The sequence below is a fragment of the Helicobacter apodemus genome, assembly GCF_000765745.2.
GTDB lineage: Bacteria > Campylobacterota > Campylobacteria > Campylobacterales > Helicobacteraceae > Helicobacter_D > Helicobacter_D apodemus.
In genome coordinates, this window is the sequence record NZ_JRPC02000004.1 from 1 (window position 1) to 57,671 (window position 57,671).

At 32.9% G+C, this 57,671-nt stretch carries 51 protein-coding genes, 1 tRNA gene and 2 pseudogenes (1 of these 54 running past the window's edge); 28 read left to right on the forward strand and 26 right to left on the reverse strand.

Annotated features, from left to right (window positions below; genetic code table 11):
* Both LS72_RS10710 and LS72_RS01960 read left to right on the forward strand, forming a co-directional pair.
* Nucleotides 1–424, forward strand: a pseudogene (locus LS72_RS10710) (autotransporter outer membrane beta-barrel domain-containing protein); the annotation flags it as partial.
* A gap of 554 nt (nt 425–978) precedes the next feature.
* Nucleotides 979–1,521, forward strand: a complete 543-nt coding sequence (locus LS72_RS01960) for a S24 family peptidase (RefSeq protein ID WP_138154940.1) — start codon at nt 979–981, stop codon at nt 1,519–1,521.
* Between the two features lie 350 nt (nt 1,522–1,871).
* Here LS72_RS01960 and LS72_RS01965 read toward each other — a convergent pair whose 3' ends face one another.
* Nucleotides 1,872–2,777, reverse strand: coding sequence for a LysR substrate-binding domain-containing protein (locus tag LS72_RS01965; protein WP_034553155.1), 906 nt, complete (start codon nt 2,775–2,777; stop codon nt 1,872–1,874).
* Between the two features lie 143 nt (nt 2,778–2,920).
* On the opposite strand from LS72_RS01965, the gene LS72_RS01970 reads away from it, so the two are divergent.
* Entirely contained in the window at nt 2,921–3,997 is a 1,077-nt protein-coding gene (locus LS72_RS01970) for a putative sulfate exporter family transporter (protein WP_034553153.1), read from the forward strand.
* Here LS72_RS01970 and LS72_RS01975 read toward each other — a convergent pair.
* From LS72_RS01975 to LS72_RS01985, 3 genes are read right to left on the reverse strand one after another with little or no spacing between them, the layout of a single operon-like run.
* Nucleotides 3,968–4,543 carry a UbiX family flavin prenyltransferase gene (locus LS72_RS01975; protein WP_034553152.1) on the reverse strand — a complete coding sequence of 192 codons (576 nt, stop codon included), beginning with the start codon at nt 4,541–4,543 and terminating at the stop codon, nt 3,968–3,970. The genes LS72_RS01970 and LS72_RS01975 overlap by 30 nt on opposite strands.
* Nucleotides 4,540–5,442 carry a flagellar basal body P-ring formation chaperone FlgA gene (gene flgA, locus LS72_RS01980; protein WP_034553148.1) on the reverse strand — a complete coding sequence of 301 codons (903 nt, stop codon included), beginning with the start codon at nt 5,440–5,442 and terminating at the stop codon, nt 4,540–4,542. The genes LS72_RS01975 and flgA overlap by 4 nt, the downstream gene beginning before the upstream one ends.
* The gene (locus LS72_RS01985; RefSeq protein WP_034553145.1) at nt 5,442–7,559 is read right to left on the reverse strand and encodes a heavy metal translocating P-type ATPase; all 2,118 of its coding nucleotides are present in this window, start codon (nt 7,557–7,559) and stop codon (nt 5,442–5,444) included. Before LS72_RS01985 ends, flgA begins: the two co-directional genes overlap by 1 nt.
* A gap of 120 nt (nt 7,560–7,679) precedes the next feature.
* Here LS72_RS01985 and LS72_RS01990 point away from each other — a divergent pair, with 120 nt between their 5' ends.
* Genes LS72_RS01990 through LS72_RS02005 form a run of 4 tightly spaced genes read left to right on the forward strand, consistent with a single transcriptional unit; the run spans nt 7,680 to nt 11,323 of the window.
* Nucleotides 7,680–8,705 carry a ribonucleotide-diphosphate reductase subunit beta gene (locus tag LS72_RS01990; protein WP_084590130.1) on the forward strand — a complete coding sequence of 342 codons (1,026 nt, stop codon included), beginning with the start codon at nt 7,680–7,682 and terminating at the stop codon, nt 8,703–8,705.
* Nucleotides 8,695–9,417: a carbon-nitrogen hydrolase family protein gene (locus LS72_RS01995; RefSeq protein WP_034553161.1), complete on the forward strand. Its 723-nt coding sequence runs from the start codon at nt 8,695–8,697 to the stop codon at nt 9,415–9,417. Before LS72_RS01990 ends, LS72_RS01995 begins: the two co-directional genes overlap by 11 nt.
* A complete protein-coding gene (locus tag LS72_RS02000; RefSeq protein ID WP_034553142.1) occupies nt 9,417–10,049 on the forward strand; it encodes a protein-L-isoaspartate(D-aspartate) O-methyltransferase in 633 nt (210 codons plus the stop codon). The genes LS72_RS01995 and LS72_RS02000 overlap by 1 nt, the downstream gene beginning before the upstream one ends.
* An 8-nt stretch (nt 10,050–10,057) precedes the next feature.
* A complete protein-coding gene (locus tag LS72_RS02005) occupies nt 10,058–11,323 on the forward strand; it encodes a DUF2972 domain-containing protein (RefSeq protein ID WP_034553138.1) in 1,266 nt (421 codons plus the stop codon).
* Between the two features lie 5 nt (nt 11,324–11,328).
* Here LS72_RS02005 and LS72_RS02010 read toward each other — a convergent pair whose 3' ends face one another.
* Entirely contained in the window at nt 11,329–12,351 is a 1,023-nt protein-coding gene (locus LS72_RS02010; protein WP_034553135.1) for a bifunctional 3,4-dihydroxy-2-butanone 4-phosphate synthase/GTP cyclohydrolase II, read from the reverse strand.
* A gap of 72 nt (nt 12,352–12,423) precedes the next feature.
* Nucleotides 12,424–12,756 carry a rhodanese-like domain-containing protein gene (locus tag LS72_RS02015; protein WP_034553132.1) on the reverse strand — a complete coding sequence of 111 codons (333 nt, stop codon included), beginning with the start codon at nt 12,754–12,756 and terminating at the stop codon, nt 12,424–12,426.
* Nucleotides 12,757–12,802: 46 nt separating this feature from the next.
* On the opposite strand from LS72_RS02015, the gene LS72_RS02020 reads away from it, so the two are divergent.
* The 4 genes from LS72_RS02020 (at nt 12,803) to LS72_RS02035 (ending at nt 17,830) form a co-directional block, all read left to right on the forward strand.
* Complete coding sequence (locus LS72_RS02020; RefSeq protein WP_034553129.1) at nt 12,803–13,486, forward strand: uroporphyrinogen-III synthase; 684 nt, start codon at nt 12,803–12,805, stop codon at nt 13,484–13,486.
* 18 nt (nt 13,487–13,504) lie between these two features.
* On the forward strand, nt 13,505–14,857 hold the full coding sequence (locus LS72_RS02025) for an MATE family efflux transporter (protein ID WP_034553126.1): 1,353 nt from the start codon (nt 13,505–13,507) through the stop codon (nt 14,855–14,857).
* 137 nt (nt 14,858–14,994) lie between these two features.
* Nucleotides 14,995–16,401, forward strand: coding sequence for an aspartate ammonia-lyase (locus LS72_RS02030; RefSeq protein ID WP_034553123.1), 1,407 nt, complete (start codon nt 14,995–14,997; stop codon nt 16,399–16,401).
* Between the two features lie 10 nt (nt 16,402–16,411).
* Nucleotides 16,412–17,830, forward strand: coding sequence for an anaerobic C4-dicarboxylate transporter (locus LS72_RS02035; protein ID WP_034553120.1), 1,419 nt, complete (start codon nt 16,412–16,414; stop codon nt 17,828–17,830).
* A 306-nt stretch (nt 17,831–18,136) separates the two neighbouring features.
* On the opposite strand, the gene LS72_RS02040 is transcribed toward LS72_RS02035, so the two are convergent.
* Nucleotides 18,137–18,877 (reverse strand): M48 family metallopeptidase, encoded by a 741-nt coding sequence (locus LS72_RS02040; protein ID WP_052087241.1) that lies wholly within the window; start codon nt 18,875–18,877, stop codon nt 18,137–18,139.
* Nucleotides 18,878–18,989: 112 nt separating this feature from the next.
* On the opposite strand from LS72_RS02040, the gene LS72_RS02045 reads away from it, so the two are divergent.
* The gene (locus tag LS72_RS02045; protein WP_034553117.1) at nt 18,990–20,408 is read left to right on the forward strand and encodes an NAD-dependent succinate-semialdehyde dehydrogenase; all 1,419 of its coding nucleotides are present in this window, start codon (nt 18,990–18,992) and stop codon (nt 20,406–20,408) included.
* A 31-nt stretch (nt 20,409–20,439) separates the two neighbouring features.
* Here LS72_RS02045 and LS72_RS02050 read toward each other — a convergent pair whose 3' ends face one another.
* Both LS72_RS02050 and sorA read right to left on the reverse strand, forming a co-directional pair.
* The gene (locus LS72_RS02050; protein WP_034553115.1) at nt 20,440–20,772 is read right to left on the reverse strand and encodes a hypothetical protein; all 333 of its coding nucleotides are present in this window, start codon (nt 20,770–20,772) and stop codon (nt 20,440–20,442) included.
* A 1-nt stretch (nt 20,773) separates the two neighbouring features.
* Nucleotides 20,774–22,021: a sulfite:cytochrome c oxidoreductase molybdopterin oxidoreductase subunit gene (sorA, locus tag LS72_RS02055; protein ID WP_052087240.1), complete on the reverse strand. Its 1,248-nt coding sequence runs from the start codon at nt 22,019–22,021 to the stop codon at nt 20,774–20,776.
* A gap of 328 nt (nt 22,022–22,349) precedes the next feature.
* On the opposite strand from sorA, the gene LS72_RS02060 reads away from it, so the two are divergent.
* The 7 genes from LS72_RS02060 to LS72_RS02090 all read left to right on the forward strand — a co-directional run bounded on the left by LS72_RS02060 (nt 22,350) and on the right by LS72_RS02090 (nt 29,199).
* Nucleotides 22,350–22,832, forward strand: a complete 483-nt coding sequence (locus tag LS72_RS02060; RefSeq protein ID WP_052087242.1) for a YqhA family protein — start codon at nt 22,350–22,352, stop codon at nt 22,830–22,832.
* Nucleotides 22,833–22,844: 12 nt separating this feature from the next.
* The gene (gene hemE, locus LS72_RS02065) at nt 22,845–23,861 is read left to right on the forward strand and encodes a uroporphyrinogen decarboxylase (RefSeq protein ID WP_034553109.1); all 1,017 of its coding nucleotides are present in this window, start codon (nt 22,845–22,847) and stop codon (nt 23,859–23,861) included.
* Nucleotides 23,862–23,875: 14 nt separating this feature from the next.
* The gene (locus tag LS72_RS02070) at nt 23,876–24,508 is read left to right on the forward strand and encodes a putative metalloprotease CJM1_0395 family protein (protein ID WP_138154942.1); all 633 of its coding nucleotides are present in this window, start codon (nt 23,876–23,878) and stop codon (nt 24,506–24,508) included.
* Between the two features lie 127 nt (nt 24,509–24,635).
* On the forward strand, nt 24,636–25,199 hold the full coding sequence (locus LS72_RS02075; protein WP_034552199.1) for a hypothetical protein: 564 nt from the start codon (nt 24,636–24,638) through the stop codon (nt 25,197–25,199).
* 478 nt (nt 25,200–25,677) lie between these two features.
* Nucleotides 25,678–26,682, forward strand: coding sequence for a Fe(3+) ABC transporter substrate-binding protein (locus LS72_RS02080; RefSeq protein WP_034552201.1), 1,005 nt, complete (start codon nt 25,678–25,680; stop codon nt 26,680–26,682).
* Nucleotides 26,682–28,283, forward strand: coding sequence for an ABC transporter permease (locus tag LS72_RS02085; RefSeq protein WP_034552203.1), 1,602 nt, complete (start codon nt 26,682–26,684; stop codon nt 28,281–28,283). The genes LS72_RS02080 and LS72_RS02085 overlap by 1 nt, the downstream gene beginning before the upstream one ends.
* A 1-nt stretch (nt 28,284) precedes the next feature.
* Nucleotides 28,285–29,199 (forward strand): ABC transporter ATP-binding protein, encoded by a 915-nt coding sequence (locus tag LS72_RS02090; protein WP_034552205.1) that lies wholly within the window; start codon nt 28,285–28,287, stop codon nt 29,197–29,199.
* Nucleotides 29,200–29,475: 276 nt separating this feature from the next.
* Here the strand turns inward: LS72_RS02090 and LS72_RS02095 are convergent, their stop codons facing one another.
* Nucleotides 29,476–30,066: a dethiobiotin synthase gene (locus LS72_RS02095; protein WP_034552207.1), complete on the reverse strand. Its 591-nt coding sequence runs from the start codon at nt 30,064–30,066 to the stop codon at nt 29,476–29,478.
* 210 nt (nt 30,067–30,276) lie between these two features.
* Here LS72_RS02095 and LS72_RS02100 point away from each other — a divergent pair, with 210 nt between their 5' ends.
* Genes LS72_RS02100 through LS72_RS02105 form a run of 3 tightly spaced genes read left to right on the forward strand, consistent with a single transcriptional unit; the run spans nt 30,277 to nt 31,601 of the window.
* Complete coding sequence (locus tag LS72_RS02100; RefSeq protein ID WP_034552210.1) at nt 30,277–31,068, forward strand: TSUP family transporter; 792 nt, start codon at nt 30,277–30,279, stop codon at nt 31,066–31,068.
* Nucleotides 31,069–31,122: 54 nt separating this feature from the next.
* Entirely contained in the window at nt 31,123–31,275 is a 153-nt protein-coding gene (locus LS72_RS10715; protein ID WP_194145529.1) for a hypothetical protein, read from the forward strand.
* A 2-nt stretch (nt 31,276–31,277) separates the two neighbouring features.
* Nucleotides 31,278–31,601, forward strand: coding sequence for a YnfA family protein (locus tag LS72_RS02105; RefSeq protein WP_034552213.1), 324 nt, complete (start codon nt 31,278–31,280; stop codon nt 31,599–31,601).
* 110 nt (nt 31,602–31,711) lie between these two features.
* On the opposite strand, the pseudogene LS72_RS11310 reads toward LS72_RS02105, so the two are convergent.
* A pseudogene (locus LS72_RS11310) lies at nt 31,712–31,928 on the reverse strand (site-specific DNA-methyltransferase); the annotation flags it as partial.
* 144 nt (nt 31,929–32,072) lie between these two features.
* Between LS72_RS11310 and LS72_RS02110 the strand changes: the two are divergent.
* From LS72_RS02110 to LS72_RS10720, 3 genes are all read left to right on the forward strand, one after another.
* Nucleotides 32,073–33,008, forward strand: a complete 936-nt coding sequence (locus tag LS72_RS02110; protein WP_034552216.1) for a DNA-methyltransferase — start codon at nt 32,073–32,075, stop codon at nt 33,006–33,008.
* 14 nt (nt 33,009–33,022) lie between these two features.
* Complete coding sequence (locus tag LS72_RS02115) at nt 33,023–33,766, forward strand: hypothetical protein (RefSeq protein WP_034552218.1); 744 nt, start codon at nt 33,023–33,025, stop codon at nt 33,764–33,766.
* Between the two features lie 1,272 nt (nt 33,767–35,038).
* Nucleotides 35,039–35,215: a hypothetical protein gene (locus LS72_RS10720; protein WP_194145530.1), complete on the forward strand. Its 177-nt coding sequence runs from the start codon at nt 35,039–35,041 to the stop codon at nt 35,213–35,215.
* Nucleotides 35,216–35,377: 162 nt separating this feature from the next.
* Here LS72_RS10720 and LS72_RS10725 read toward each other — a convergent pair whose 3' ends face one another.
* Complete coding sequence (locus LS72_RS10725) at nt 35,378–35,524, reverse strand: hypothetical protein (RefSeq protein WP_194145531.1); 147 nt, start codon at nt 35,522–35,524, stop codon at nt 35,378–35,380.
* 306 nt (nt 35,525–35,830) lie between these two features.
* Here LS72_RS10725 and LS72_RS02120 point away from each other — a divergent pair, with 306 nt between their 5' ends.
* Nucleotides 35,831–36,673: an alpha/beta hydrolase gene (locus LS72_RS02120; RefSeq protein WP_052087203.1), complete on the forward strand. Its 843-nt coding sequence runs from the start codon at nt 35,831–35,833 to the stop codon at nt 36,671–36,673.
* Nucleotides 36,674–36,756: 83 nt separating this feature from the next.
* On the opposite strand, the gene LS72_RS02125 is transcribed toward LS72_RS02120, so the two are convergent.
* The 9 genes from LS72_RS02125 to pheS form a co-directional block, all read right to left on the reverse strand.
* Complete coding sequence (locus LS72_RS02125; RefSeq protein ID WP_034552220.1) at nt 36,757–37,182, reverse strand: GNAT family N-acetyltransferase; 426 nt, start codon at nt 37,180–37,182, stop codon at nt 36,757–36,759.
* A 435-nt stretch (nt 37,183–37,617) separates the two neighbouring features.
* Nucleotides 37,618–37,704, reverse strand: a tRNA-Leu gene (locus LS72_RS02130).
* A gap of 58 nt (nt 37,705–37,762) precedes the next feature.
* Nucleotides 37,763–39,346 carry a phosphoglycerate dehydrogenase gene (gene serA / locus LS72_RS02135; RefSeq protein WP_034552260.1) on the reverse strand — a complete coding sequence of 528 codons (1,584 nt, stop codon included), beginning with the start codon at nt 39,344–39,346 and terminating at the stop codon, nt 37,763–37,765.
* Between the two features lie 16 nt (nt 39,347–39,362).
* Nucleotides 39,363–39,842, reverse strand: coding sequence for a hypothetical protein (locus tag LS72_RS02140; protein ID WP_034552222.1), 480 nt, complete (start codon nt 39,840–39,842; stop codon nt 39,363–39,365).
* 11 nt (nt 39,843–39,853) lie between these two features.
* Nucleotides 39,854–41,524, reverse strand: coding sequence for a 30S ribosomal protein S1 (locus LS72_RS02145; RefSeq protein WP_034552224.1), 1,671 nt, complete (start codon nt 41,522–41,524; stop codon nt 39,854–39,856).
* 64 nt (nt 41,525–41,588) lie between these two features.
* Nucleotides 41,589–42,413: a 4-hydroxy-3-methylbut-2-enyl diphosphate reductase gene (locus tag LS72_RS02150; RefSeq protein ID WP_034552227.1), complete on the reverse strand. Its 825-nt coding sequence runs from the start codon at nt 42,411–42,413 to the stop codon at nt 41,589–41,591.
* Nucleotides 42,403–43,713, reverse strand: a complete 1,311-nt coding sequence (gene aroA, locus LS72_RS02155) for a 3-phosphoshikimate 1-carboxyvinyltransferase (RefSeq protein ID WP_034552229.1) — start codon at nt 43,711–43,713, stop codon at nt 42,403–42,405. Before aroA ends, LS72_RS02150 begins: the two co-directional genes overlap by 11 nt.
* Nucleotides 43,710–46,073 (reverse strand): phenylalanine--tRNA ligase subunit beta, encoded by a 2,364-nt coding sequence (gene pheT / locus LS72_RS02160; RefSeq protein WP_034552231.1) that lies wholly within the window; start codon nt 46,071–46,073, stop codon nt 43,710–43,712. The genes aroA and pheT overlap by 4 nt, the downstream gene beginning before the upstream one ends.
* On the reverse strand, nt 46,070–47,065 hold the full coding sequence (pheS, locus tag LS72_RS02165; RefSeq protein ID WP_034552233.1) for a phenylalanine--tRNA ligase subunit alpha: 996 nt from the start codon (nt 47,063–47,065) through the stop codon (nt 46,070–46,072). The genes pheT and pheS overlap by 4 nt, the downstream gene beginning before the upstream one ends.
* A 138-nt stretch (nt 47,066–47,203) precedes the next feature.
* Here pheS and LS72_RS02170 point away from each other — a divergent pair, with 138 nt between their 5' ends.
* Complete coding sequence (locus LS72_RS02170; protein WP_034552235.1) at nt 47,204–47,584, forward strand: histidine triad nucleotide-binding protein; 381 nt, start codon at nt 47,204–47,206, stop codon at nt 47,582–47,584.
* 4 nt (nt 47,585–47,588) lie between these two features.
* Here the strand turns inward: LS72_RS02170 and LS72_RS02175 are convergent, their stop codons facing one another.
* On the reverse strand, nt 47,589–48,944 hold the full coding sequence (locus LS72_RS02175; RefSeq protein WP_052087204.1) for a DNA recombination protein RmuC: 1,356 nt from the start codon (nt 48,942–48,944) through the stop codon (nt 47,589–47,591).
* 219 nt (nt 48,945–49,163) lie between these two features.
* Between LS72_RS02175 and LS72_RS02180 the strand changes: the two genes are divergently transcribed.
* Nucleotides 49,164–50,333, forward strand: a complete 1,170-nt coding sequence (locus LS72_RS02180; RefSeq protein WP_034552237.1) for a class I SAM-dependent methyltransferase — start codon at nt 49,164–49,166, stop codon at nt 50,331–50,333.
* Nucleotides 50,334–50,343: 10 nt separating this feature from the next.
* Here LS72_RS02180 and fusA read toward each other — a convergent pair whose 3' ends face one another.
* The 4 genes from fusA to LS72_RS02200 all read right to left on the reverse strand — a co-directional run.
* Complete coding sequence (fusA, locus tag LS72_RS02185; protein ID WP_034552239.1) at nt 50,344–52,425, reverse strand: elongation factor G; 2,082 nt, start codon at nt 52,423–52,425, stop codon at nt 50,344–50,346.
* Between the two features lie 94 nt (nt 52,426–52,519).
* Nucleotides 52,520–52,987, reverse strand: coding sequence for a 30S ribosomal protein S7 (gene rpsG, locus LS72_RS02190; RefSeq protein ID WP_034552242.1), 468 nt, complete (start codon nt 52,985–52,987; stop codon nt 52,520–52,522).
* Between the two features lie 16 nt (nt 52,988–53,003).
* Nucleotides 53,004–53,390 carry a 30S ribosomal protein S12 gene (gene rpsL / locus LS72_RS02195; protein ID WP_034552244.1) on the reverse strand — a complete coding sequence of 129 codons (387 nt, stop codon included), beginning with the start codon at nt 53,388–53,390 and terminating at the stop codon, nt 53,004–53,006.
* Nucleotides 53,391–53,483: 93 nt separating this feature from the next.
* Nucleotides 53,484–57,671, reverse strand: the end of a protein-coding gene (locus LS72_RS02200) for a DNA-directed RNA polymerase subunit beta/beta' (protein WP_194145532.1). 4,464 nt of this gene lie beyond the right edge of the window; 4,188 of the gene's 8,652 nt are visible here — the last part of the coding sequence; its start codon lies beyond the right edge, outside the window; it ends in the stop codon at nt 53,484–53,486.

The following is a 57,671-nucleotide window of genomic DNA, read 5'->3' on the forward strand; positions in this document are numbered from 1 at the left end:
TACTAAGCATACTTTAACTCCAGAGATAGGTTTAGGTTATAATGGAGGATATTCTAAGGCTTATACTATGAATAATGCTATTAATACTATTACAAGAAGGAGTTATACCCATAAGATGAATTTATTTAAAACTAAAACCTCTCTTTCTTTTTATAGTGATTGGCATAAACATTTTAAGACTTTAGTGTATGCAGGAGTAGATTGGACTATTAATCCTAATGTTGCTAATCCTAAAGGGAGATATTCTAATATAGGGTATTATGGAGGAGGAGAGAGTAAATTAGATAATTTAGAATATGCTCTAGGGACTACTTTAGTTATTCCTTTAAATGATGCTTTTTATTTCTCTTTAAATTATGGGATGAATTGGACTAAGAATACAACTATGCATACAGGATATGGGAAGTTTAATTATATGTGGTAGATTCTTTAACTCTCTTACTTCTTTACTCCCTTAAGTTTAAAACCTTACAAGCAATTAGGACAGCTTTGTTTATCAAAGCTAGGTTTCCTACTCTTGTTTGTAAGGTTTTAAGATTAAGGGGGTTAGGGTTTGTTGAGTTGGTTGGTTTAGGTTTATTTGGTTAGTTAGGTTAGCTCTTTTAAGTAGTAATGTTTAGGTAGGTTTTATAAGATTCTTTTATCTTAAGGTTTATTTAGGTTTATTTAGTTTCAATCAAGCTTTCTTTCATTGTATATAAGAAAACTTTAGTAGGGTTATTGGTTGGTTAGGGTTGGTTTGTTTTACTCATTTTTTACTGAATATTATTGAGTATTGCTTATTCTTGCTTATATTATTTATATTAATATTGTTTATTAATGTTTTAGAATATTAAATGTTATTTGTCCTTTGAGTGTTATTTATTCTTATTTATTTTTTAATATTCTTTAAAAAAATATCCTATTATTTAAAAGGTTTTTGTTTATGTTGAGAGAAATACGAGAAACTAAAGGAATTACACAAATACAACTAGCAAAATGCTCGGCGTTTCAGAGAGAACCATAAGAAAATACAAACAAGAAGAAGATAGTATGCAGGTGGGAATGTTTAGAAAAATAATGACTGCTTTCGATATGTCCAGCAAGGGTGTATCTCTGCCCCAAACCTTAAACGATGATATTGTATCCATTCCCTTTTACGAGGATACAACAGCAAGTGCAGGAAGAGGTGCATATAATGAGGCAGAAACAAGCCGTGTAATGACTTTTGGTAAGGACTTTTTGCGTGAGTATTTTGGGCTTATTTCTTTTAAAGATTTGTCTATTATTAGAAGTATAGGGGATTCTATGTATCCTACACTACCGCAGGATTGCTATGTTTTGGTGCAGAAAAAAGCAGTGAAAGAAAGCGAAATTTGCGTAACCCGCATTGATGATGAGCTATATATTAAACGCTTACAAAAACAACCAACAATAAGGCTTCTTAGCGATAATATGGCATATCAACCCATAGATTTAGAGGGTAAAAATTTTGAGATTATAGGCTGTATTGTAGGCTACTTCAAAAAAACCGCACTTTAAATGTTTCCTAGTTGTCCAGCAATTTTGTGATGATTTTTGTGAGTGTTTTTAATAGCGTTTAATACGAGGTTTAAGCCACTTTTTTAAGGGTGTTTTGTGATTGATTTTGTGATGTTTTGTGAAAAAATAGCCATTTTGTGAAAAAATCTAAACTTAATTTTCCATTTTAAATCGAAGTATTTTAAAGAACAAACTTCTATTTTATCGCACTTTAAAGCACTTCACTTTTAAAATTTGCACTTTGAAATAAAACTACCCCTTAAACTTAGGATTGGCGGAAACCAATAAGAAGTAATATTTAAAAACTAGAATTTATACACAATGAATATTAAGATAATTGTAAGCTTAACTTAAGATTTGGCTATAGCTATAAAAGCCTCTATTAAACATTCTTCAAATTTCAATAAAAGCGCACTAGAAAGCTGGGCAGAACGTTTCAAGCTATATAAATTTCTCTCTAAATTAACATTGATAATCTCTATAGGAAATAAAATTTTCTCTTGTATCTCCTTTGTAATAGCAATTTTAGAAAAAACAGAAATTGCACCCTTAGTAATCACTAAATCCTTAATAGCATTCGTTCTATCTAATTCTAAAAAAATGGGAATTTCTTTACCCATATCCCCTAAAGCGTTCAAAAATTTATCCCGCAATCCAGAGCCATATTCTCTAAGAATCCATTTTTTGTCTAATAGCTCATCAATATATCTTGGCTTAGAGGCTAAAATAAAATCATTACTTGCCACAACTAATTCATCCTTCCCTAACACTTCTGCAATTAACCCCTCACTTTTAGCATATTCCTTAGTAATTTCACCCTCTATAAGTGCTAACTCCACTTCCCCCTTTTTTAATAGATTCAAACACTCCCCTGTATTATGGCTATGCGAAATAACCTTAACCTTAGGGTATTCTTTAGCAAATTCATACAAAATCTGAGGTAAAAAATATTCCCCAATAGTATGTGTTGAAACAATACGAATCTCACCCAAAAACATTCCCTCTTCACCAATGACCTCTAAACTTTTATAATAACCCTCTACCACTTCAAGCCATAATCCACCTAATAACAAAGCTTTAGAAGTAGGGAGCAAACGTTTGCCCAAACGTTCAAATAAAGGGCTGCCAATCGTGTTTTCAATATTTTTAATAATAATAGAAACATTAGGTTGAGTAGTTTTAAAATTCTCTGCAGTGAGTGTAGGGCTTTTGGTCTTTAATATATCCAAAAAAATCTCTAAATCTTTCACTCTCATTCAAATCTCTCCTTTTAAAACTAGCATTATACTGGGATTCTCTTAAATAAATCTATATTTTTTATGATTTTAATAATATTAATATATTTTTATTATTGATAAAAAAAGGATATGATACCTCCAAAAATTTATAAGGAGCTATTATGAATTCTCTTAAAACTTTTTTCACTCACAATATACAAGGTCTCTTATTAGTTGGTGGTATTGTTGCTTTATCTACCTATTTATCAAGTATTCCAGCCATTCATAATACAACACATCTAGCACCTACAGCCATTGCTATTTTAATAGGGGTATGCTTATCTCCGCTTTTTTTCAAATACCAGCAAATTTTAGGAAATGGGGTGCATTTCAGTGCGAAAAAACTTCTTAAATTAGGCATTATTCTTTATGGTTTTTTTATTACTTTTGATGAACTTAGAAATGTTGGTTTATTAGGATTAATAGCTGCTTTTATGGTAGTTATTAGCATTTTTCTAATCTCTTTGTTTATTGGTATTAAAGTTTTAAAACTTGATAAAGAAACTTCTATGCTAGTGGGTGCAGGTAGTGCAATTTGCGGTGCAGCTGCAATTTTAGCCTTAGAATCAACCTTAAAATCTGATTCTTTTAAAGGAATGATTGCTATTAGCTGTATCGTTATTTTTGGTCTTATAGGTATGTTCTCTTACCCCATAGCCTTTTATTCTGACCTTATTCCCCAACTTAATGAAAATTCTATGGGATTTTTTATGGGAGCGACTTTACACGAAGTTGCCAATGTAGTAGGTGCAGCAGAGATAGCTAAGGATATGGGAGGATTTTCACAAGAGGCTGCTAATACTGCTATTATCATTAAAATGATTCGGGTAATTATGCTTGTGCCATTTTTATTCTTTATGGCTTTTTATGCTACAAAACACACCCAATCTACTACCAAAACTATACAAATCCCTTATTTTGCATTCTTATTCTTAGGTGCTATTATGCTCCATACATTTCTAAGCCCCTATAAAGCAACTCCTATTTTAGGAACTATTACTATTCAATCCCTTATAAGCTCTTTGCAATTTTTAAGTGTGCTTTGTATTGTCGCAGCAATGGGAGCTTTAGGCTTACAAATACATTTCAAAAAACTCATCGCAACAAGTAAAAGTGCTTTTATATTAGCCTTTATACTCTTTGGCTTTTTAATATTTGAGGGATATTTCTTATCTTTGCTCTTTCAAAGATTCTTCTAATCCTCCCTCTCCCCAACGTTTATAAGCATAAGGAATGCCTAATATATCACACCACTTCCCTAAAACAAGATTTTCTATTTCTTTTAAACTACTCCCGGCATAATAACCAAAAATAGGTGGTGCTATAATTATGCCTATTTGTGAGAGTTTTGCCATATTTTCTAAGGCAATGGTGCTAAAGGGCATTTCTCTTGGCGCTAAAAGGAGATTGCGTCTTTCTTTAATCATCACACTTGCAGCCCTAGTAATTAAGGTATCAGAAACACCATAGGCTATTTTTGCTAAGGTATTTTGTGAGCAAGGAATAACAACCATACTTTCGCAGATAAAAGAACCACTTGCGATACAAGCCCCTAAATCTAAATCCTCTAAATAAATAGTGTTGGGGACTTCTTGCGGGATTGCTTGGTTTTCTTTTTTTAAGACCTCTTTAGCCCCTTTAGAGATTACGCAATATTTTTCTATCTCTAAAGGTAAAATTTCTAAGAATCTAAACCCCAAATTCACTGCACTAGCACCACTAATGCCTACAATAATGCGTTTCATAACAATTCTCCCCGCCCCTTGCTTTGTATTTTAACTTCATAAGCCTTTTTATTCCCTAAGTCTTTAGCTTTTATCACATCACCAATCCCACCATCTTTTTGTGCTTCTAAGAAAAACTCTAAAACAACCCCCCCTTCTTTTATATCTACAAGTATTTTATCTCCCTTTTTGACAACTCTTGGCTTTACTAACCTATCTTCTGTAATTAATATATCTTTTGGAGTGTAAGAACGCACCGCAACTTCACCTAATTGACTTTTTGGCATTAACGCGCTACTAATTTTATCTAAAGCAATCTCAACAACCTTTGCATTTTGGTAATTAATACTCTCCCCCCCACTAAGAGGTTTAAGTAATACAATGCCTTCTAAGGTTGCATCAATAAAATACCTAAAAAATACCTTTTTCTCTCTCTCACTCTCTTTAAGAATAATATTAAAAGTCCCCTCTTTACGTTTTAATAATTGCGTAGAAAAATCAATGGTTTTAATATTTTCTTCTTTAAAATTCGTAGCGGTGATTTGCTCTAGGGTAATAGAATGGATTTTGATATTATTGTTTTGGTATTGTTGAAAAAATAGCCCCGCAATATGGGCTTTAATCCCATCAGTATTCCCCCCAACTTCTCTTTTAAAGGTTACAATGGGGGATTTAGCACCAATATGGATTCCAACATTTTCAAACTTTTCTATTAATTGTGAGCTTTTGATTTGAAAAACATTAGCATTTTTGGGAATCTCAAAGAGCAAGAAATTTTCAGAGGCTTCCTTAAAAACATCTTTTGCATAAACCTTAGTATCCTTAAAGAGATATTGTTCCTCTAAGATAAAATACTCTAACCCAAAGCCAACTTTAACCCCTATTACAAGGATTAAAAAAGCCTTTTTAAAGATACCCATTATAACTTTAACCTTGAGATTCTAAGGGCATTAAGCACAACACTAACAGAACTAAATGCCATAGCTGCTCCAGCAAGTGAGGGTTGTAAAACAATACCAACAAAAGGATAAAGCACCCCAGCTGCAATAGGGATTAAAACCACATTATAAACATAGGCAAAAAATAAATTCTCTTTAATATTCTTTAAAGTCGCAAAAGAAATTTTAAACACCTCAACAATGCCCTTTAAATCATCTTTCAATAGCAAAACATCACCTATTTCTTTAGCCAACTCTGTTGCACTTGCAAAAGAGATACCAAAACTTGATTCTTCTAAAGCTAAAGCATCATTAATGCCATCCCCTACAAAACACACTCCTCCTAATTTTTTAAGCTCTCCAATCTTTTGACTTTTTTGCAAAGGCGTTGTTTGGGCAAAATATTCTTTAATACCCAATTCTTGAGCTATTTTTTCTACACTTGCTAAATTATCTCCACTTAAAATTACAGGCACAATTCCTAGATTTTTAATACAATCAATGACTTCCTTTGCATCTTTCCTCAAAGAATCCTTTAAATAAAAAACTGCTAAAAGCTCTTTTTTATTACAAAGGGCAACTACACCCTCTTCTTGTTTAACAATATCCTTTTTGCCAAGAATTTCTTGTATCCAAGCTAATGAACCTAAATAATATTCCTCTTGATTAAAGACTGCTTTAACACCCTTAGTGATAAGGTATTCCTTCTTTTGCAAAACTACATGGGTAGTAAATTCTTTTGTATATTCTAAAATTGCTTTTCCTATGGGGTGGGGATTATCCTCTTGCATAGCTTTAGAGAGTGATAAAATCTCTTTCTTATCGCCAAAAATATCCGCCTTTTGCACGATAATTTCTCCTTTTGTTAAAGTGCCTGTTTTATCAAAAACCATAAACTTAATTTGTTTAGCTTTTTCATAAACATCCGGGGATTTAATCAAAATTTCATTCCTCTTTGCCCGCATACTTGCACAAACAATGGCTAAAGGCACAGCAAGACCTAAAGCACAAGGACAAGATACTACTAAAATAGAAGCAGCAATAGATAAAGCAAAAGCAAAACTCTCTTGCAACCAAAATAAAAAAGCCACTAATGCGAGCAAAACTATACAAGGCACAAAAACAGAAGCGATTTTATCCGCTAAGATTCCAATAGGAGGTTTTTGTGTTTGGGATAACTCTAATAAATCTAACATTTCATAAACAAAAAAATCACTAGAATCTTTTGAAGATTCCACAATAATCTCCCCATTTATAACAACACTTCCACCTATAACTTCACTACCTTCCCTTAAAACACTAGGCAATTCTTCACCATTAATATGTGCGCTACTTACCTCCGCTTCTCCTTGTATGATTTTGCCATCAAGGGGTATTTTCTCTCCACTAACCACTAAACATTTATCACCTTTTTTTATGGTATTAATTGCAACCCATTCTTTTTTATCCTCTTTTAAAAGTCTTGCTTTAGGGGGTAAAATCTTTGCTAAAACTTCTAATTCTTCACTAGCACTTTTTTTTGCCTTAGATTTCAAGTATTCCCCTAAAAGCACAAAACAAATCACCGAAGCAGAGCCTTCAAAATAATATCCTTTTGCTCCACTAAAGAATAAATAAACAGAATACAAATATGCAACGCTACTACCTAAGGCTATTAATACATTCATATCCGCAACTTTTGTTTCAAAAAAGCTCATTGAACCCTTATAAAAAGGCATTGCACAATAAAATTGTGCAACACTTGCCAAAAGAAGCTCTGCAGCAGAGCTCCAAAAGCTATGGAATCCTCCCATATGTAAAACGAAAATAACAAGAAAACAAGGAATGGCTACTAATAAACGCGTTTTTAATCCTTGAATATAAGCCATCTCTCTTTCTTTACTATTATCCTTAGAGGCAGGGAATCCATAAGAAGTAATAAGCTCTATAATTTTTTGCTCGGAAATTTGGGATTCTTCATAAGAAATTTTGGCTTTGCCACTAATGGTATTAATTTTGGTATTTAGAATACTAGAGTTTTTTTCAAGATTACTTTGAATACTTGCCGAACACGCACTACAATGCATACCATCAATATGAAGCTTTGCTATTTTCACCATTTTTACCACTTTAGTATTAAGTATTTTTTATGAAATATTTTTTTATTATTCCATTCCATTTACATCCTCATTATAAAAAAGAGTCTATATTATCCCAACTTAAAAAACCAAAGGTATTTTATGATGAATAGAAAAAAAATTTATAACCCAAACTCTAAAGAAAGCGTAAATGAACGCAGAATCTTTGGTGGTAATCCCACAAGCATTTTTGAACTCAATAAAATTAAATATCAATGGGCTTACAACCTTTGGAAAGTGATGCTTGCCAATTCTTGGTTCCCAGAAGAAGTCAATATGACCCAAGATAAACGCGATTATTCTGAGGGGCTAACGCATGAGGAAAAAATAGGCTATGATAGAGCCTTAGCCCAACTTATTTTTATGGATTCACTCCAAACTAATAACCTCATTGACAATGTCAATCCCTACATTACAAGCCCAGAAATTAATTTGATCTTGGTTCGTCAAGCTTTTGAAGAAGCCCTCCATTCCCAAAGTTACGCTGTTATGGTAGAATCTATCTCTGCAAATACTGATGAAATCTATGAAATGTGGCGCACTGATGGGCAACTACGAAGCAAAAATGACTATATTGCCAATGTTTATGAACAACTTGCTAAAGACCCAACAGAGAGAACTCTAGTCCTTGCAATGTTTGCTAACCAAATCTTAGAGGGGATTTATTTTTATTCAGGTTTTGCCTTTTTTTACACCCTTGCAAGAAGTGGTAAAATGCTAGGAAGCGCACAAATGATTCGCTTTATTCAAAGGGATGAAGTTACCCATTTATTATTATTCCAAAATATGATAAAATCCCTTAAAAAAGAAATGGCACATATCTTTACTAAAGATTTAGAAGAAGAAGTAATTGAAATGTTTAAAGAAGCGGTTAAAGTAGAATCTTCTTGGGGGGATTATATTACACAAGGACAAATTCTAGGGCTTACTAGTGAAATTATTCACGAATATGTCCGCTATCTTGCAGATATTCGACTAGCTCGCATAGGATTCCCTAAAATTTATAATGCTAAACATCCTATTAAATGGGTAGAATCTTTTAGCTCCTTTAATGAACAAAAAACAAATTTCTTTGAAGGAAATGTTACAAATTACGCAAAAGGGAGTATTAACTTTGATGATTTCTAGAGGTCTTTATACCCTACAATTCAAAACCAAACAAAACTTTGAAGAAAATCTTGCACACCTAAAAAGTCTTATTATAAATTGCGAAGCACAATCTATTATTTTAGCCCCTGAAGTTTGTTTAACAAACTTCTGTTACCAAAGGATGGAGGAAGCCTCTGAATTTGCTAAAGTGGCTACAGAAGTGCTTTTGAAATTATCCCTTGATAGAACCATTGTTTTATCAATGATTGAACAATACCATAAAGGCTTTTATAATACCCTAAAAGTCTTCCACAAAGGGGATTTACTCCATCTACAAAATAAGCATAAACTTTTTCCATTAGGCGATGAACATTTACATTTTCAAGCTGGTGATATAGAAGAAATCACACCCTTTAATCTTGATGGACTTAAATGTGGAGCAATCAATTGCTTTGAATTGCGTTTTATTGAGATATGGCAACGTTTAAAGGGATGTGATTTAATATTTGTCCCCGCACAATGGGCAAAAGAAAGAAAAGATCATTTCCAAACCCTTACAAAAGCCCTTGCTATCACGACACAAAGCTTTGTAATGGCAAGCAATGGAGCTAATGATTCTATGGCAAAAGGAAGCTGTATTATTACACCTTTTGGGTATGTTATTAATGATGATCTAAAGAAAATCATAAACTATAAAGCAAACTTTGATGATATTACAAAAGTGCGTAAATTTATGAATATAGGGTTATAATGCAAAGTCTCAAAACTGCGAATATGGTGCGTGAGATTCTTAAAGAATTTCCTATTAGCCAAAAAGTGCAACAGGCATTTTTAAGCATAGATAGAGAAATTTTTACCCCTAATGGATTTGCCTACCTTGCTTATAGTCTTGATGCACTTCCTATGGGTGCCAATCAATGGATTAGCTCTCCTTTAACAGTAGCTAAAATGACAGAATACTTACAATGTGAAGGTGCAGATAATGTTTTAGAAATTGGCTGTGGAAGTGGTTATCAAGCAGCAATCCTTAGCTGTCTTATCCGCAGAGTCTTTAGTATTGAACGCATTGAGAGACTCTTAAATGAAGCAAGAGTTAGGATTAAACACTGCAACTTAAACAATATTAACACCAAGCTAGATGATGGGCAAAATGGCTGGAGTGCCTATGCACCTTATGATAGAATCCTCTTTTCAGCCGCAACTCACGAAATCTCCCCTGCTATTATCCATCAACTTCAAGAAGGAGGTATTTTAGTAGCTCCTTTGCAACAAGGAGACAAACAAATCATTACGCGATTTTGCAAACACAATGGAACTTTAACCAACAAAGAAGAGCTAGAGATTTGCTCGTTTGTTCCTATATTAAGCGGAATCTCCAATTAAGGGATATAATGAAACAATCACTAACTAGAAAGATTTATGAAAAAGAGGGATTGAAAGCGTGTATAAACTATATCATTAATAAAAGAATCTATAAAATTAAAGATAAATTTTATTGTCTTCTTTCTCCAATAATTTGGAGACTCCCTCTACCTAAGACCTATCATTTCTTATTAATTGCAAATTACGCTTGTGGAAGTATGGCGATTCAGTCCTTTTTGTCTAAATGTGGAGTATCTTTAAATAGCAATTTTGGTAAATTAGGTGATTTTACTAGGAATAGAAAAATCTATTATACAAAATATTTTTTTCACGCTCTAAGTCCCAATTCCTATAAAGCCCTAAATTTCAGACCTACCCATTATCTTGATACTATCAATACCCAAAAGCTTCTTGCTAGAATCCACAAAAACATCCCCTTATTAGTGCCTGTAAGAGACCCCTTTTCTTTGTTCTTAACCGCTTTCAATCATACAAACTCCGATAAAGCTTATAATATAAAAGTGCATTTTAAACTTTTTGATGATTTCAAAACCTTTTTTAACCAAAAGACTTTCAGGGCTCTAACATTAGGCGATTTACAGGTTAAAACAGTAGCTTTAAAACATCCTAAAATTTATCTAACCCATTTCTTTATTATAATGGCACATTTTAAGCTTTATAGTATTACAAAATTATTTACAGGGAGGCGGGCAAATAAAGTTTATTATATAGATTTACAAGAGCTATCTCAACAAAAGGCTTTTAAGACAATGCAAACCTTATCCCACTCCTTTGGTTTCCCACAACCTAAAGAAGAAGATAAGGCGTTTTATGAAGAAAAGGCATATAATGCTTTATCTTTTTTATTTTTACCCCTTATTATCACTATTCCTATAAGCTCCCATAATATAGAAATTACCATAACCACTTACCAGCAAACAATCCATTTCCAATCCCAAAAATCTATTAATGAGTTTTTCTCTATACCCCAAAATCTCAATATTCACTTACTTATCTACCCTAAAGACTTAAAAATACTCAAAAGCAATTTAGAGGTTTTTTCTCAAGTTATTAACTATATTAATAATATTCTCTTAGAAATGCAAGAAGCTACTCTTAGGCATAATCAAGCTAAACTTAAAGAAAAAGATATTTTAGAAATAGTGGCTACCAATCCACTTTTAAAGAGGGAATTAAAAGAATTTTTAGATTATGAATTACAAGATATTAAAAAATGCCGACGAGATATTGTGGATTCTTGGGAGCATTATAGGGCTTTTGAAGCAATGTTTTAAATGATTTAAACCTTAATCTGTTCTAAAATCTTAAGACCAAAACCACTTAAATTCGCATATTCATTCATATGTGAAGTACTAAGCAATCTAAAATCTTCTACGCCTAAGGATTTTAGAATCTGGGCTCCAATACCTAAATCTTTAATATCTTTATGATCCTTTGTTTGTAAAAAAACTAAATACCCTCCTGCTTCTTGAAGTCTCTTAACAGCGTTTAAAATCCCATTATAACTGACTTTATTTTCTAAAAAGGCTAAATCTGGTCTAATAATATGGAACTTTACCAAAGGCACCTTTACTTCTTTAAAGGCAAAAATCGTATGGATTCTATTTAAATGATCTTTAGTTTGTATTTTTTTGACCTTATGTCCTAAAAATTCACTCTCTTCCTCACAAATCGCTGATATAAGCTGCTCAAAGCGCAAGCGATATTCAATCAAATCAGAGACATAAAGAATCTTAAGATTATGCTTTTTAGCAAATTCACTTAAAAACTTATCTCCTCTCCTTGCCATTAACCCATCTTCTCTCATAATCTCACAAATCACGCTAATAGGCTTTAACCCCGCTAATTTACAAATATCTACACTGGCTTCTGTATGTCCTGTCCTCTCTAGCACTCCACCCTCTTTTGCAATAAGGGGAAAAATATGCCCTGGACGCACAAAATCCTCTGGCTTTGCATTAGGTCTGCACATAAGATTAATCGTTAAATCTCTTTCGTAGGCAGAAATTCCTGTTTTTGCCTCTCTAGCATCAATAGAAATTGTAAAAGCGGTTTCGTGATTAGAACTATTATGACTTACCATAGGGGGTAAATCTAATACATTAGCAATTTCTTTAGTAATAGAAACACAAATTAACCCTCTAGCCTCTTGTGCCATAAAATTAATTTTCTCAGGTGTGCTAAAAATTCCGCTTAAAACCAAATCTCCTTCATTCTCCCTATCTTCATCATCCATAACAATAATCATCTCACCTTTTTTAATAGCCTTAATAGCTTCCTCTACTCTTAAAATGGAATCCATTTTGAAACCTTATATAATTTAAAATTATCTTAAAATTCAGAAGTATATCGAATTTTTCTACATTTTTTAAACTTAAGAATTACTTTGTAAATATTCTTTAGGAATATTAAAATAATTATCATCAAAATAATAAATATTATTTAATCCCTGCTTAACAAGCTCACTCCCAAACTCTGCTGCACTAGAACCACTATGGCAATAAAGTAAAATTTTCTTATCTTTATTTTCCTGTGCGATGAATGCAATACGTTTAAGGGAGGATAGATTAAGAGCATTTTGTATATGACTAATCAAAAAATATCCACGAGAACGCAAATCAATAACAATAAAATCTTCAAAAAATTGATGGGTTTGATTAGGTAGAAACCTAAAAGGAATCGCCAAGCTTTTGTTTTTAACATACATTGTAATCTTGCCTTAAAAGGGTAAAATTTGATAGAATTTTAAAGTAATGAAAAAAGTCTATTATATCACAAAAAGAAATACGGCAACAAATTTAGATAGCTCCATAAGCCTTTTAGAATTGTTAGAAATTAAACAACTTCAAGATAAACAACTCTTTTTAAAATTACAGCAATGTAATTGCCTCATTTTTACCTCTAAAAACGCCATTTTTGCCCTTGAAGAAAATGCTGGTCAGAAATGGCATAAAATTCCTTGCTATGTGATAGGTAAAGGTAGCAATCAAACTTTAGAACATTTTGGGGTAAAAGCGAAATTTATAGGGACGCAATCTTATGGGAATTCTTTTGCTATGGAATTGCAACATCAGCTAAAGGGCAAAAAACCTCTTTTTATAAGGGCTAAAAAAATCGCTTCTTCTTTAGTAGAAATACTAGGAGATGCACAGATTCACCTTTTAGAATCTATCCTTTATGAAACCCTACCTATCAAACTTAGTCAAACACAAAAAGAAAAGTTAATGCCTCAAAAAGATGCTATTTTATTTTTCAGTGCACCATCATCTGTGGAAGCTTTTTTGTTAAACTTTCAATGGCAAAAAAACTATACCGCACTATGTATTGGAAAAACAACCCTAAAATATACAAAAACTTCTTTAGGAGCAAGGGCTAAAATCTTACTCTCTCCTCATTTAAGTATCCACTCCTCCTTAGAATTTGCAAAAACTTTATAGGGTATAAAAAGGAATTTTATGAAGAAATTAAACCTCAAAACAACACCCATACCTAGACTTTTCTTATCTTATTTTATTCCCTCTTTAGTGGCTATGCTTGCTCTATCTACTTATTCTACCATTGATGGAATATTTGTGGGTAAAAAATTAGGAGAAAATGCACTAGCAGCCATTGGAATTGCGTGGCCTATTTTTCCTGTGCTTATTGCTTTTGAATTGCTCTTTAGTGTAGGTGGAGCAGCAATGAGTTCTTATTTTTTAGGTAAAGGCAAAGCATTTAGGGCAAGGATTATCTTTAGCTCTGTTTTTTATTTTGCTCTCTTTACTTCTATTATAGGAGGATTTACGCTTTATTATTTTAGTGACTTTGTCGCTTTATATTTAGGGGCTAACGCAAATTTACTTCCTTTAGTAAAAGAATATACAGAAATTATTTATCTAGGTGCTTTTGTGATTGTTCTGCACCCTACATTAGATATTTTTGCCATCAATGATAAGCAACCCATTCTAGCAATGGTGGCAATGATTGTTGGTTCTTGTATGAATATTCTTTTAAACTATCTATTCCTCTTTGTTTTTGATTTTGGCATTGGTGGAGCTGCTTTAGCCACTATTTTAGGGCATAGCATTGGAGCTTGTATTTTACTACAGCATTTCTTACGAAAAAAAGGAGATTTATTTTTAATCAGGGCTTTTGATGTTTATGCACTTTTAAATGCAACCAAAAATGGTATTCCTCAAAGTAGCTCAGAAATTAGTATGAGTATTATGATGCTTATTTTTAACCATACTATTATGAATATTGCTGGAGATAGAGGCATTTCTATTTATAGTGTTGTAATGTATATGAGTATTATCCCTTTTACAATTTTATTGTCTGTCGCTCAAGGAGTTCAACCTATTTCAAGCTTTAATTATGGAGCTAATCTTTTAAGAAGAGTTAAAGAGGTTTTTTACTTTAGTTTGAAATTTAGTCTCTTAGTGGGGATTATTTTATATATTGCTTTTTATAGCTTTGGTTCTTTTGTTATTCCTTGGTTTTTGCAAGACAATATTGCCTCAAGAGATGCCCTATTGTCCTTAGAGACAAAAAAGGCAATGAATCTTTATTTTATGAATTTTATACTCTTGGGAATAAATCTTGTAAGTGCCACCTTTTTCCAATCTATCCAAAAAACCTTTATTTCTTTTATCATTACCTTATCCTATACCCTCTTGTTTACTTTATGCTTTGTATTGGTTTTACCTAAATTCTACGGATTTGAAGGCATAATGAGTGCCAACCCCCTAGGGGTATTATGTGCTAGCATTGTAGTATTTGGGATTATTCTAAAGGAACAGAAAAGCGGAATCTTAAAGAAAAGCTTATAAGAATATAAATTTCGCAATATAGTTTTTAAGGATAATACTTTGATAATGTTTTTAAGAGTAGTATTATTGCAATGAATCTTAAACTTTTAAGAGGCTTTAAGATTCAAATCCATATCATAAAGAAAGGTTCATTAACAATGGGAACTAGAAAAGAACATGATTTTATTGGAGAGTTAGAGATTTCTGATGATGTCTATTATGGAGTGCAAACTTTTAGAGCACTTGATAATTTTCAAATGAGCGGTAGAAGATTAAAAAATTATCCTTTTTTCATCAAAGCTTTTGCACAAATTAAAAAAGCTGCCATTTTAGCCAACAAAGAAGTAGGAGTTTTAGATTCTACGAAGGCTGATGCCCTAGCAAAGGCTGCTGATAGATTAATTCAAGGAGAATTTTTAGAGCAATTTGTCGTAGATATGATACAAGGCGGTGCTGGAACAAGCACAAATATGAACGTTAATGAGGTTTTAACAAACATAGCTCTTGAAAGTATGGGACATAAAAAGGGAGAATACCAATTCTTACACCCAAACGATCATACAAACTTAGGGCAATCTACTAATGATACCTATCCTAGTTCTATAAAAGTAGCAACTTGGAACAAACTTAGTGATCTAACTAAGGCTATGGAAACATTAAAAACAGAGCTTGAAAATAAGGCTAAAGAGTTTAAAGATGTGATTAAAATGGGTAGAACAGAGCTTGAAGATGCAGTTCCTACGACTTTAGGGAATACTTTTAACGCTTTTGCTAGTTATATTAAAAGTGATTTAGAAAGGGTGCAATACGCAAAAGAAGTAATGAGTACTTTAAATATGGGTGCAACTGCTATTGGAACAGGGATTAACTGCCATCCTGATTATAAAAATATTGTTGAGAAAAAACTTAATGAAATTACCGGTGGGAATTTTAAACCCGCAGAAAACTTAATTGCTGCGACACAAGATACCGCAGATTTTGTTTTTGTAAGTGGAGTTTTAAAAACTGCAGCCGTGAGATTAAACAAAATTGCGAATGATTTAAGGCTTATGAATTCAGGTCCAAGATGTGGTTTAGGAGAAATTAATCTCCCAAAAATGCAGCCTGGAAGTTCAATAATGCCAGGAAAAGTTAATCCGGTCATTTGTGAGGTTGTGCAAGAGGCTTGCTATGAAGTTATTGGCAATGATACAACGATTATGCTATGCTCTGAAAGAGGAGAATTTGAATTAAATGCGGTTGAACCGGGTATTGCTTATGCGTTATTTAATTCTTTAATACTTTTAGAAAATGCTATGAAAACCCTAGCATCAAAAGCCATAAAAGGACTAAATGCGAATGTAGAATCTTGCAAAAAATCAGTTTTAAACTCTATAGGCATTGTTACCGCCTTTAATCCTATCTTAGGCTATGAAAAATCAGCAAGCATTGCTAAAGAAGCTCTACAAACAGGAAAAGCTGTAGGAGATATTTGTTTAGAAAGAGGATATTTACCCAAAGAAGAAATTGAGAAGATCTTAGATCCACAGAATATGCTAAATCCTCAAATGAAAGCAAAAAAATAAAGAGGTTTTTATGGAAACAATTGTTTTTGCGCTTCAAATTATTGTTCTTTTAGGTGCTATTTTTATCGGTATTCGCTTAGGTGGGATTGGTATTGGTTATGCCGGTGGAATTGGAGTTGTTATTTTAGGGCTTGCTTTAGGAATGAAACCAGGTAACATTCCTTGGGATGTTATTTTAATTATTATGTCTGTTATTGGGGCAATTTCTGCTATGCAATTAGCTGGTGGGCTAGATTATCTCGTGCAAATTGCAGAAAAAATTTTACGTTCTAATCCAAGATATATTAATTATCTAGCACCAACTGTTACCTATTTTTTAACAATTTTAGCAGGAACTGGACATACAGCATTCTCAATGATTCCTGTTATTGTAGAGGTAGCAAAAGAGCAAAACATTAAACCTAGTGCTCCCCTTTCTATTGCTGTTGTTGCTAGTCAAATTGCCATTACCGCAAGTCCTGTAAGTGCGGCAGTAGTTTATATGAGTGGAGTATTAGAACCACTAGGATGGAGTTATCCTATTTTGCTTGGGATTTGGATTCCTACGACTTTTATTGGTTGTATGCTTACTGCCTTTATCATTACAATGTTTTCAAATTTAGATTTAAGCAAAGATCCCATCTATCAAGAAAGGCTTGCTAAGGGTTTAGTAAAAGCTCCAGCAGGCACACAACACACAGAGCTTAAAAAAGGTGCTAAATTATCGGTGCTTATTTTCTTAATTGGTGTTTTAGCGGTTGTATTTTATGCAACAACTATTTCTGATGTAATGCGTCTTCCTATGCTTAATTATGTAAATTCTCTTATTGCAAGTGATTCAAGTCTTGCTGTTTTAGCTAGTATTGTAAAAAGCTATATTGACCCTGTAATTGTCCCTAGAGATGCCGCGATTATGAGCTTTATGCTTTCTGTCGCAACTTTTATTGTGATTTTTTGTAAAATAGAGCCGGGCAAAATTGCTGATACAAGCGTGTTTAAATCCGGTATGGTTGCTTGTGTGTGTGTTTTGGGCGTAGCGTGGCTTGGAAATACCTTTGTAGAAGGTCATATTAATACAATTAAAGATTTAGCTTCTGTTTGGGTTGGAAAAATTCCTAGCTTATTAGCTGTAGTTTTTTTCTTTGCTGCAATGTTACTTTATTCACAAGCTGCAACGGCAAAAGCCATTACCCCTGCTGTTATTGCAGCACTTGGCATAAGTGCTGCAAACCCAGGTGATTCTTATATAATTGTCGCTTCTTTTGCTGCAGTTTCTGCACTTTTTGTTTTACCCACTTACCCCACCCTACTTGGTGCTGTGCAAATGGACGATACAGGCTCTACAAGACTTGGTAAATATGTTTTTAATCACGCTTTTTTAATTCCTGGTATTTTAGCAATTTTCCTCTCTGTCGCATTAGGTTTTGGGGTAGTCGCACTTCTAGCTTAAACCTCTTTTCTCTATAAGAGAAAAGAGTAACTAAGATTTAGTTACTAATAAAGTGAATCGGGTTTAAAAGTCTCCTTAGAGGCAACTAATACATCTAAAGTTTTCCTCATTAATCCTAAAGTTAATATAAGGGTAACCCATAAAATCACCTAAGCTACTATGCCTTGCATTTATTTCTTTTTCTTATGGTTAGAACAATCCTTCACAATACTCACACCATTTACACCAAAACCATTAAAGTTAATAGTAAAATCTAATTCCATAATTACTACAAATTACCTAAACTAAAATAAGGAACTACACTTTTTAATCGTTGTCTTTTAAGAGATTTTGTATAGCCCCAATCCTTTTAGAATCGCTTGGATGTGTAGAGAAAAAATCCGATCCTTTATTGCCATCTTCGGACATCTTTTGCCAAAAGCTTAAGGCTGCTTGGGGATTATATCCCGCCTTTTGCAGAAGCAAAATACCTAATTTATCAGCTTCTAATTCGTGAGAGCGGCTAAAGGGCAAAATCACTCCTACATTACTCCCTAAGTTATAAGCTTGATTAATAAGCGAACTATATGCTGGAGCTTGAACTCCCACAATAGCACCTAAAATATTCCCACCTAATTGGGTAAGCGTTTGCATACTCATCCTCTCCCCACCATGACGCAAAAGAGCGTGAGCTATCTCATGGGAGATAACTACCGCTAATTCATCATCACTATCAATAATACCCATTAAGCCTGTATAAACAAATACTTTCCCTCCTGGCAAACAAAAGGCATTTTTTTGCTCCTCTTCAATTAAATAAAACTCCCATTCAAAATCCTCTCTTTTAACAACATTTGCTATTTTCCACCCTACGCGTTCAACCATTTCTTTTTGTGCTTTATTAAAACTAAGCTTAGATTGTTTTAGAATTTCTTTTGCACTTTGCTCGCCTAAGGCTTTCTCCTCTTTTTCATCAAGCAACATAAGTCGTGAGCGATTCGTATAATCTGTGCTAGAACACGCATAAAAGAAAAATCCCAAACAACAAATAAAAACTATTTTTCTCATTCTTTCACCTTGTGAAAAGCATTTTTAGTATTTTAGAAAAAATTTATTAATTTTCTTTGATTTTAAACCAAAACTTACAAGAAAAAGAATAAGATGTTTCAAAGGAGTTTTCATGGATTTATTTAATCATCCCCATATTTTTAAAGATAAACAAAAAGATAGCTTTGAAGTTATTAATCCTGCTAATGGAGAGATTTTAGCCTACATCAAAAACACGCATAAACAAGATTTACAAAACCTTATCCAAAAAGCCAAAATAGCACAAAAGCAATGGGCAGATATGTTAGCAGAAGAACGTTGTGATAGACTTTATACATTTTATTCACTTATTCTACAATCAAAGGATTTTTTAGCAGAAATTATGACAAAAGAGCAAGGCAAACCTCTAGCACAAGCAAAAGCAGAAATTACTTATGCAGCCTCTTTTGTTAAATGGTTTGCCGCTGAAGCTAGGAAAGTTGATGGGGATATTTTAAGCCCTAAAATAAAAGGACAAAAACTCCTAATACTCAAACAACCTATTGGGGTATGTGCGGCTATCACTCCTTGGAATTTTCCCTCCTCAATGATCACTAGAAAAATTGCCCCTGCCCTTGCTAGTGGTTGTGCAATTATTGTAAAACCCACCTCTAAAACTCCCCTTAGTGCTTATGCCTTAGCAATTTTAGCTAAAGAGGCAGGAATCTTAGAGGACTGCTTTATAGTTGTTAATGGAGATTCCACAGAAATTAGTGATATATTATGCCAAAGCAATGACATTAGAAAACTAAGCTTTACAGGTTCAACAGAAGTTGGAAAACTGCTTTATCAAAAATGTGCTTCTAGCATTAAAAAACTAAGCTTAGAATTAGGAGGCAATGCACCTTTTATTGTTTTTAATGATGCAAATTTAGAGGATGCCATTAATGGGATTATGGATTCTAAATTTAGAAATAGCGGACAAACTTGTGTATGTGCTAATAGAATCTATATCCAAAGTGGAATTTATGACAAAATATGCCAAGGCCTCATAGATAAAATACCAACACTCAAAGTCGGAGATGGTTTAGAAGATGGAGTAAATCAAGGTCCATTAATTGATAAAAAAGCTCTTTTAAAAGTTAAAGAACATATTAATGACGCCCTCCAAAAGGGTGCTAAACTTTTAGTTGGTGGAAGCAACCATCATCTAGGAGGAAATTTTTTTCAACCCACTTTATTAAAAGATGTAACCCAACAGATGAAAGTCGCTAAAGAAGAAACTTTTGGACCATTAGCCCCTATTTTTAAATTTGAAAGCGAAGAGGAAGTAATCTTTAATGCTAATGATACGGAATTTGGATTAGCCGCTTATTTTTTCACACAAGATTATAAGCGTCAATGGCGTGTCGCAGAATCTTTAGAATATGGTATGGTAGGGATTAATACAGGATTAATCTCTAATGAAATAGCCCCTTTTGGGGGGATAAAACAAAGTGGTCTTGGTAGAGAAGGTTCAAAATATGGGATAGAAGAATATTTAGAGATAAAATATTTGTGCTTAAACCTCTAATATCTTTTAGTGCATATATAAAGATAACATCTTATCTTTCTAATAATACAGGTAGAGGCAGACGCCTTCTTGTATTATATTTTTCTCCATAATGCTTCGTTAAATAATCCAAAATCTTATTTTCATCATCAACAGGAATCTCCCATAACCCCTCTGATTCTTGCATCCATCGAATAGTTGCTATCCAAGCTTCCCTATTAACATTCATATTAACAATCAAGCTAGAATTATGACAAGCTAAGCAGTTATTTTCAATAAGTTCGACATTCTCATCAATAATCAGCCCATTCTCAGGATTAATTTTATATTCAGCTAATAAGAAAGAGAGGCTAAAAAGTATGAAAACAATGACTTTTTTTAACATTTTATACCCCCATAACATTTACTCTATGGCAAGCATTATTTAAATACCCATTAGGATTCCATTGCGCTAACACCATAGGTTGACTCTTGCCCTCACTATCGACAGCCCTAGCCCATATTTCATAATAACCTTTTGTTGGAATCTTTACTTTTGTGCTCCATTTTTGCCAAGCTAGTCTATTAACGGGTTTTTGCACTTCTCCTTTAATCCAAGTAACTCCATAATCCACACTCACATAAATTTCATCAACTTCAAGCTCACCAGCCCAAGCCTTTCCTCTAACTTCAAACTCTTTTTTTGCTTTAATTTTATCTTCATTTTTAATATTAGTAATGATTGATTTAACGGGCATAGATTCTATAATTCTCATCTCACCTTTATAGTTAAAATCTCCAGGTCTCACAGGCTCTACAGGAACCTTATAAGAAGTTAGCATTTTTGCACCATCGTGAATCTTATCCCTAACAACAATCTTTGATAGCCATTTACCGCTTGCACTAGCAGGGTATCCACCACAAACTAACCGCAGAGGGTATCCATTTATCCAAGGAATATCTTTGCCCTCATAACTCCAAGCAATTAAGGTCTCATCCTCTAAAGCTTTTTTAATAGGCACACCTCTGCTAATTGGTGATTCTTCCTCTCCAGTTAATTTTATATCTATTCCATAATAACCAATATATACAGCATTATCCTTAATTCCACAATCCTCTAACACATCCCTAACTCTAACACCTGTCCATCTACCACACGCAACCGCACCATATCCCCATTGTGTCCCTTTTGTGCTAGGGATAACCTCACCCCTTCCATTACCGCCACACTCAAGTGTTAGGGCATAAGTATAATGCTTAAATTTCTTCTTTAACTCATCTAAAGTATAAGTTTTTGGTTCTTTTACACTCTCTCCACTAATTTCTAATGTCCAACCTTTTTGCATTCTTGCTTTGATTTTATCCATTGAAGGTGGCTCTCCATTATTCCTAATAAAGAAATTTTCTGGCTTTGTAAAATCTGTATCAAGGGCATAAATTTCAGTTTCTGCTGTTAATGGTTTCTCTCCGTGATACCTCAGCATTTTTTTATCTTTTAAACGATATGCAGGTAATTCATTAGCTAATGCCACACTCCCTGCAAAATTACCTAGAAATGGTAAAGCACTAACACCTAAAAGCGTTATTCCAACTTTAGTAAAGAATCCACGCCTACTTTCAGTTATTTGCCCTTCACTTTCAATGGAATTTTTCATATTTTTATCCTTTAGTAAAATTTAAAATGTTATATTTTAAGACAAAAATCTTTAATAATTACTGTAATAAAAGTATAATAAATAAAGAAAATATCTCAAAAATGGGTTTTTACTTCCACTTATTTTTATATTTCACAGGATTTATTTATATAGAGTTATAAAGCTCTAAAAATAGTAATAAAATTTGTGAAAACACCTCCAATACTTAAAAATACCCAAAGAGCAGCCAATTAATTTTTAGGTTTGCTATGCTATAATCTTAAAATAATTCAATTAATTTTTTAAGGATAGTTACTTGCAACTTTTACAACATTGTTTTGAAAAACTTATGTGGAATGCTAGACTTTTTGTAATTTTAGCAGTGATTTTATCGCTAGTTGGTTCTATATTACTTTTTATTGTAGCAAGTATTGATATTATAAAGGCTGCAAAAGACACTTATCTATATTATGTTGGGACATTAGCTAAAGATCTTGATATTCATAATATCTTACTCAATACCATTATTATGGCTATTGATTTATACCTTATTGCTGTGGTGCTATTAATCTTTGCCTTTGGCTTATATGAATTATTTATCTCTAAAATTCAAATTAAGGATGAAAATAGCTCAAGAGTCTTAGAAATACATACCCTAGATCAACTTAAAGATAAACTAGCCAAAGTAATTGTAATGGCACTTATTGTAGCATTCTTTTCTAAAGTTTTAAATATGGGAATGAAGACTACTGAAGATATGCTATTCTTTGCAATAGCTATTTTGGCTTTAGCAATTGGGCTATATTTCCTCCATAAAGATTCTAAGCATTAACAAGGATAAGGAATGATTTTTATTGATGCGTGTTTCAGAAAAAAAACTCCTTATACACCAGTATGGTTTATGAGACAAGCAGGACGTTATTTAAAGGAATACAAAGAGGTAAGGGCGAAAGCTGGAGACTTTCTATCCCTTTGCAAAAACCCAAAATTAGCTAGTGAGGTTACACTTCAACCCATTGATATTTTAGGGGTTGATGCAGCTATTTTATTTAGTGATATTTTGGTTGTCCCTATGGAAATGGGAATGAAGCTTGATTTCTTAGTAGGAGAGGGACCAAAGTTTGCTAAACCTATTGAAAATGAACAAGATTTAATAGCTTTAAGTGAAGATTCTCATTTACAATTAAACTATGTCTATGATACCATTAGCCTCACACGAGAATCTTTAGCAGAAGATAAAGCCTTAATTGGTTTTTGTGGAGCACCCTGGACTTTAGCAACCTATATGATTGAAGGGGAAAGCAGTAAAACTTACCACAAATCCAAAAAAATCCTTTATACCAATCCTTATTTTCTGCACCAACTTCTAAAAAAAATTACTCATAATCTCCAAAACTACTTAGAAATGCAAATTCAAGCTGGAGTTAATGCGGTTATGGTTTTTGATTCTTGGGCGGGGGCTTTAGAAGCAGAGGCTTATTTAGAGTTTGGGTTTGCTTACTGCAAAGAAATAGCAAGTTTTATTAAGAAAAAATATCCCCATATCCCTGTTATTTTATTCCCCAAAGGAATCTGTGGCGCCTTAGAACAAATTGATGGGGATTTTGATGTTTTTGGTGTGGATTGGAATACCCCTATAAAGAGAGCAAAAGACATTTTAGGGGAAAAATATGTTTTACAAGGGAATTTAGAACCTTGCAGGATTTATAATAAAGATTCTATGCTAAAAGGTGCTAAGGAAATATTAGATACAATGGAGAATAAAGGACATATTTTTAACTTAGGGCATGGAGTGTTACCTGATTTACCAAAGGAAAACATTCAAGAGCTTGTAAAATTTATCCATAATTATAAAGGATAAACTAAGGGGGTATAATGCAAATTGGTAGCATTTATAGCGATCCTTATTTAAGATTGCAAGATAAAACCACATCCTCACCACAAGATACCAACACACAAGAAACACCTTTACAAGAGGATTTAGCACAAAACTCTACAGAAGATTCTATCCCCAATCAAGAAAACTTAGAAGCTATCAATGGTGAAAAACTTAATGAATCACAAATCCAACAAGTGCGTGAATTAGAACAAATTGATAGGAATGTAAGGGCTCACGAAGCTGCTCATATTGCAGCTGGTAGCGGAGTAGTAACAGGTGGAGCATCTTTTAGCTATACAAGAGGACCTGATGGTAAAATGTATGCTACTGCTGGAGAAGTGCCTATCTCAATGGATAAAGGAAACACTCCCCAAGAAACTATTGCTAATGCTAGAAAAATCATCGCAGCAGCTATGGCTCCATCTGACCCTAGCCCTCAAGATTACAAAGTTGCTGCAAGTGCTATGCAAATGGAAATTGAAGCCAAAATAGAGCTTACACAAGAGCAAACAAAAGACAAAGAAGTTTCTAATAAAAATCAAGATACACCAAATAACCCCAATCAAGAAAATTCAAACACCAATAGAAATGCCGCTATTGTTAGCTATATGCAAAACCTAAATTATTAGAATCTATTACAAATGTAAAATTTACCCTATTGAACAAAATATATTCATTAAAAATTGTTATTGGGTTGTTTTATTCTACTAAAATTAGATATAATACCTATTCAAAATTTATATTTAAGGAAAATTTATGAAAAAATTTCTTGTAAGTGCGGTATTATCTGCATCTTTATTTAGTTACTTAAACGCAGCTAGTATTGATAAAAATACTTTAACCATCAATTTTGAAGGTTATAAAACTGCTAATATGATTGCCACTGCTGGAACCGTTAAAAACCCTAAATACACCTTTGGAAAAGATGGAAGCAGCATCAAAGGACTACTAAATGGAGCTACTGCAACATTCTCTCCAAAAAACATTGATATGGGAGTAGAACTTATTACAAATAACATTGTCAATGTTTTCTTCAAAACTCTTAATGGTGGTAAGGATGTTGATGTAAAAATCACCAATGTTATTGAAGGAGACAATCAAGGTTCATTGACTGCTAAAGTGAGTATTGGCGGTCAGTATGAAACTGTAGGTCTTCACTACACTATAAAAGATGGAAAGTTTGAAGCTAAAGGAGTATTAGACTTATTTGCGTTTAAAAACTCCGAACAAGCCTTAATAGATTTAGCTAAAGCTGCTCCTGGACACGCTGGAATTAGCTGGTCAATTGTCGAAATCACTCTTAGTGCAAAGGCAAAATAATCTTCCATTAAACAGCAGGATTAAATCCTGCTAAAGTTTATTCTATTACCTCATCTTAAAAAAATCCTAGTTTGTGCTTATTAAGGTAATTGTATTGAAAAACTTTCCCTAAAATAAAAACAATATCAAAGCCAAATTATCTTAATGAAAAACTCATTTATCCGCGAATGTAAGGCTATGTAGCAAAGACTATTTTTAGCTCTAAAGTAAAACTTTTATATTCATTTACATTTAAAGATATTGCATTAATTAGGAATCTCATTCACCTATGATTTCTAGCAACACTAAAAAATGAAATTTTTAAGCATAAATCCTCTATACTATTTCATCCAAAGAATATTTATTAAAAAGCAATTTTTAAACTCAAAATATAAAGTGATAATAACTCATAAAATTAATTTTGATAATTTTAATCATTTATTCAGCTAATTTAAATTACGATTAGCAGGTGAAAATCCAAAAATTAAAAGGAAACGAAATGAAAAAATCCCTATTCCTTGCACTTTTTATAGGTGCTTCCTTAATAGCAGCTGAATTAAACATTTATTCGGCTAGGCATTATGATGCAGATTTTGAAATCATCAAAAAATTTGAAGAACAAACAGGTATCAAGGTTAATCACACTCAAGCAAGGGCTTCAGAGCTTATTAAAAGAATGCAGCTTGAAGGAAAAAACTCTCCAGCGGATATTTTTATTACTGCGGATGTTTCTAATCTCAATGAGGCAAAAACTTCAGGTATTCTAGCTCCTGTAAAATCTAAATTCTTAGAAGAAACAATCCCAGCCCATCTTAGAGACAAAGATAATCAATGGTTTGCTATTACTAAAAGAGCAAGAATCATTGCTTATAATAAAAATGCAAACACAGATATAAGCCAACTTAAAAACTACGAAGATTTGGCTAAAGATGCGTTTAAAGGAAAAGTCGTTATGCGGAGTGCAACTGCACCTTATAGTAAAACCCTACTAGCCTCTATCATAGCCAATGATGGAGAAAAAAAGGCAAAAGAATGGGCAAAAGGCGTGCTTAATAACCTTGCAACTCCCCCAAAAGGTGGAGATAGGGATCAAGCACGACAGGTTTTTGCAGGAGAAGCTGAATTTGCTGTGATGAATACTTACTATATAGGGCTTTTGAAAAATTCCAAAAATGAAAAAGATAGAGAAGTAGGCAATGCTTTAGGTATAATATTCCCAAACCAAGACAACAGAGGTACTCATATTAATGTAAGTGGTATTGCTATGACTAAATCTAGTAAAAACCAAAAAGAGGCTAAAAAGTTTATGGAATTTATGCTAACCCCAGAGATTCAACAAATTCTTACAAATATCAATTATGAATTTCCCATCCGCAACGATGTAGAAGTAAGTCAAACCGTTAAAGATTTTGGAAGTTTTAAAGAAGACCAACTTCCTGTTAGTGATATTGCTAAAAATGTTAAAAAAGCTGTAAAAATTTATGATGAAGTAGGCTTTAGATAATGCCCTACTCCTTAAACCTTTTAAAAACAGGGGCAATTTTACTCGCCCTTTTTTTATCGCTTCCTCTCTTAAGTATTTTTACCGAGCTTTTATATGTGATTTTTCAAAACTTGAATACTCAAGATTCTAATGAAATCTTAACAATCAAAGAAAATCTCAATCATTTCTTTTCTTATCTTTTTATAAAATTCCTTAAAGATACTTTTTTAGTTTTATTAGGCGTTTTAAGCCTTAGCTTTATCATAGGCGTAAGCTCTGCGTACTTAGTAGCAAATTTTGAGTTTTATTTCTCTAATATTTTAGAAAAACTCCTTATCCTACCTCTAGCCATTCCTGCTTATATCCTAGCATTTATTTATGTTGGGATTATGGATTATCAAGGGGTTTTTTATGAGCTTTTTCATTTTAGGATAAATTTTTTTAATATTTATGGCGTAATTTTTGTCTTAAGTATTTCTTTGTTCCCCTATGTTTTTATGTTTGCAAAAACCGCTTTTCAAAGTGAAGCTAAAGAACTCATAGAAGTCGCAAAAACTACAGGCTACTCTGAATTTAAGATTTTTTTTAAAGTTGCAATCTTTACCGCAAAACCAGCAATAATGTCTGGCTTAATGCTTGTTTTTATGGAGACCTTAAGTGATTATGGTGCAAGTGCATATTATGGAGTTGATACCTTTTCAGCAGGGATTTTTAAACTTTGGTATGACTTAAATGATTCGTATTCTTCTGCAGTTTTATCTGGATTTTTGATGATTTTTGTTTTTTTAGTGATGTATTTAGAATACCAAAACAAAACAAAACGCAAATACAGCTTCAACCAAAACTTAAAAATCTTTATCCAAAAAAGAAAACTTAGTAAATACAAAGCCTCTCTTGCTTCTTTGTATTGTTTTATCATTGCCCTAATTGGCTTTATTTTACCATTTATTTGGCTACTATATTGGGGATTACAAGATACGAAAATTTTTGAGAGTGAATTTTATATAATAGCAATTAAAACTTTAGTTTTAGCGGGTATAACAGCTCTGATTGTGACTTTGTTAGCCTATTTTCTAAGTTTTGTCGCAAGGGTTTCAAAAAGCCATTGGTTTTCTATTTGTATTATAAAACTAAGCTCTTTAGGCTATGCGATTCCCGGAGCTGCTATTGGTATTGGCGTAATGATAATGTTTATAATACTAAACAATATTTTTGGCTTTGCTTTACTTGGAAACTCTTTGCTTGTGCTTATCTTTGCTTATATGGTGCGATTTTTAGCCACCGCTATTTACTCCTTAGAGGGAGGGTATAACAAAATCCACACCCAAAGTGATGAAGCCTCTTTATTTATTAATCCTAGTTATAAAACACTATTTTTAAAAATCCACACACCACTTTTAAAACATTTTTTATGGCTTTCATTTATCATAGTCTTTATTGATACCATTAAAGAGCTTCCTTTAAGTAGGATGCTTGCTCCTTTTGGCTTTGAAACTTTAGGAGTAAAAGCTTTTTGGTATGCCAGTGATGAGAGGATTTATGATGCGGCTCTACCCTCACTTTGTATTGTGGTTTTGTCTTTATTAGTAATACTTTGGATTCAAAAATTAAGCAAGGAATAAAATGTTAAAAATTAAAAATTTAGTCAAAAATTTCTCCACACTCCCTATTTTAAAAGGAATTGATTTAGAACTTCAAAAAGGTGAAATTTTAAGCATTCTAGGAAGCAGTGGAGGAGGCAAAAGCACTTTACTTAGAATTATTGCTCAACTTGAAAAAGCCTCCTCTTATGAATATTATGAATGCAAAGCTAAAGTAGCAATGATGTTTCAAAATTATGCTTTATTCCCCCATTTAAATGTAGCAAATAATATCCTCTTTGCCCTTTATGATTTACCCAAAAAAGAGCAATCTAAAAAACTAGATGAGCTTTTAAATACTTTTGAAATTTTTAATTTAAAAGATAAAAAAATCGATGAAATTTCAGGAGGACAAGCCCAAAGGGTAGCTTTTGCAAGAGCTATGGCTAGAGGCTGTGATTTACTTTTACTTGATGAACCCTTTTCAAATTTAGACCAAAATTTAAAAAATGATTTAAGGATAGAACTTAAAAAACTCATTAAAAATCAAGGAATCTCAGCAATTATGGTAACCCACGATATAGAGGACGCCTATGATATATCCGATAAAATCGCTCTTTTAGACGGAGGAAAAATTGTTGATTTTAACAGCCCAAGAGAACTATTTTTTTGTCCCACAAGTAAGAATACAGCTAAAATCTTACCCAATCTTAATATCATAGAAGAGACCCTTGATTTAGAGGATAGATTCTTTGCGTGGATTGCTAAGAAAAATTATATTTTTGCTTATAGCGAGTTAGAATTAGGGGAGGAATTCCAAGCAAAACTCCTCAAAAAAGAGTTTTTAGGGGCATTTTACCGCCTAAACCTCTCCTATAAAAACATTAACTTCTATATGCTTGTAAGCTCAAGCTATGAGATTAAAGAAACCATAGGATTTAAAATTATCAATCCTTAAAAACATTGAATACCCTCAATCTATTCTTTACCTTACAATACAAAGACTCCCCAACAAGCACTCCTTGCAATCCCTACCAACCCAATGAACTTATAAGATTCTCCCTCTTTATACCGCCCCTTTTTTACGCCTTAATATTTTTACCACCAAGCTTTAGCATCTTAGAGTGTAGCTTGAAATCTTTAGGTTAGGAATTAACCTATTAGGGGATAAACACTCTTAGCCACAAGGATTAGCCTTAGTTAAAAATCTCCTAATTCTTTAAGCAAAAGCAACCTATTCCAAGATAAAGCTAAATGCTTTTTTAAACGCATTTGTTTCTATCTTATCCTTATAAAAATCTAAATGCACAATCTTTACTTTCGCATAAGAGTTTATAAAACTATCAAAATCCTCCTCTTTTTTACCCATCATTACTAAAGTTTTAATAGAAATCTGCCTTTGATTTAACGCCTCTAAGGAAAGCAAAGTGTGATTAATCGCTCCTAAATAATACTTCCCTATTAACACACAAGGGTGCTTAAAGGTGCTGATATAATCTAACATCACTACACTCTCATCAAGTGGGGTAAAAAGCCCTCCAGCAGTCTCTATAAGTAAATTTTCACTCTTAGGGAGATTAATATCTAAACCCTTATAATTAAGTCTTTCAAGCCTCTTACCCTTGTGAGGTGAAGCGGAAGTCTTAAGAAAAATACCTTCTTTAAAAATATGCGTTGCGGGGCTAAATTTATGGATAAACTCACTATCCTTAGGCTCACCTGCTTGAATAAGTTTAAAATAATCATAACCAAAAACTTTGCAAAAAGCTGCACTAAAGTGTGTCTTCCCTACATCTGTATGGATACCAACAACATAAATTTTCATTATTTCCCTTAAATCTTCCTCTTAAAGAATATAAATTTTAGACTATCTATCAAAAAAATAGCTTAGAAATAAATCCTTTAATATACCTCTATAAGTAAAACCTAATTACCAAAGCCCTGCATAAAACCCATAAAACTTTACTTTTAAAAGCTTAATAAATGCTAAAACTTGTAGCAAATGTGTTATAATCGTTAGCAAAATGGAGGCAAGATGATATTAGATTTACTCAACTCACAAAGCTTTGAAAATATAGCCCTTTATTGGTATTTTATTTTATTTATTGCGGCTATCTTTGGGGGATTAGTTGGTTCTCTCTCTGGAGGGGCAGGAATGATTACAATGCCGCTTTTATTATTAAGCGGTATCAACCCTCTAATTGCTCTTGCAACCAACAAACTTCAAGCTTGCATTGGCTCTTTTACAGGAGCGGCGCATTATTATTCTCAAGGTTTAGTGGATATAAAATCTAGCCGTTTATGTATTATTATTGCAATGCTATTTGCAAGCACTGGGGCAATTAGTGTGCAATTTGTAAAAGTTGAAATTCTCTCAAAAATCCTCCCTTTTGTAATGATAACGATTGGTGCATATTTTTTATTCTCACGCAAAATTAGTGATACGGATAGAGCCAAATCTCCTAATAAAGTGTTATTTCATAGCCTCTGTGCTTTGGTGAGTTTTTATGGTGGATTTTTAGGGGTTGGGATTGGGACGCTTGCCCTAACAATGCTTGTAAGCATTGGGGGATATGGACTAAGTAAAGCTCTAGCCCATTCACGTTCTATTGTCTTTAGTATTAATATTGCTTCGATTATATTTTTTATCCTTAGTGGGAATGTCTTATGGCTTTTGGGAATAGTAATGTGTGTAGGACAAGCTATTGGTGCAACTCTTGGAGCAAAACTTGCCATTAAACACGGTGCAAAAATCATCAAACCCTTTGTAATATGTATTTGTTTTGGTATCTCTATCCAATTAATTATTAAAGAATTTTTTGGGTAACACAATGAAAAATACGCTATCCCTTCCTTTAAAAACATTCCTACAAGCATAACAATGAATAATTTTCTCAACCCACAAAACAAACAAGATTTTTTTAGAGATTCTGCAACGATTAGGGGGCATTTATACCCTAGTAGCAAAACACCTTTAATAACAAAAAATCCCCCACAAACACAAAATTCTTTAAAAATGGCTTTGGATAGCTAGCTATGCTTCAATCACTCCTTATTTTTATCCTTGCTGCATTCTTAGAACTAGGTGGAGGGTATTTAGTTTGGTTATGGCTTAAAGAAGATAAAAGTTTTTTATTAGGATTAGGTGGATTAATCGCTCTTGGGTTATATGGAATAGTAGCAACTTGGCAAGCACAAGACTTTGGGAGAGTTTATGCAGCTTATGGAGGAATATTTATTGTATTTTCTATACTTTGGGCGATGAAATTTGACAACTTTAAACCCGATATATGGGATATAATAGGGGGAAGTTTAGCACTCCTTGGTATTTGCATTATGATGTATATGCCAAGAGAATAAGAACTAAGTTAAAACTCTAAAGCTCACAAGCTATTAATAAAATATGGTCAATCTCTCACAAGACTTTTATTTAATCCCAAAATTACTCTTTTGTAATGCATCAAAAAAACTTAATACACGACATTTAACCTCTCTTTAAATTGCACTTCAAAGTTTTAGGAAATGCTCTAAATCTATATCCATAAAGCCATCTAAATAAATATATTCATCACTTGTTTTGAATAACTCTTCAACCACTTCCTTATCGCATTCTATGCAAAAGTAAGAATCCTCACATTTGTAGAGTTTGTTTTCTATAATGGATACTAATGGTTTATTGAGTGTTTTACTATCTCTAGTATAATATCGCTAATCACAGACTTAAGATTTTTTAACTCATTTTTACAAAGATTTTTGGGAAATATGGTTATAGTGTATTATGCTATAATTTTTAAATGATTTTGATTTGCTAGACTATTTTAAGGAGGATTTATGACCGCAAGAATAGATAGTGCGCAAAACATTAAGGATTCTAATACGCAATTTATTACATCAAAATTTAGCATTTATAACCAAGATTGCACAGAGGGACTTAAAGCACTTTCTAATAATTCTATTGATTGTATTATTACTGACCCACCTTATTTTATTGATGGTATGGGGAGTGAATGGAATGATACAAATCTTAAAACCAAAGCTTCAAAAAGTGGAGTAATTGGGGGCTTACCTGTGGGTATGAAATTTGATAAAGCTCAAGGGGAGAGATTGCAAGAGTTTATGAATCCTCTAGCAAATGAATTTTATAGAATCTTAAAGCCCGGTGGATTTTGTATTGTGTTCTCTCAAGCGAGGCTTTATCATAGAATGGCAATGAGTTTGGATTTGGCAGGATTTGAAATACGAGATATGTTAGCGTGGAAATATGAGGGACAAGCAAAAGCATTCTCTCAAACACACTTTATCAAAAAGGACAAAAATTTAACACAAGCGCAAAAAGAATCTTTAATCAAAGAATTAGAGGGCTATAAAACACCTCAATTAAAACCTCAAATTGAACCTATGGTAATGGCACAAAAACCAAAAGAGGGAACATTCGTGCAAAATTGGCAAAAGCATAAACTAGGGCTTATTAACACAAAAGAGAGTTTAGATGGGAGGTTTCCTAGCAATGTAATGGGGGTGAGCAAACACACAAGAAAGAATGAGAGCAATATAAAAATAGAGCATTTAACGCCTAAACCTGTATGTCTCATCTCTCATCTTGTTAGACTTTTTACGCAAGAGGAGCAAATCGTGCTAGACCCCTTTATGGGAAGTGGTTCTCACGGCATTGCGGCTTTAAACAATCATCGCTTTTTTATAGGTTATGAGATTGAGAAAAAATATTTTGAAATAGCAAAAAAACGAATAGAGCAAGAAGTTTTATAAAGCAGGATTTTAAAATGAATGAGCAAGAAGTTTTAGAAACTTTCAAAACCATTGCTAAGTATTACGAAGAATACCTTAAAGATTATGGGGTAAAGCTTGTGAAATTAAAAGATTCCAAAGGGAATTACACTAAAGACGCCTTAGTTCTTGTGTATTTAGCAAGAAATTATCCTCATACACAAGCAGTTTCAAAGGGGGAATTAACAGAATTTATAAGAGCATTTTACCCCAATGTAAGTGATGTGCAACAAGCAGTGCAACAAGCAAGACACTTAAGTAAGCAGGGCGGATTCTATATTGTTTCAGGCACGAGGGGCGATATAGGGCAAAAGATTCCAGCGGGATATTATCAACTTATTACTTTAGAAAAACCTTATCCCTCATTTAAACCCGATAGACGAAGTGGGATAGAATCCGCAGACTTTGAAAGCTTGAAAAAAGAATATGATTACAAATGTGCGACTTGTGGAAGCGTGGAGGGAGAGCCTCATAATTTTAGAAAAAATGAAAGAACTATATTGCAAGAGGGACACATGAATCCAGCTTTGCCTTTAGAGTTTGGGAATGTTATCCCTCAATGCCAAGTGTGTAACCGCCCTGATAGAGATAGGTGGATTTATGACAAAACAGGGAGAGTGATAGAAATAGCGGATTCTGATGATGGCAAAAGAGTGGTTGAAAAATACTTTAAAAGAGTAAGCACACATACAAAGGAATATTTTTTAGAGTTTTTGAAAAAGCTTTTGAATATAAAGTAGGTATTTTAATTCTATAATTGCATAGAAATAAATTGTTATAAAAGGATTACTATGAAACAAGAAAAACCAAAAATAGTTGAGAAAAAAAAGAGGGAAAGAAATTGAACAAGCATTTTCAAAATAGTTTAACAATCTTAATGAAAATAGGGATTCTTTTGAGATTTCAATACAATAAATTCAAGAAAAATTTCGGAATATTCTGCTAGTAATGGATATTCTACACTTAGAAATAGAGAAAAAAAAAGGGGGGGGGGGGAACAAATAGGATATTTATGCGATAAAAATCAAAAACACCAATGGAATTCCAATAAGAAAAATCATAGTGTTATTAAAAGCGAAATTGAATATATTTTTCCAAAAAGATGGACAGAAGCAAATTATAAAGGTTAGGTTAATCAAAATACTAAGTAGCACACTCATAATTTGCTAAAAATTTTTTGCTTTGTACCCAACAATATCTTTCTCATAAATCTTGTTACTTTTGTTATCTCTAAATCTGATAAAGAGTTCTATCGTTTTGCAAGATTTTACCTCTTTAAGGTAGTAAATCTAATCTATCCATAGTCTCAATAGGTTTTATTGAGTGAATTTGCAAATTCTAAACTAAATATAAGGAATAAAAAAGTCAAAAACTTAAAACAAAACTCTTTTGAATATTTTTAATCCGTTCTTGTGCAATATTAAAATACCCCTCCTTTATCTCACGACCTAAAAACTTCTTATCTAACCCTAAGGAATCTTTGAGTGTGCTTCCACTTCTTAAAAAACAACCAAGCTTTTAAAATTTTATGTTAAATATACAAAAAGGAATGATTTTAAGGACTATAGATAGAGTTACAAATTATCACAAAAGCAAAATCAAGCCAGAATGCTTGTAAAACCATTATTTCCCCATTGATCCCAATCCTTACTACAAAAGCTACAGGCTTAGAAGTTTTTACAGTATCACTTCAAAGGATTTAAATATTTAGTATAGCACACGAAATAGGACTTATATGTTACATAACGATGGCACAAGCCTAAGATACCACAATTGCACCGGGAATGGATAAAAGGAAAAGAAGCAAATTGTTTTGCTGCTAATCTTTTAATACCCAAAGATGGAGAGTCTTACGTCTTGCAGGGTTAGGATTGCAATAGATTCTATGGCTAGTTATTTTGCGCATCCCCTATTGCCATAAAATACCGCTTAAATAATTTAGATGTATCTGTATATGTCCAATCAAATGTCAAAAGAGGCAACCCTGCCCTAAAATAAAGAGGATTTAGTAAATGATGAAACTCTGCAAAAAATCAAACTACAAAATAAAATATCACGGCAAGTTATTGAAAATGAAGAATAATGAAAAACAATTAAATGCTACAGAAGCAATATTGCATAGTGCAAAAATATTAAATCTTTTAAGCAAGAATCTAATTAAAATATTTTTTAGTAGAATTTGGGTTTAGTCTTTGTGATTGTTGGTTATATTTTTTAAATATATATCTTTATTATCAACTTGGAGAGAAAACAAATTTTATATTGACCTGAATATAAAATGGGGTTATTTGTTATTGTGTGTATCTTGGGCAAATCTTTAAAGGACAATCTAAATCTCTTTATTGAAATGTTTAAGAAATAAAAATCCTTGCCTTAATTCCTATTCCCTTTATATATAAAACTTCAATTTTAAATGGGGGTTGTTTAGGGTTGCATACCTCTAGCACACAGCTTTTTAACTCTCCATCTGTATAATACTGATTTGGATAGATACGCATCTTAAGAAATTTTAACACCTATTCATAGTTAAACACATCCAACCAAAGGAATATTCAACTCCAGTTCTTTTTGTATTAGCATTTATTCTCCTTTAAAGTAAAAAATCCCTACCATAAAGCACAGCATTGCTTTAATGAAATTTTAAGCAAATTGAAGTATCTACACGATTGTGCTAGAATACACTTAAGCTTTTAATTGCCTATGCGAATTGTAGTTGCGTGGGCTTATGATTTAAAGACATTGTAAAGAAGTATAAAAAATAAGGAAGCACAAAGTACAAAAAGTTTAGATAATAAGGATAAGGAATGAAAGGTTATATTCTTTTAATATTTATTTGTATATGTTTTGGTAATATCTTTGCCGCTCCCTCACAAGAGATTCCACCCCTTATGCAAGAGGCAAAAAATCTTTTTAGCATAGAAACTACGCGTATGCAAAATATACAGGGGAGATTTTATAATATCCATATTGCCATCCCAAAACATAAGGCAGATAAAAAGAATGTATTTTATACACTTGATGGCAATGCGTTTTTTCCTTTACTACTTAATGAAATAGCTACAAAAGAATCTACTAAGCCCTTTAAAGCATTGCCTATTATCATAGGAGTAGGACACTATAGCCCATTAGCTTATGATAGGGCATTACGCACTTATGATTATACGCCTTTGCTTCCTGAATACTTGCAAGATAAATTTAGCGGTGGGGGCGGAATAGATAGTTTTTTAGATTTTCTTATACAAGAAGTTAAGCCCTCTATCCATAAACGATTTGGTGTGCCTCAGAAGGAGCTACTTTTTGGGCATTCTTTTGGTGGTCTTTTTGTGTTACATACACTTTTATCTAAACCACAGATCTTTACACATTATGTATGTGCTTCACCATCACTTTGGTGGGGAGAAGGAAAATTTCTATCTTTACCCTTGAAACTAAGGGATTATCCAGATTCTATAATTTTTACGCGTGGAAGTTTGGAGAAAAATTCTAAAAAAATGCAAGGAGCATTGAAGCTAGAAAGTCTTATACAGGATTTGCAAACCAATGCACCCAACCCTAAAAATATCATGTTTATTGAGTTCGATGGGCAAAGTCACGGTAGTTCTGTGCCTTATGCCCTGCAAAGTGGGTTAGATATATTTATGGAGTAAGGGTTTATGTTCTGTAAAGATTACAAGGTATAAAACATAAGCTTAAAAGGAGTAAAAGCAACTTTAAGGGTATAACTTTAACTTCATTTTAGAGACTTTACAAATACATAGCTTGTTTTTTGAAAATTCATTTTTTTCTCATAAAAACGATGTGCCTCCTCTCTTTTGAAGCTTGAGCTTAGTTCTATTTCCAAATAACCCTCTTTCTTTGCCATTTCTTCAATTTCTTGTAAAAATCTCTGCCCCAAGCCTTGCCCTCTTAAATGTGAGGCGATGATAAAATCGCAGATATATAGGCATTTATCACGGTATAGGACAAAAAATGGCATTACCCCACAAAGCCCGATGATATTTTGTGATTGGCTATAAGAGGCAAAGAGTCGGTATTGCATACTTTTTTGCTGATGCACTACTTTGGTTGTGAATTCTTCTAAGCTTAAATGGGGACGCAATTCCTTCATTAATTTATAAGCACTTTGTATTTGCTTAGAAGTGATTAGCTCTTGCATAAATATCCTTTTATGGTTTAATAGGTAAGAATTAGTATTGTATCAAAACAAATTATACTTTCCACTCGTCTAAATCTTTTTCATCCTTTAGTTTTTAAACAATCTTGTCCCAAACTCTATTAAGTTAGGAATCCTTCTGATAGGGGGATTTATCTTTGTTGATGCTTAAGCCAAGTTATAAGTTTTTTCTTCATTCCCTGCTTGAATATTTTGCTTTTTTCAAGCTAATATTTTGTTGCCTATGTATTCTAAAAATTTTTAACATCTTTTTATTCCAACAATAAATAAGGATTAAGAATAGATTGTGGTACTAGATTACAAAGAGTTTTAGAAAAAATTAAATACTACGATGAACTTAATACAAAAACTTGGTAGATTAAAAAATTAATGCAAAAGATAAACACTTTTAGAAAAACAAAACAAAGATTTTAGATATGGTGCCGAGAGTCGGAATCGAACCGACACGGGGTTTCCCCCACTAGATTTTGAGTCTAGCGCGTCTACCAATTTCACCACCCCGGCTACAAAATAGCCCACAATTATACATAATTTAACTCAAATTACACTGAATCAAAAATACCTATAAAACAGCGTATTGGATACTAATACAAGCATCAATATTTGAAAGCTCTTTTAAAACTCGAGATTCAACTTCATCATCAACGATAATCACAGCTAAAGCCTCTTTTTTATAACGTGCTAAACGAAAATCCGCTATATTAATATTATGTTTAGCAAGAATACTCCCAATAAAGCCTATCACACCAGGAGTATCGTTATTCCTAAAAAGTATCATTTTGCCCTCTGGTTTAATATCTAAAGAAAATTTATTAATTTCTACAATTTTTAAAGTATCCTCATTAAATACTGCCCCACTTACACTAAATTCTCCCTTTTGCGTCAATAATGTAAGTTTAACCTGATTTTTAAAAACATTTTGGGATTCTTTTCCCTCCAATTGCACTTCAATACCACGTTCTTTTGCAACATAAGGAGCATTGACATAATTGACCTTATCCCCCAATGTAGCATTTAAAATACCTACTAATGCAAAGGTAGAAAGGGAAGAGAGATGCTCTTTAATCTCACCTTGTGCTTCTAATTGAATAGAGCGAATCTCATCTTTATTCATCTGAATAGCAAAGAATGCCATTTTCTGCACTAACTCCAAATATCCCCTTACAAAATGTGGTAACTCATTCTCTCTAACAGGTAAATTAAGAGCATTAGGGAAACTAGAACCTCTTGCAGCCTCTAAAGCCGCTTTTGCTGCTTCAATAGCAATTTTTTCTTGGGATTCTAAGGTATTTGCTCCAATATGAGGGGTTACATAAATATTATTTAAATCTAAAAGTTTATTAGAAATAGCAGGCTCTTTAGTAAAAACATCTATTCCAGCAAAACGAATTTTATGGGATTGTAAAGCTTCAAAAAGTGCTTCCTCATTATACAATCCACCTCTTGCACAATTAATTAAAATTATGCCCTCTTTCATTTTTGTAATTTCATCTCTATCAATGATATTAATAGTTTCTTTATTTTTTGGTGTATGTATAGTGATAATATCACAAGCTAGAATATCATCAAAGTTTTTTGTATAAGCAATACCTAAATCTGTAGCTTTTGTAGCATTAATATAAGGATCATAAGTAATGACCTCCATTTCAAAAGCTTTCATACGTTTTCCTACTCTACCACCAATATTTCCAAATCCAATAATGCCTAATTTTTTACCCTTTAATTCCGTTCCATACCAATCTTCACGTTTCCATTTGCGTTCATTTTTTAATTGTGCATTAGCTTCAGGCAGTCTCCTTACAGCATTTAAAATATGTGCACAAGTGAGTTCTACCGCCGCAATAGTGTTAGCTGTTGGGACATTCATCACAATAACACCTTTTTTACTAGAACTTTCAATATCTACATTATCCACGCCAACACCAGCACGAACAATAGCACGAAGTTTAGGAGCAGATTCTAAAAAATCTATATCTACATCTGTTGAACTCCGAGTAATTGCTACATCTGCTTTATGTAATTCTTTTTTTAATGTATCTTTTGGCAAAGTCGCTAAATTTAGCATCTCCACTTCTTTATCTTTTTTTAACAGTTCTAAACCACTTTGATGAATATGATCGCAGACAATAATTGTGAATTTTGACATCTCTAACACTCCACTTTTAGGCTTTAGCCAATATATAATTAATTTCATAATATTTTAGCTTATCTAAAACACTACGAAGATAATTTTCATCTTTTGTTAATACTACTAACCAAATATTATCTCCCACCTTATAATAGGAATATTTAATTTTATGGCTACTAAATACTTGATTAACGCAAAAAAACTGATAATCATCAATCGCCCCTACTGAAACCCTAAAAACTTCTTCATCACTTTCTAGAATATCATCTTCAAGGAGTAATTTAACTTGCAAAACTGGAGCTGGATAAATAAATGGGCTACTACTCTTATTAGAAAGTTTATTCACCCAATCTGAAACATTGGCAAACTCTGGCTGATTATTATCAACAGCTAACTCATAGGGTTTAAAAATAGGCAAAGCAACATTTATTGCATCTATATATTTACGAATAAGCACAAGCAATGTAATCAAGATAAAACAGGCTAAAATAGTCATCAATACTCTTACTTGCATATTATATTCTATTAAGAAATTCTATCTTTAATAATATCCCCTAAAGTCATTTTATTATCTACATTATCATTAAAATCTTTCAATTTTGCCTTCTCTTTTTGCTTTTCTAATCTTTTAATAGAAACGCGAATTTTATTATTTGCACAATCAAGCAATGAAATCACACCATTAATACTATCACCAACTTGAATCTCTTCCTTTTTAAGGGGTGGCAAATCTTCATTCCTAATAAGAGCATCTACTTCATCATCAATTTTAATAAAAATACCAAAATCTTTTATATCTCTGACTATACCGCTTATTTCACTATCTATTGAATATTTTTTAGCAAACTCTTCTACTGGGGAGGCTATAATTCCTCTGCGAGTTAAAGAAATTCTTTCTTTTTTTCTATCAATTTTAGCAATTTTTACTTCAATCTCCTCGCCAACTTTCATTAAATCTTTGCATTTCTCATTCTTGTTCCAATAGGCATCTTCATTATGTAACAAACCATCAATATTATCTAATTTAATAAAAGCTCCAAAATCTGTCAAAGTCGCAACACAACCCTTTAAAATATCACCTTCTTTATATTTTTTAGCGAATTTATCAAAAGGCTTATCTAAGAGATTCTTAAGTGATACCCTTAAACGTCTCTCTTTGGTATTAATTTCTATAACCTCTACATCAATTTCTTGTCCGGTTTTTAAAAACTCTTCTGGGTTTTGAATATTTTTATTCCAAGAAATTTCAGAAATATGCAAAAAACCTTCAATATCATTTCCTAAATCGACAAAGACTCCATAAGGCTCTATGTTGCTAACTGTAACTTTAATAGCATCCCCTACTTCAAGCTCTTTTTCAATTTCCCTCCAAGGGTCTTCTGTAGTTTCTTTAATAGAAAGAGCTAAACGACGTTTTTCTTTATCATAAGAAAGAACTTTAATAGGAACAACATCTTCTTCTTTATAGAGTTTTGAAGGATTAACGGGTCCTTTATAGCTAATTTCTGTGTAATGCACTAATCCCTCAACACCATTAACATCTACAAACATACCAAAACTAGTAATCTTTTTAACTTTTCCCTCTAAAATCCCTTCTTGCTTTAAAAGATTATCAATCGCATCTTTTTTAGTAGAGTTTTCAATTTCAAATAATCGCTTTCTTGAAATAATAATGCTATCTTCTTCGGGTTTTACATTTACAATGCAAGCCTTAATAAACTTACCCTCTACCTTACTACCATCTTTAAAAGCTGCTCCAAATTTTGGCATAAAAAACTCTATACCATCACTTTCAACAATGTATCCGCCCTTATTTTTTCTTATAACAACACCTTCGATAATTTTATCTTTATAGTTCTCACCTAAATCTTTGATATATTTTGCAATTTTTTCTTTACGTATTGCTTTTTTGTAAGAAACAATAGGTTGCTCATTTTTCTTCCCTGTAATAACAATTGGCAACAATTCCCCTACTTTAAAGAATAAATTCCCCTCTGAATCTTTAATTTCTTCAATAGAAATATTCCCTTCTTTCTTCTCTCCTGGAACTGCAATAATCACACAATTCCCTTCAATTGCTACAATCTCGCCTTGTGAAACCTTTTCATTCTCTTTTTTTTCATATTGTTCAAACATCGAAGCAAAATCTTCTTCAATCTCAATTTTCTCTAATTCCTGCATATTTACGCCAGCCATACCTTACGCCCTTTTTAAATAAAATTTAACTATTTTAACTAAAATAGTCTTTTAAAAGTATTAATTATAATTTTTCTATATCTTGCACAACTTTATCAATAATCCAATTAGGTGTTGAAGCACCAGCACTAACACCACAAAGTTTCTTACCATCAAACCAACTTTTGCGTAACTCTAAATAATCCTCAATCAAATAACAATCTTTACAATATTCTTTAGAAATATTATAAAGTTGCTTAGTATTAGAGGAGTTTTTACCGCCAACAATTATCATTATATCAACTTCTTTAGCGAGATTTCTTGCGGATTCTTGATTATCAAAAGTCGCATTACAAATCGTATTAAAAACGCGACATTCTGCACAATTTCGCACTAAGAAATCTACAATTTGTAAAAAAGATTCGATATTCTTTGTAGTTTGTGAAATAAGAGCTACTTTTTCTTGAATTTTGCTATTTTTTAAAGCCATTAAATCTTCAATCACTAATGGTGTATTTTTACAATAACTCATAACTCCTTTTACTTCTGGGTGCTTCTCATCTCCAAAGATAATAATTTGATACCCTTCTGCACTCATCTTTTCACAAATTTCTTGAGGCTTTGTTACAAAAGGACAAGTAGCATCAGTAATATTTTTTGTTTTTTGTTTAAGCAGTTCTAAATCTTGCTTAGGAATTCCGTGAGTTCGGATAATAACTTCTGAATCTTTAGGTATCTCTTGAATATTTTCATTAACTACGACATTAAAATTTTCTTTCAAGCGTTCAATCTCTTTTGCATTATGGATAAGAGGACCAAGTGTAATTCCATTAGGTTTTGATTCAGCAAGCTTTATAGCTCGTCTAACACCAAAACAAAATCCATAATTTTTAGCTAATTTAACTTTCATTATCAACCTCAACTTGTGTTATAGCATTTAAAATTTCTAAAAAATTAGGGAAAGAGATATTAATATATTCTGCTTGAGTAATAGTAATTCCACTTCTTAATCCAGCAATAGCAAAACTCATAGCAATGCGATGATCTCCATAACTAGGAACTTCACACATTTTAAAGTCTCCCCCACAGATTTCAAAACCATCTTCTAACTCTTTTACCTCTATCCCACAAAGCTGCAAATTCCTAACTATTGCTACAATTCTATCAGTTTCTTTCACCCTTAACTCTTTAGCATTACTTACTTTGCTCACACCTTTAGCACAAGCCATAGCAATAGCTAAAGCAGGGAGCTCATCAATAAGCCATGCGATTCTTTGATGAATCTCTATAGCCTTGAGATAGTTTGGAGAGCTTATCTCTATATCACCAATACTTTCATAAGTAGAAGAATACTTCCTATAAGTAATAGGCACACCCATTTGTTCTAAAACCCTAAAGGCTTCAATTCTTGTAGCATTAAGCAAGACATTACGCAAAATCCCACGAGAATTGGGAGTAATAGCAATAGCTAAAGCAAAGAAAAATGCACTAGAAGGGTCTGCTGGAATGTCAATTTCAAGTGGATTTAGAGGATTTTTTTGAGGAAAAATCTTAAGCTCTAAAGCACCATTAGGGTTTAACTTGCTTTCTAAGTTTGCACCCATACCCATAAGCATTCTCTCACTATGATCTCTGCTTAATTGTGGCTCTGTGTATTTACATTCCCCCTTAGCATAAAGTCCGCTTAAAATTAAAGCAGATTTTACTTGTGCGCTGGCGATTTTACTAACATAATTAAAGGCATTTAAGCAAGGCTTTCCAATCACAACTAAAGGTGCAAGATTACCCCCATCTCTTCCGAAAATGCTCGCCCCTATTTGCCTTAAAGGTTCTACAACGCGTTTCATAGGACGGGCATTTAAATAGCAATCTCCACTTAAAACAAACATTCCCTCTCTAGCACTCAATAAACCTAAATACAAGCGAATAGCTGTTCCTGCATTCCCACAATCTAAAATTTCACTAGGTTCTTTAAGCTGTTTTGGGGGGATAAAGACTAGCCCATCTTTTTCTTCTTTTACAACTAAGCCTAACTTCTTAGCAATCTCTAGGGTATTTAAAGTATCCTCACCTTGTAAATAATTCTTTACAAATGAAGGCTTATAACTAAGTAAAGAAAAAATAACACTACGATGAGAAATAGACTTATCCGGGGCAATCTTTGAAAGATCGATTTTAAATCCAACACTTGGGGATACTTTTATCCTCATCGTAATTCTGCCTTATGCTCCGTTTTAAGCACCGCTAAAACCCTTTCCATAACTTCGATGATGTCTTTTTCTTCTAAAGTTTTTTCATAAGATTGAATCTCAAAGCGGATTGTCAAACTTATTTGATCCTCTAAGCTTTCATCCCTATAAACATCAAGGGGATAAAATTTCAAAATATGCGGAATTTTTAATTGCTGTATGGTTTCTTTAAGCTTATAATAAGGAATCTCTTTAGGCATAAGAATACTTAAATCACGTACAACTTTTTGAAACTTTGAATACCGCTCAACCTTAGGTAACTCGTCTTTTAGAGACTTTAAGTCTAGCTCACATAAATAAGTTTCTTCTAATCCAAAGGACTCTCTTAGTGCTGGATGCAAAGCTGCAAGAATACCAATTTCCTTTTTGCCTCTAAAAATCTTTGCACATTGATTAGGGTGAAAAATTTTTATATTACTTTGAAAGGCTTGCAAGGTAAATTCTCCAATAACACAGGAGATTCTATCGGCAAAAGCAAAAAAGTCTGCCTTGATGCCTTTAGTCTTAGGATAATGCTCTTGGCAAACAAGACCACTTTGCAAAAAAGCCATTTTGATATTTTCTTGCCGTTTTTTATTATAAGTAAAACCAATTTCTGCAAAAGAAATAGCGTTAAATCCATTATTTTTGTTATAAACTGCTGCTTGAATTAACCCCATAAGCAAGGTAGAGCGTAAAGTATTAAGGTCTTGCGTAATGGGATTTAACAGCTCTAATTTATCCTCTAAAGTTTCAAAACCATATTTTTCTAACATTTCTTTATTATGAAAAACAAAATGCACCACTTCATTAAAACCAACACCAATAGCTTTTTTACTTAATTTTCTTTGAAAATGATAAAACTCTGATTCTGCATTAATTTGATTATTCTGCACAAAAGATAAAGGCTGACTTGGCACATTATCAATACCTACAAAACGGATGATTTCTTCTGCAATATCTTGAAACCCGATAACATCGTGCCTAAAAAGTGGTGGTGTAGCAATAAGCAAATTTTCATCCGCAGGTAATTCTACTTTAAATTCTAACGCCTTTAGAATATTCACAATAGTAATTTTATCTAACACACAACCAATTACTTTAGATAATAATAAAATATCAATGGTAATGGACTCTCTTTTAATAACTTTTAATAGTTCTTGTGTATCAGTATAAAAAACTATTCGGTCATCATTTAAAAAACTTCCAAAAACATCAAGTCCAAGTTTTAAATCCGGATTACTCCCTCTTGAAACTCTTTGAAAGATTTTAGTATCAACCTTGATATTAGCTTCTAAAACCTTTTGTGCAATGATTTGCGGAGGGATATAACTAGCCTCTAAGACAACAAATTCTTTGTCTTTATTGTGCTTAAAGCCTTTATAAGAAAAAGATTCTACACCAATGGTAGATAGTTTTCTATCTTTATAATAAATACTTTCAAAGCCCAATTCATCTTTTTTTAACTTTAAAAGCATTTTATCAATTCCATCTTTATCTTCTAGCCTACAAAAATCCTGCGGATAAGCGTTTAAAATAACCCCACTATAAAATGTCGCAAACCCCAATACATTACTCAACCAATCCTCTTCTAAGGCTTCATTATAAGCTAAAAACAAAGCTACACAACAAGGAGTTGGAATAGAGCGTAATTCAATAGCTTTATACATTAAAGAAGATTCGTATTTTTCATTCGTTGTAATTTGCAAGACCCTACCAATTCCTGGAGAGTTCTCCGAAGTTTTTGGCATTTTTAAAGGTTGCATTTCTAAATTTAATCCTACACTTAACTCTCTTGCAATACCGATAATACTCATACAATCTCCGCGATTTGGAGTAATAGAAATTTCAAAGACTTCATCATTAAAAGCATCATACTCTAAGAGTTCCTTACCGATAATTAACTCCCCAAGACTATTGTCTAACTCTATAATGCCATCATTTATTTTAGGAAAACCTATCTCAATGCTAGAGCATAGCATTCCACAACTCTCAACACCCCTTAAAACTGCTCTTTTAATAGTCATTTGAGGTAAAACTGCCTCTTCTAATGCCACAGCTACAAAAATTCCCTCTCTAGCGTTTTTAGCACCACAAACAATTTGAAGGCTTTGATACTCCCCCTCCTCACCCCCAATAGCTACTTCACAAACATTAAGCTTCTGTGCATCGGGGTGTTTTTTACAAGCTAGAATCTTACCTACAATCACTTTTTTAGGAGCAACTAATTTCTCAAAACTTTCAACTTCTAATCCAATTTTATCTAAAGTAGCACAAATTACCTCACTACTAATATTATCTAAAGGCAAAATGGTTTTAAAAATACTTCTAGTAAATTTCATTTAAATTGCTCCAATATTCTTAAATCACTTTCAAAAAATGACCGCAAATCTGGCACATTAAATGCAAGCATAGCAAATCTCTCAACCCCTAAACCAAAGGCATATCCGCTTACATTTTCATAACCCACTGCTTTAAACACATTATCATCAACACTTCCACATCCCAAAACTTCTAACCAACCTGTATGCGAACAGACTCTACAACCCTTACCCCTACAAAATATACAACTCATATCCACTTCCGCACTTGGTTCTGTGAAAGGAAAAAAACTTGAGCGGAATCTCACTTTAACCTCGCCAAAAATATATTTCAAAAAATCCTCTAGGATAAATTTAAGGTTTGCAAAACTCACAAAATCCTTACCCTCTTCCACTACCAACCCCTCAACTTGATGAAACATCGGAGTATGTGTCAAATCATAATCACAACGAAAAACATTCCCCGGACAAATCATACGAATAGGAGGCTTTTGAGATTCCATTGTGTGGATTTGCACAGGAGAAGTATGCGTTCGCAAAAGCTTATTATCTTTAAAATAAAAGGTATCTTGCATATCACGTGCAGGATGATAAGAAGGAATATTTAAGGCTTCAAAATTATGAAAATCATCTTCAACTAAGGGACCCATCTTAACCGCAAAATTCATGCTCTCAAAATAGCCTACAATTTTATCCAACATTAACATAATAGGATGACTTGCTCCCCTTAAATTAGAAGTATTAAACAAAGAAACATCAATTTTTTCTTGTTTTATCTTTTCTTCTAACTCTTGCATTGATAGCCATTCTTTTTTATTCGCTAAAGCCCTCTCAAAATCCATTTTTAAGGTATTTAATTCTTTGGCTAATGTTTTTTTAACTGAAGCCTCACAATTTTTAAGTTCTGCAAATTTAGCAGTTAAACTTCCTTTTTTTCCTAATACTAAAATACGTATTTCTTCTAACTCTGCAGTATTTTTTGCTTTTTCTATTTTTAAAAATATTTCCTCCACAACTCTTTCCTAATTTAAAAATTTAAAATTATTGTATTTAAAAAAATATTTACTTCGCTTAATAATTGGTAGTATTATATTAATACTTTAATAAAATAAGGTAAAATTTAGTAAATATTTTGGTTTTAAAGGATTACTATGACTGTTTTTGAAAAAATCATAAAAGGGGATCTGCCTTGTAATAAAGTTTTAGAAAATGATAAATTTTTAGCATTTCACGATATATCCCCAAAAGCCCCTATACATGTATTAGCTATTCCTAAAAAATTCGCTAAGGATTTTCAAGAAATCCCCCCTCAAGATATGGCAGAATACACTGCTTTTATTCAAGAGGTTACAAAAATCTTAGGTTTAGATAAAAATGGCTACCGAATTATTAGTAATGTAGGTATTGATGGCGGACAGGAGATTCCTTACTTACATTTTCATATCTTAGGTGGAACGAAACTGCGTTGGGATAATCTTGCACAAAATATCTCTGAACAAGAACGTTTAGAAGAGAGAAAAAAAAGCCTTTAGAGGCTTAAACTTCTAAATACTCTTTTTTATAAACACTTGTAATAGATTTTTGCGTTTTTGCACCAAGTGCTTTAAGGGCATCAAATCTATTTGCTAAGTTTCCATTCCCACTTAAGAGCTTTTTATCCATTTCATCAATAGTATTATGTAGGGTTGTCGCATTTCTCTTTATTTTTTCAAAATCCTCTAAAACACCCACAAATTTATCATAAAACCTCCCAATATCTAAAAAAGCTTTCATAATATTTTCATCACTTTGAATCTTTATCCAAGTAATCTCTATAGTTTTTAATGCCATAAAAAGAGTATTTGGTGTGGTTAAATAAACTTTTCTTTGGTAAGCATATTGATAAAGGGCATTATCAAATTCTAAAGCTAAATCTAAAATATTTTGATAGGGGATAAACAATAAAACAAAGTCATAAGCATTAGCAACATTGGCATAAGGTTTTTTTGCTAATTCATCAATTCTATTTTTAATGTTTTTAGCAATCTCACTACTTAAAATATCCACTTTATCGGTCTGTAAAATATCTGGTAAGCTAAATTTAGAATCAATAACAATACTTCGTTCTTTGCTTAAATAAATTACTGCATCAGGGACAAATTTTTTTCCCTCATCATTAAAAGACTCTTGGATTTGATACTGCTCCCCCTCTCTTAAACCACTTTGTTCTAAAACATTACGCAATTGCAACTCTCCAAAATTTCCCCTTATTTTCTTATCGCCCTTTAAAATAATAGCGAGATTATCCGCTTTTTCCCCAATATTTTGTGAATATCTAAACATATTTTCAATATTTGTCTTTAAAGTCGCCTCATTGTGAATAAGATTTTTGGAATATTCTTCAACTTTATGTTTAATAGGATTAAAAATTTCTTCTAAAATCTTTTTAGAATCGGTATTAAGTGTTAATTGATTTTGTGCTAGGATATTTTTACTTTGCTCTTTGAAGTAATTTTGTAATTGTTCTTGCATATCTTGTTGTATTTTTTTATGCTCAACTTGTTGCATCTTTAAAGAATCTTTATAATTTATCTCTAATTGATGAAAGGCTGTTTCAAACGCAGCCTGTGAGGCTTGATATTTTTGATTATATTCCTCTTTTACGCACAAAATATCCTTTTGCATTTTCAGCAATTGTTCATCTTTACCCTCTAATTTGGTCTCTAAAGCAATATTGAGCTGTATCTGCTCATTAAGTTTAACGTGCATATTCTCTAAATCTTGCATATTCCTATAAAGAGTTTCTTTTTCTTGTTGTAATAAAATATTTTGCATCTTTACCTTTATAAAAAATATTCCCAAAATAACTACCACTACTACTGCTAAAAGCAATAAAATAATAATAAAATCCAAATAATCTTCCTTAAATTTATAGAACTTATATTCTATCCTAATTTTTAAAGTTTAAAACTCTCTTTGTATCTTCAAAGAATGACAATCATTGACATTTTTAGATTATCACTTCTACTTTAAAAATTTGTAAATTCCTTTTATATTATAATTATTAATTATATGCTAAATTTTCGATAGAAATTTATATTAACAAAAAAAATTTATTAACTGGGGATTTAAATGTTACAAAAATTTTTTATTAAAAGCTTTATGAAACAATGGAATTTTGGCAATTATACCATCAAATTTTGGGATGGAGAAACTGTAAAAATAGGGAATGATAAACCAAAGTTTTCTTTAATTCTTCACCAACCTATTCCTTTTAAACTTCTCTCAAAAGACTTAAGTTTAACTTTTGCAGAAGCTTATATGGAGGGATTAATAGATATTCAAGGAGATTATGATGAAATTGCTAGAATTATTTATCTTCACTCCAATAGAAAATATCTAAAAAAATATCAAAATCCTAATATTTCAAGCAAAATTGATCAAAATAAAGAGAGTAAAAATATCAAAAGCCATTATGATTTAGGTAATGATTTCTATAAAATTTGGCTTGATGAGACCAAAAGCTACTCGTGTGCGTATTTTAAAAATCCGACAGATACGCTTTATCAAGCACAAATTAATAAAATAGAACACACTTTAAAAAAGCTTAACTTAAAACCCGGAGAAAAATTACTAGATATTGGTTGTGGTTGGGGTTGGCTCTCTATTATAGCTGCACAAAAATATGGAGTGCAAGTTACAGGCATTACTATTTCAGAAGAACAATATAAAGAAGCTAAGGAGAGAGTAAAATCTCACAAACTTGAAAATCTTGTGGAAATTCGCCTACAAAACTATCAAGACCTACAAGAAAAAGAATATTTTGATAAAATTGTTTCAGTGGGGATGTTTGAACATGTTGGGGCAAAGAATTTATCCCTTTATTGCTCTAAGAGCAAAGAAGTTTTGAAACCTGGTGGAATTTTTCTACTACATTCTATTATGGTTATGTTTGAAGGAGAAACTAATGCCTGGATAGATAAATATATTTTTCCAGGAGGTTACTTACCCTCCTTAAGGGAAGTTATTAGCATACTTAGTGAATTTGACTACCATCTCTTATTAGCAGAAAGCCTAAGATTTCATTATGCCAAGACTTTAGATATATGGGATAAAAACTTTACGCAAAATCTTGATAAAGTCCGATTGCTTTATGATGAAAAATTTATTAGAATGTGGAGTTTATATCTTAAAAGTTGTGCTTCAGCCTTTAGAGTAGGAAGCATTGATTTATTCCAATTACTTATTAGTAAAGGTGCAAATAACGAACTTCCACTAACCAAAGAATATATCTATCAATGATATTTGAATCCTATCGGCTTCTTTTCTCCATAATTTCTTTAGAAATATTACTAGGCACCTCGCCATAGTGATCAAATTCCATTGTATAAGTCCCTCTACCTTGTGTAGCCGAACGCAAATCTGTAGAATACCCAAACATTTCAGCCAATGGCACGAAAGCATTAACAATCTTTAATCCCATCCTATCATCCATAGAATTAATCTGCCCTCTTCGTCGGTTAAGATCGCCAATAACATCTCCCATATATTCCTCTGGCACTTCTACTTCTACTTTCATCATAGGTTCTAATAAAACCGCATTAGCTTTACGACAAGCATCTTTAAAAGCCATAGAACCTGCTATTTTAAATGCCATTTCTGAAGAATCCACATCGTGATAACTTCCATCATACAAAGTAACCTTAAAATCAACAACAGGATAACCCGCTAAAACCCCATTTTGCATAGCCTCTTGTATCCCTTTATCAACTGCTGGGATATATTCTTTAGGAATAACCCCTCCAGAAATATTATTAATAAATGCATATCCTGCACCTGGTTCTTGTGGTTCTAGCCTAATAAATACATGCCCATATTGTCCTCGCCCTCCGGATTGTTTAGCGTATTTGCATTCTTGCTCAACACTTTGGCGGATAGTTTCACGGAATGCCACTTGGGGTTGCCCAACTTCAGCTTCAACTTTAAATTCACGTTTTAATCTATCAACAATAATTTCTAAATGTAGTTCCCCCATACCTGAAATAATAGTCTGTCCAGATTCTTCATCCGTATGCACTCTAAAACTAGGATCTTCTTCGGCAAGCTTTGCTAAAGCTAAAGCCATTTTTTCTTGATCGGCTTTTGTTTTTGGTTCAACCGCAATAGAAATAACAGGCTCTGGAAACTCCATTCTTTCTAAAATTACAGATTCTTTCTCTGAACAAAGCGTATCTCCCGTCAATGTTTCTTTTAATCCCACAAAAGCACAAATCTCTCCCGCATAGACTTCTTTAATATCTTCTCGCTTATTAGAATGCATTTTAAGCAGTCTTCCAACGCGTTCTTTTTTGCCTTTTGTAGAGTTTATAACATAACTTCCAGATTCTAAACTTCCACGATATACACGCACAAAAGTAAGTTGTCCCACAAAAGGATCTGTCATAATCTTAAAAGCAAGCCCAGCAAATTCACCATCATCTATTGATTTTACACTAATTTCTTTGGTTTCATCTTTGGCATCTACACCACGAATATCTGCTACTTCAGTTGGGGCAGGTAAGTAGTCAATAACAGCATCAAGGAGCGTTTGAACGCCTTTATTTTTAAAGCTTGAACCACAAAGCATAGGGATAATATCCATACTTAAACAACCCTTTTTAATCCCCGCCTTAATCTCATCTACACTTAATTCTTCCCCGCTAAGGTATTTTTCCATAGTGGCTTCATCTTGTTCAGCTACAGATTCAAGCATTTTTTCACGATATTCATTAGCTTTTTCTACTAAATCTTCTGGAATATCTTCAATATCATATTTAGCACCCATTGATTCATCATTCCATACAATAGCCTTCATAGTGATTAAATCAATAACCCCCTTAAAGCTATCCTCTGCACCAATAGGGATAACAATAGGGACAGGTTTTGCTTTCAATCGGGTAGAAATTTGGGATTCAACATTATAGAAATTCGCTCCAATTCTATCCATTTTATTAACAAAAACAATTCTTGGGACACCATATTTATTCGCCTGTCTCCAAACCGTCTCACTTTGAGGCTGCACACCACCAACAGAACAAAAGACTGCTACTGCTCCATCTAAAACACGCATAGATCTTTCAACTTCAATAGTAAAATCCACATGCCCAGGAGTATCAATAAGATTAATTTGGTAATCTTTCCAAAAACAAGTTGTAGCCGCGGAAGTAATAGTAATTCCTCTTTCTTTTTCTTGTTCCATCCAATCCATTGTTGCTGCACCATCATGGACTTCACCAATCTTGTGGCTTACACCTGTATAAAACAAAATCCTCTCGGAAGTAGTTGTTTTACCCGCATCAATATGCGCAGCAATTCCAATATTTCTAATTTTATTTAATGGAGTCTTTCTTGCCATTTTCTAATCCTTTGGGATAATAAAGTTTGAGATTCTTTAAGTATTCGTAGAGATATCTTAAGAGGCTATAAACCTCTTTATCATAATTATCAAATTACCAACGATAATGTGCAAATGCTTTATTAGCCTCTGCCATCTTATGCACATCTTCTTTTTTCTTATAAGCTGCACCCCTTTCATTGGCTGCATCAATAAGCTCACCAGCTAATCTTTCAATCATTGTTCTTTCATTACGTTTTCTTGCAGAATCTAACAACCAACGAATAGATAAAGATTGTTGTCTTGCAGGACGAACTTCTACAGGCACTTGATAGGTAGCCCCACCTACACGTCTGCTTCTAACCTCTACAAGGGGTTTTACTTTCTCTAAAGCTTTTTGAAAAGTTTCAATCCCTTTCTCTTTAGTCTTCTCTTCTATTCTATTAAAGGTTGCATAAATAATCTTTTCCGCAACACTTTTTTTACCATCATACATCATTTTATTAATGAATTTTGTTACTACAATATCATTATAAATAGGATCACCTAAAACCTCTCTTTGGGGTGCCTTTCTCCTTCTCATTAATTATTACCTCTCTTTAATTTTTAGAATCACTTTTAGCTTTTTTAGCTCCGTATTTACTACGTGAAACACTTCGTTTTGCAACACCTGCTGTATCCAATGCTCCGCGGATAATATGATACTTAACACCTGGTAAGTCTTTAACCCTGCCTCCACGAATAAGAACGATAGAGTGCTCTTGTAGATTATGCCCTTCACCTGGTATATAACTAATCACTTCAAATCCACTTGTTAATCGCACTTTTGCTACTTTTCTTAAGGCAGAGTTAGGTTTTTTAGGTGTTGTTGTATAAACACGCGTACAAACTCCCCTTCTTTGAGGGCAAACCACCAAAGCCGGAGATTTTGACTTCTTAATAACTTTTTTACGCTCTTTTCTAATCAATTGATTAATAGTTGGCACTTGTCTTCCTTCCTATGAAATTTTAATAGAGAAAATGAAAGGGATTATAGGCAAATCACACTTTATTTCTACTTAAATTAAGGCTTAAATAACCTATGGCAAGTTTTCTTTTACCTTAATTTTCATTTCCTTATAAATCCCTGTTCCTACTGGAATCATACGTCCTAAAACAATATTTTCTTTTAAATCTTCTAAATTATCAATTTTAGCGGCAATACTTGCTTCAGTTAAGACTTTGGTTGTTTCTTGGAAAGAAGCCGCTGAAATTACCGAATCACTTCCAATAGCTGCACGTGTGATACCTAAAAGCACAGGTTCAGCAATAGCTGGAATACCACCCATTTTAATGATTCTCATATTCTCTTCTTTAAAATGACGTTTACTTACCAAATCACCTTCAATAAATTTAGTATTACCACTATCATAGATTCTTACTTGTCTTAACATTTGAGAAACAATAATTTCGATATGTTTATCAGCAATACTTACCCCTTGACGACGATAAACTTGCTGCACTTCACTAACAATATACTTATATAGCTCTTTCTCTCCACCAATACGCAAAATATCTTGACTTGCAATCACGCCATCTGTAATAGCCTCTCCAGCGTGAACAAATTCACCCTCATGGACAAGAATCTGTTTAGATTTATCAATGAGATATTCGGCAATCCTACCATCATTAGCAGTAACAACAATCTTTTCTTTACCCCTAATAGGCTTCCCAAAACTCACTACCCCATCAATCTCTGCTAAAATAGCAGGTTCTTTGGGCTTCCTTGCTTCAAATAGCTCTGATACTCTAGGAAGGCCTCCTGTAATATCTTTAGATTTAACAAGGGCTTTAGGTGTTTTAGCTAAAATATCCGCCATTTCAACCTTAGCTCCATCCTTAACAAAAATAGCAGTCTTAGGATCAAGAGTATAACGGATTAATCCTCCTGTATCCGTAGATAAAACCAAAGTTGGCTTATAAGCACTTGAAATATACTCATTAACCACTAATCTCGTTTGTCCTGTTAGTTCATCAGTTTGCTCTGAAACTGTAAGACCGGGTATAATATCTTCAAATTTAATAATCCCGGCTTCTTCAGAAATAATTGGATTAGAATAAGGATCCCAATCCGCAATGACAATATGTTCATCACTAATTGGTTTAGCAATAAGCATACCCTTGTCCACTCTTTGGTTATCCTCTACTTCAATAATAGAATCCCTAGCGATATAATGCCTTGCCGCCTCTTGTTCATATTCATCCGCAATAACAGCAAATAAACCTTTTTCAGTAATTTTTTCACCCTTTTTCAACGCTCTATAACGTTCTAAATGATCGCCTTGCAAGTAATAATACTTAACAATACCACTTTCTTTGGCATAAATCTTTTGTGTAATAGGGGCATTATCCTCGACTTTTAATTCACTAGCATAAGAGATTCGGTTAGGAATATTCCAGCTATCCTTAATAATATCAACAATACTTCCCCCATCCCTCACATAATGTCCATTTACATAAGGAATGTAAAACTTCCCTTCTATTTTTCCAGTTACTCCAGCTAACTCATTAGGTTTTGCTACATCACTCTTTCTTAGAACAAATTTAGCGGTTTCGTTTTTGCCCACTACAGAGACAATAACCTCATCATGCACAACATCAATTTTTAATTCCCCTTCAAAAGGAGCTTTTATCTTTGGTTCTACAAGTAAAATTGCCGCATTTCTCCTATTAGAAACGATAATTCTACCCTCTCTATTCTTATAAGTTTTCACATTATAATAACGGATAAATCCCTCTTTATCAGCGATAACTTGACGCTCTTCTTGGCTTCTACTAGCAGTTCCTCCGATATGGAAAGTTCTTAGGGTTAATTGTGTTCCGGGCTCTCCAATAGATTGAGCAGCAACCACTCCTACAGCTTCACCTACTTTAGAGATTCTAGACTCCCCTAAGTTTAATCCATAACATTTAGCGCATACGCCTTTTTCTGCTTTACAAGTAACAGGTGTGCGGATAATTACGGATTTAACTCCTGCTTCTTTGATTTTTCTAGCCTTTTCCTCATCAATCATTACACCCTCACTAATTAGCACTTCATTTGTAATTGGATCTATAATATTTTCAGCAATGATGCGTCCAAAGATTCTTTCCTCTAATGGCTCTATTAACTCACTACCAACGGTAATATCAGTAATTTCTATACCCTCATTGGTTCCACAATCATGCATAACAACTTTAACATTTTGGCTAACATCAATAAGCTTTCTTGTAAGATAACCCGCATTAGCGGTTTTAAGAGCGGTATCGGCTAAACCTTTTCTTGCACCGTGGGTGGAGATGAAATACTCTAACACATTTAAACCTTCTTTGAAATTAGAAGTAATAGGCGTTTCAATAATAGTTCCATCAGGCTTTGCCATCAATCCTCTCATAGCAGAGAGTTGCCGTATTTGTCCAGCACTACCTCTAGCCCCAGAATCTGCCATCATATAAATAGAATTAAATCCCGATTTATCCTCTTCAATTAGCTTCATCATTTCATTACCTAGGGCATTATTAGTATCTGTCCAGACATCAATAATTTTATTATACCTTTCTTGCTCGGTTAATAAACCAGCACTAAATTGAGCTTGAATATCTTTTACTTTTTTCTTAGCACCTTCTACAACTTTGTTTTTATTATTAGGAACAATAATATCATCAGCAGAAATAGAGATTCCTGCTTTTGTGGCGTATTTAAAACCTAAATTTTTAAGATCATCTAAGAAACTTGCAGTAATCCCAACTCCACCTTCTTTATAAACATAATCAATGAGAGTTGCAATATCTTTTTTCTTTAAGACTTTATTCCATAAATGTGTAGGCACAAATTCAGGCAAAATGGATTTTAAAATCATCCTACCAATCGTGGTGTTAATAATTTTATCCTCTACTAACACACGCACTTTAGAACCAATTTCTACGACATCATTTTCAAGTGCAACAAGAATCTGGTCAATATCAGAGAATAGTTTATGTTCTCCTTTAGAGCTATTTTTCTCCAAAGATAAATAATAAAGCCCCAAAACCATATCTTGACTAGGAACAGTTACAGCTTTACCACTTGCTGGAAGCAAGATATTCATAGAACTAAGCATTAAAAGCTTACATTCTGTAATAGCCTCTTGGGATAAAGGCACATGTACCGCCATTTGGTCTCCATCAAAATCTGCATTAAAGGCAGCACAAACTAAAGGATGCAATTGAATAGCTTTACCATCAATAAGTTTAGGGTGAAATGCTTGGATAGACTGCTTATGTAAAGTTGGAGCACGATTTAGCATAATCGGATAATTCGCAACAATTTCTTGCAAACACTCCCATACTTCATTGCTTTTTTGCTCAATCATCTTTTTGGCTTGTTTAAGCGTTGTAGCGTATCCTTTCTCTTCTAGTTTAGCTAAAATATGGGGTCTAAAAAGCTCTAAAGCCATTCCTTTAGGCAATCCACATTCATCCATTCGTAAGTTTGGTCCCACAACAATAACAGAGCGTCCCGAGAAATCTACCCGCTTTCCTAATAGATTCTGTCTAAACCTTCCCTGTTTTCCTTTGATAATTTCAGAAAGTGATTTTAAAGGTCGCTTATTAGCTCCTTTAACCGCATTGGCATTTCTACCATTATCAAAAAGGGCATCAACTGCTTCTTGTAGCATTCTTTTTTCATTCCGAACAATAATCTCTGGTGCATCAAGCTCAATTAATCGCTTCAAACGTTGGTTACGATTAATCACTCTTCTATAAAGATCATTGACATCACTAACAGCAAACTTCCCTCCATCTAATGCAACTAAAGGGCGTAAATCTGGAGGTAATACAGGTAATACTGTAAGCATCATCCATTCAGGACGATTTTGCTCACCAGAGATCACAAAACTCTCTACAATCTTCAAACGTTTAATAATGGTTTTTTTCTTAGCTTCTGAATTAGTTGCTTTAATGGCTTCTTTTAATTCTCCAATTAAATCCACTAAATCAAGCCCTTCTAATAATTCCTTAACGGCTTCACCACCCATTTGTGCGATAAATCCCGTATGTTCAAATCTTTGGGAGAGACTTTGGTATTGTTCTTCATTTAAAACATCGTATTTTGTAACAGGTTTTGTGCTTTCATTATCATAATATGCTTCACCGGGTTGCTTAACGATATAAGCTTCATAATACAATACCCTCTCTAAATCTTTCATCTTTACACCTAAGAGTGTTCCAATTCTACTAGGCAGTGAATTAACATACCAAATATGCGC

What these genes read in the sequence shown, in the direction of transcription:
- LS72_RS10715 (WP_194145529.1), top strand. Translation starts at nt 31,123, where the DNA reads ATGAATAATTTTCTCAACCCACAAAACAAACAAGATTTTTTTAGAGAT.
- LS72_RS02120 (WP_052087203.1), top strand. Translation starts at nt 35,831, where the DNA reads ATGAAAGGTTATATTCTTTTAATATTTATTTGTATATGTTTTGGTAAT.
- LS72_RS02125 (WP_034552220.1), bottom strand. Translation starts at nt 37,182, where the DNA reads ATGCAAGAGCTAATCACTTCTAAGCAAATACAAAGTGCTTATAAATTA.
- LS72_RS02025 (WP_034553126.1), top strand. Translation starts at nt 13,505, where the DNA reads ATGAAGAAATTAAACCTCAAAACAACACCCATACCTAGACTTTTCTTA.
- LS72_RS02100 (WP_034552210.1), top strand. Translation starts at nt 30,277, where the DNA reads ATGATATTAGATTTACTCAACTCACAAAGCTTTGAAAATATAGCCCTT.
- LS72_RS02040 (WP_052087241.1), bottom strand. Translation starts at nt 18,877, where the DNA reads ATGAGAAAAATAGTTTTTATTTGTTGTTTGGGATTTTTCTTTTATGCG.
- LS72_RS01970 (WP_034553153.1), top strand. Translation starts at nt 2,921, where the DNA reads ATGAATTCTCTTAAAACTTTTTTCACTCACAATATACAAGGTCTCTTA.
- LS72_RS02090 (WP_034552205.1), top strand. Translation starts at nt 28,285, where the DNA reads ATGTTAAAAATTAAAAATTTAGTCAAAAATTTCTCCACACTCCCTATT.
- LS72_RS02150 (WP_034552227.1), bottom strand. Translation starts at nt 42,413, where the DNA reads ATGAAAGTTAAATTAGCTAAAAATTATGGATTTTGTTTTGGTGTTAGA.
- LS72_RS02045 (WP_034553117.1), top strand. Translation starts at nt 18,990, where the DNA reads ATGGATTTATTTAATCATCCCCATATTTTTAAAGATAAACAAAAAGAT.
- LS72_RS02145 (WP_034552224.1), bottom strand. Translation starts at nt 41,524, where the DNA reads ATGGCTGGCGTAAATATGCAGGAATTAGAGAAAATTGAGATTGAAGAA.
- LS72_RS02070 (WP_138154942.1), top strand. Translation starts at nt 23,876, where the DNA reads ATGCAAATTGGTAGCATTTATAGCGATCCTTATTTAAGATTGCAAGAT.
- LS72_RS01985 (WP_034553145.1), bottom strand. Translation starts at nt 7,559, where the DNA reads ATGGTGAAAATAGCAAAGCTTCATATTGATGGTATGCATTGTAGTGCG.
- LS72_RS02075 (WP_034552199.1), top strand. Translation starts at nt 24,636, where the DNA reads ATGAAAAAATTTCTTGTAAGTGCGGTATTATCTGCATCTTTATTTAGT.
- LS72_RS02035 (WP_034553120.1), top strand. Translation starts at nt 16,412, where the DNA reads ATGGAAACAATTGTTTTTGCGCTTCAAATTATTGTTCTTTTAGGTGCT.
- LS72_RS02000 (WP_034553142.1), top strand. Translation starts at nt 9,417, where the DNA reads ATGCAAAGTCTCAAAACTGCGAATATGGTGCGTGAGATTCTTAAAGAA.
- serA (WP_034552260.1), bottom strand. Translation starts at nt 39,346, where the DNA reads ATGTCAAAATTCACAATTATTGTCTGCGATCATATTCATCAAAGTGGT.
- LS72_RS02060 (WP_052087242.1), top strand. Translation starts at nt 22,350, where the DNA reads ATGTGGAATGCTAGACTTTTTGTAATTTTAGCAGTGATTTTATCGCTA.
- LS72_RS02180 (WP_034552237.1), top strand. Translation starts at nt 49,164, where the DNA reads ATGTTACAAAAATTTTTTATTAAAAGCTTTATGAAACAATGGAATTTT.
- LS72_RS02020 (WP_034553129.1), top strand. Translation starts at nt 12,803, where the DNA reads ATGAAAAAAGTCTATTATATCACAAAAAGAAATACGGCAACAAATTTA.
- LS72_RS10725 (WP_194145531.1), bottom strand. Translation starts at nt 35,524, where the DNA reads ATGCGTATCTATCCAAATCAGTATTATACAGATGGAGAGTTAAAAAGC.
- LS72_RS02140 (WP_034552222.1), bottom strand. Translation starts at nt 39,842, where the DNA reads ATGCAAGTAAGAGTATTGATGACTATTTTAGCCTGTTTTATCTTGATT.
- LS72_RS02005 (WP_034553138.1), top strand. Translation starts at nt 10,058, where the DNA reads ATGAAACAATCACTAACTAGAAAGATTTATGAAAAAGAGGGATTGAAA.
- LS72_RS02010 (WP_034553135.1), bottom strand. Translation starts at nt 12,351, where the DNA reads ATGGATTCCATTTTAAGAGTAGAGGAAGCTATTAAGGCTATTAAAAAA.
- LS72_RS02085 (WP_034552203.1), top strand. Translation starts at nt 26,682, where the DNA reads ATGCCCTACTCCTTAAACCTTTTAAAAACAGGGGCAATTTTACTCGCC.
- pheT (WP_034552231.1), bottom strand. Translation starts at nt 46,073, where the DNA reads ATGAAATTTACTAGAAGTATTTTTAAAACCATTTTGCCTTTAGATAAT.
- sorA (WP_052087240.1), bottom strand. Translation starts at nt 22,021, where the DNA reads ATGAAAAATTCCATTGAAAGTGAAGGGCAAATAACTGAAAGTAGGCGT.
- LS72_RS02170 (WP_034552235.1), top strand. Translation starts at nt 47,204, where the DNA reads ATGACTGTTTTTGAAAAAATCATAAAAGGGGATCTGCCTTGTAATAAA.
- rpsG (WP_034552242.1), bottom strand. Translation starts at nt 52,987, where the DNA reads ATGAGAAGGAGAAAGGCACCCCAAAGAGAGGTTTTAGGTGATCCTATT.
- LS72_RS01975 (WP_034553152.1), bottom strand. Translation starts at nt 4,543, where the DNA reads ATGAAACGCATTATTGTAGGCATTAGTGGTGCTAGTGCAGTGAATTTG.
- hemE (WP_034553109.1), top strand. Translation starts at nt 22,845, where the DNA reads ATGATTTTTATTGATGCGTGTTTCAGAAAAAAAACTCCTTATACACCA.
- LS72_RS01990 (WP_084590130.1), top strand. Translation starts at nt 7,680, where the DNA reads ATGATGAATAGAAAAAAAATTTATAACCCAAACTCTAAAGAAAGCGTA.
- LS72_RS02050 (WP_034553115.1), bottom strand. Translation starts at nt 20,772, where the DNA reads ATGTTAAAAAAAGTCATTGTTTTCATACTTTTTAGCCTCTCTTTCTTA.
- LS72_RS02110 (WP_034552216.1), top strand. Translation starts at nt 32,073, where the DNA reads ATGACCGCAAGAATAGATAGTGCGCAAAACATTAAGGATTCTAATACG.
- LS72_RS02080 (WP_034552201.1), top strand. Translation starts at nt 25,678, where the DNA reads ATGAAAAAATCCCTATTCCTTGCACTTTTTATAGGTGCTTCCTTAATA.
- flgA (WP_034553148.1), bottom strand. Translation starts at nt 5,442, where the DNA reads ATGGGTATCTTTAAAAAGGCTTTTTTAATCCTTGTAATAGGGGTTAAA.
- LS72_RS01995 (WP_034553161.1), top strand. Translation starts at nt 8,695, where the DNA reads ATGATTTCTAGAGGTCTTTATACCCTACAATTCAAAACCAAACAAAAC.
- LS72_RS01960 (WP_138154940.1), top strand. Translation starts at nt 979, where the DNA reads ATGCTCGGCGTTTCAGAGAGAACCATAAGAAAATACAAACAAGAAGAA.
- LS72_RS02030 (WP_034553123.1), top strand. Translation starts at nt 14,995, where the DNA reads ATGGGAACTAGAAAAGAACATGATTTTATTGGAGAGTTAGAGATTTCT.
- LS72_RS02095 (WP_034552207.1), bottom strand. Translation starts at nt 30,066, where the DNA reads ATGAAAATTTATGTTGTTGGTATCCATACAGATGTAGGGAAGACACAC.
- LS72_RS02105 (WP_034552213.1), top strand. Translation starts at nt 31,278, where the DNA reads ATGCTTCAATCACTCCTTATTTTTATCCTTGCTGCATTCTTAGAACTA.
- fusA (WP_034552239.1), bottom strand. Translation starts at nt 52,425, where the DNA reads ATGGCAAGAAAGACTCCATTAAATAAAATTAGAAATATTGGAATTGCT.
- LS72_RS10720 (WP_194145530.1), top strand. Translation starts at nt 35,039, where the DNA reads ATGATGAAACTCTGCAAAAAATCAAACTACAAAATAAAATATCACGGC.
- LS72_RS01965 (WP_034553155.1), bottom strand. Translation starts at nt 2,777, where the DNA reads ATGAGAGTGAAAGATTTAGAGATTTTTTTGGATATATTAAAGACCAAA.
- aroA (WP_034552229.1), bottom strand. Translation starts at nt 43,713, where the DNA reads ATGAGGATAAAAGTATCCCCAAGTGTTGGATTTAAAATCGATCTTTCA.
- LS72_RS02015 (WP_034553132.1), bottom strand. Translation starts at nt 12,756, where the DNA reads ATGTATGTTAAAAACAAAAGCTTGGCGATTCCTTTTAGGTTTCTACCT.
- LS72_RS02115 (WP_034552218.1), top strand. Translation starts at nt 33,023, where the DNA reads ATGAATGAGCAAGAAGTTTTAGAAACTTTCAAAACCATTGCTAAGTAT.